Origin of the sequence: Candidatus Oleimmundimicrobium sp. (assembly GCF_030651595.1) — a bacterium.
Classification (GTDB): domain Bacteria; phylum Actinomycetota; class Aquicultoria; order UBA3085; family Oleimmundimicrobiaceae; genus JAUSCH01.
In genome coordinates, this window is sequence record NZ_JAUSCH010000138.1 from 1 (window position 1) to 41,742 (window position 41,742).

At 39.5% G+C, this 41,742-nt stretch carries 44 protein-coding genes, 1 pseudogene and 3 riboswitches; of the genes and pseudogenes, 6 read left to right on the forward strand and 39 right to left on the reverse strand.

The window, feature by feature from the left end:
• Positions 1–53 precede the first annotated feature (53 nt).
• The 35 genes from ccsA to Q7U95_RS08495 form a co-directional block, all read right to left on the reverse strand.
• Positions 54–731 carry a cytochrome c biogenesis protein CcsA gene (gene ccsA / locus Q7U95_RS08325; protein ID WP_308753552.1) on the reverse strand — a complete coding sequence of 226 codons (678 nt, stop codon included), beginning with the start codon at positions 729–731 and terminating at the stop codon, positions 54–56.
• A gap of 5 nt (positions 732–736) precedes the next feature.
• A complete protein-coding gene (locus Q7U95_RS08330; RefSeq protein ID WP_308753553.1) occupies positions 737–1,432 on the reverse strand; it encodes a heme exporter protein CcmB in 696 nt (231 codons plus the stop codon).
• Positions 1,429–2,154 (reverse strand): ABC transporter ATP-binding protein, encoded by a 726-nt coding sequence (locus Q7U95_RS08335; RefSeq protein ID WP_308753555.1) that lies wholly within the window; start codon positions 2,152–2,154, stop codon positions 1,429–1,431. Before Q7U95_RS08335 ends, Q7U95_RS08330 begins: the two co-directional genes overlap by 4 nt.
• A gap of 1 nt (position 2,155) precedes the next feature.
• Positions 2,156–4,093 (reverse strand): cytochrome c-type biogenesis CcmF C-terminal domain-containing protein, encoded by a 1,938-nt coding sequence (locus tag Q7U95_RS08340; protein WP_308753556.1) that lies wholly within the window; start codon positions 4,091–4,093, stop codon positions 2,156–2,158.
• Positions 4,094–4,102: 9 nt separating this feature from the next.
• Positions 4,103–4,483, reverse strand: coding sequence for a cytochrome c maturation protein CcmE (locus tag Q7U95_RS08345; protein ID WP_308753557.1), 381 nt, complete (start codon positions 4,481–4,483; stop codon positions 4,103–4,105).
• Between the two features lie 269 nt (positions 4,484–4,752).
• Complete coding sequence (locus Q7U95_RS08350; RefSeq protein WP_308753558.1) at positions 4,753–5,367, reverse strand: hypothetical protein; 615 nt, start codon at positions 5,365–5,367, stop codon at positions 4,753–4,755.
• Entirely contained in the window at positions 5,345–5,833 is a 489-nt protein-coding gene (gene mog, locus Q7U95_RS08355; RefSeq protein ID WP_308753560.1) for a molybdopterin adenylyltransferase, read from the reverse strand. The genes Q7U95_RS08350 and mog overlap by 23 nt, the downstream gene beginning before the upstream one ends.
• Positions 5,834–6,255: 422 nt before the next feature.
• Entirely contained in the window at positions 6,256–6,747 is a 492-nt protein-coding gene (gene moaC, locus Q7U95_RS08360; RefSeq protein WP_308753562.1) for a cyclic pyranopterin monophosphate synthase MoaC, read from the reverse strand.
• 1 nt (position 6,748) lies between these two features.
• Positions 6,749–7,735, reverse strand: coding sequence for a GTP 3',8-cyclase MoaA (gene moaA / locus Q7U95_RS08365; protein WP_308753564.1), 987 nt, complete (start codon positions 7,733–7,735; stop codon positions 6,749–6,751).
• Between the two features lie 11 nt (positions 7,736–7,746).
• Positions 7,747–8,970, reverse strand: coding sequence for a gephyrin-like molybdotransferase Glp (gene glp / locus Q7U95_RS08370; protein ID WP_308753565.1), 1,224 nt, complete (start codon positions 8,968–8,970; stop codon positions 7,747–7,749).
• Between the two features lie 237 nt (positions 8,971–9,207).
• Positions 9,208–10,266 (reverse strand): ABC transporter ATP-binding protein, encoded by a 1,059-nt coding sequence (locus tag Q7U95_RS08375; RefSeq protein ID WP_308753567.1) that lies wholly within the window; start codon positions 10,264–10,266, stop codon positions 9,208–9,210.
• A complete protein-coding gene (locus tag Q7U95_RS08380) occupies positions 10,263–11,066 on the reverse strand; it encodes an ABC transporter permease (protein ID WP_308753569.1) in 804 nt (267 codons plus the stop codon). Before Q7U95_RS08380 ends, Q7U95_RS08375 begins: the two co-directional genes overlap by 4 nt.
• Positions 11,067–11,246: 180 nt before the next feature.
• Positions 11,247–11,462 carry a molybdopterin-binding protein gene (locus tag Q7U95_RS08385; RefSeq protein WP_308753571.1) on the reverse strand — a complete coding sequence of 72 codons (216 nt, stop codon included), beginning with the start codon at positions 11,460–11,462 and terminating at the stop codon, positions 11,247–11,249.
• A gap of 101 nt (positions 11,463–11,563) precedes the next feature.
• Positions 11,564–12,586 carry a tungstate ABC transporter substrate-binding protein WtpA gene (gene wtpA / locus Q7U95_RS08390; RefSeq protein WP_308753573.1) on the reverse strand — a complete coding sequence of 341 codons (1,023 nt, stop codon included), beginning with the start codon at positions 12,584–12,586 and terminating at the stop codon, positions 11,564–11,566.
• 120 nt (positions 12,587–12,706) lie between these two features.
• A riboswitch (molybdenum cofactor riboswitch) is annotated at positions 12,707–12,837 on the reverse strand.
• A 21-nt stretch (positions 12,838–12,858) separates the two neighbouring features.
• Positions 12,859–13,047 carry a hypothetical protein gene (locus Q7U95_RS08395; protein ID WP_308753575.1) on the reverse strand — a complete coding sequence of 63 codons (189 nt, stop codon included), beginning with the start codon at positions 13,045–13,047 and terminating at the stop codon, positions 12,859–12,861.
• Between the two features lie 202 nt (positions 13,048–13,249).
• Positions 13,250–13,400, reverse strand: a riboswitch (molybdenum cofactor riboswitch).
• Between the two features lie 58 nt (positions 13,401–13,458).
• On the reverse strand, positions 13,459–14,325 hold the full coding sequence (locus Q7U95_RS08400) for a GGDEF domain-containing protein (RefSeq protein ID WP_308753577.1): 867 nt from the start codon (positions 14,323–14,325) through the stop codon (positions 13,459–13,461).
• A 12-nt stretch (positions 14,326–14,337) separates the two neighbouring features.
• On the reverse strand, positions 14,338–16,380 hold the full coding sequence (locus tag Q7U95_RS08405; RefSeq protein ID WP_308753579.1) for a complex I subunit 5 family protein: 2,043 nt from the start codon (positions 16,378–16,380) through the stop codon (positions 14,338–14,340).
• Position 16,381: 1 nt separating this feature from the next.
• Complete coding sequence (locus Q7U95_RS08410; RefSeq protein ID WP_308753581.1) at positions 16,382–17,863, reverse strand: proton-conducting transporter membrane subunit; 1,482 nt, start codon at positions 17,861–17,863, stop codon at positions 16,382–16,384.
• A gap of 3 nt (positions 17,864–17,866) precedes the next feature.
• Positions 17,867–19,345, reverse strand: a complete 1,479-nt coding sequence (locus Q7U95_RS08415; protein ID WP_308753583.1) for a proton-conducting transporter membrane subunit — start codon at positions 19,343–19,345, stop codon at positions 17,867–17,869.
• Positions 19,342–19,674 carry a cation:proton antiporter subunit C gene (locus Q7U95_RS08420; RefSeq protein WP_308753585.1) on the reverse strand — a complete coding sequence of 111 codons (333 nt, stop codon included), beginning with the start codon at positions 19,672–19,674 and terminating at the stop codon, positions 19,342–19,344. The genes Q7U95_RS08415 and Q7U95_RS08420 overlap by 4 nt, the downstream gene beginning before the upstream one ends.
• A complete protein-coding gene (gene mbhE, locus Q7U95_RS08425; RefSeq protein WP_308753587.1) occupies positions 19,671–20,381 on the reverse strand; it encodes a hydrogen gas-evolving membrane-bound hydrogenase subunit E in 711 nt (236 codons plus the stop codon). The genes Q7U95_RS08420 and mbhE overlap by 4 nt, the downstream gene beginning before the upstream one ends.
• A complete protein-coding gene (locus Q7U95_RS08430; protein WP_308753589.1) occupies positions 20,378–20,620 on the reverse strand; it encodes a DUF4040 domain-containing protein in 243 nt (80 codons plus the stop codon). Before Q7U95_RS08430 ends, mbhE begins: the two co-directional genes overlap by 4 nt.
• The gene (gene mnhG / locus Q7U95_RS08435; RefSeq protein ID WP_308753591.1) at positions 20,617–20,982 is read right to left on the reverse strand and encodes a monovalent cation/H(+) antiporter subunit G; all 366 of its coding nucleotides are present in this window, start codon (positions 20,980–20,982) and stop codon (positions 20,617–20,619) included. The genes Q7U95_RS08430 and mnhG overlap by 4 nt, the downstream gene beginning before the upstream one ends.
• Entirely contained in the window at positions 20,983–21,243 is a 261-nt protein-coding gene (locus Q7U95_RS08440) for a monovalent cation/H+ antiporter complex subunit F (RefSeq protein WP_308753593.1), read from the reverse strand. It lies immediately after the preceding gene.
• The gene (locus Q7U95_RS08445) at positions 21,244–21,738 is read right to left on the reverse strand and encodes a Na+/H+ antiporter subunit E (RefSeq protein WP_308753595.1); all 495 of its coding nucleotides are present in this window, start codon (positions 21,736–21,738) and stop codon (positions 21,244–21,246) included.
• 154 nt (positions 21,739–21,892) lie between these two features.
• Positions 21,893–22,129 carry a twin-arginine translocase TatA/TatE family subunit gene (gene tatA / locus Q7U95_RS08450; protein ID WP_320415577.1) on the reverse strand — a complete coding sequence of 79 codons (237 nt, stop codon included), beginning with the start codon at positions 22,127–22,129 and terminating at the stop codon, positions 21,893–21,895.
• Positions 22,130–22,223: 94 nt separating this feature from the next.
• The gene (gene mobB / locus Q7U95_RS08455; RefSeq protein WP_308753599.1) at positions 22,224–22,727 is read right to left on the reverse strand and encodes a molybdopterin-guanine dinucleotide biosynthesis protein B; all 504 of its coding nucleotides are present in this window, start codon (positions 22,725–22,727) and stop codon (positions 22,224–22,226) included.
• A 114-nt stretch (positions 22,728–22,841) separates the two neighbouring features.
• Complete coding sequence (fdhD, locus tag Q7U95_RS08460; RefSeq protein WP_308753602.1) at positions 22,842–23,615, reverse strand: formate dehydrogenase accessory sulfurtransferase FdhD; 774 nt, start codon at positions 23,613–23,615, stop codon at positions 22,842–22,844.
• Positions 23,616–24,215, reverse strand: a complete 600-nt coding sequence (locus Q7U95_RS08465) for a molybdenum cofactor guanylyltransferase (RefSeq protein WP_308753604.1) — start codon at positions 24,213–24,215, stop codon at positions 23,616–23,618.
• Positions 24,216–24,222: 7 nt separating this feature from the next.
• On the reverse strand, positions 24,223–25,125 hold the full coding sequence (locus tag Q7U95_RS08470) for a formate dehydrogenase accessory protein FdhE (protein WP_308753606.1): 903 nt from the start codon (positions 25,123–25,125) through the stop codon (positions 24,223–24,225).
• A gap of 130 nt (positions 25,126–25,255) precedes the next feature.
• Positions 25,256–26,095, reverse strand: coding sequence for an NrfD/PsrC family molybdoenzyme membrane anchor subunit (gene nrfD / locus Q7U95_RS08475; RefSeq protein WP_308753608.1), 840 nt, complete (start codon positions 26,093–26,095; stop codon positions 25,256–25,258).
• On the reverse strand, positions 26,096–26,929 hold the full coding sequence (locus tag Q7U95_RS08480) for a 4Fe-4S dicluster domain-containing protein (protein ID WP_308753610.1): 834 nt from the start codon (positions 26,927–26,929) through the stop codon (positions 26,096–26,098). It abuts the gene before it with no gap.
• A gap of 1 nt (position 26,930) precedes the next feature.
• Entirely contained in the window at positions 26,931–30,050 is a 3,120-nt protein-coding gene (gene fdnG / locus Q7U95_RS08485) for a formate dehydrogenase-N subunit alpha (protein WP_308753612.1), read from the reverse strand.
• 291 nt (positions 30,051–30,341) lie between these two features.
• Positions 30,342–30,453, reverse strand: a riboswitch (molybdenum cofactor riboswitch).
• Positions 30,454–30,597: 144 nt separating this feature from the next.
• Complete coding sequence (locus Q7U95_RS08490) at positions 30,598–31,236, reverse strand: redox-sensing transcriptional repressor Rex (protein WP_308753614.1); 639 nt, start codon at positions 31,234–31,236, stop codon at positions 30,598–30,600.
• Positions 31,237–31,514: 278 nt separating this feature from the next.
• Positions 31,515–31,652 carry a hypothetical protein gene (locus Q7U95_RS08495; protein ID WP_308753616.1) on the reverse strand — a complete coding sequence of 46 codons (138 nt, stop codon included), beginning with the start codon at positions 31,650–31,652 and terminating at the stop codon, positions 31,515–31,517.
• A 276-nt stretch (positions 31,653–31,928) separates the two neighbouring features.
• Here Q7U95_RS08495 and Q7U95_RS08500 point away from each other — a divergent pair, with 276 nt between their 5' ends.
• The 3 genes and pseudogenes from Q7U95_RS08500 to Q7U95_RS08510 all read left to right on the forward strand — a co-directional run bounded on the left by Q7U95_RS08500 (position 31,929) and on the right by Q7U95_RS08510 (position 33,697).
• Positions 31,929–32,096, forward strand: a complete 168-nt coding sequence (locus tag Q7U95_RS08500) for a hypothetical protein (RefSeq protein WP_308753618.1) — start codon at positions 31,929–31,931, stop codon at positions 32,094–32,096.
• A gap of 12 nt (positions 32,097–32,108) precedes the next feature.
• Positions 32,109–33,266: pseudogene (locus tag Q7U95_RS08505) on the forward strand (hypothetical protein); the annotation flags it as partial.
• Positions 33,267–33,481: 215 nt separating this feature from the next.
• The gene (locus Q7U95_RS08510; RefSeq protein ID WP_308753620.1) at positions 33,482–33,697 is read left to right on the forward strand and encodes a thioredoxin family protein; all 216 of its coding nucleotides are present in this window, start codon (positions 33,482–33,484) and stop codon (positions 33,695–33,697) included.
• Here the strand turns inward: Q7U95_RS08510 and Q7U95_RS08515 are convergent, their stop codons facing one another.
• From Q7U95_RS08515 to Q7U95_RS08525, 3 genes are all read right to left on the reverse strand, one after another.
• Entirely contained in the window at positions 33,698–34,681 is a 984-nt protein-coding gene (locus Q7U95_RS08515; RefSeq protein ID WP_308753622.1) for a site-2 protease family protein, read from the reverse strand.
• Positions 34,682–34,930: 249 nt separating this feature from the next.
• Positions 34,931–35,872 carry a hypothetical protein gene (locus Q7U95_RS08520; protein WP_308753624.1) on the reverse strand — a complete coding sequence of 314 codons (942 nt, stop codon included), beginning with the start codon at positions 35,870–35,872 and terminating at the stop codon, positions 34,931–34,933.
• Between the two features lie 205 nt (positions 35,873–36,077).
• The gene (locus tag Q7U95_RS08525) at positions 36,078–36,524 is read right to left on the reverse strand and encodes a DUF523 domain-containing protein (protein ID WP_308753626.1); all 447 of its coding nucleotides are present in this window, start codon (positions 36,522–36,524) and stop codon (positions 36,078–36,080) included.
• 140 nt (positions 36,525–36,664) lie between these two features.
• Between Q7U95_RS08525 and Q7U95_RS08530 the strand changes: the two genes are divergently transcribed.
• The gene (locus tag Q7U95_RS08530; protein WP_308753628.1) at positions 36,665–38,014 is read left to right on the forward strand and encodes a GGDEF domain-containing phosphodiesterase; all 1,350 of its coding nucleotides are present in this window, start codon (positions 36,665–36,667) and stop codon (positions 38,012–38,014) included.
• Here the strand turns inward: Q7U95_RS08530 and Q7U95_RS08535 are convergent.
• Positions 37,998–38,651 carry an MgtC/SapB family protein gene (locus Q7U95_RS08535; protein ID WP_308753630.1) on the reverse strand — a complete coding sequence of 218 codons (654 nt, stop codon included), beginning with the start codon at positions 38,649–38,651 and terminating at the stop codon, positions 37,998–38,000. The genes Q7U95_RS08530 and Q7U95_RS08535 overlap by 17 nt on opposite strands.
• Positions 38,652–38,922: 271 nt before the next feature.
• Between Q7U95_RS08535 and Q7U95_RS08540 the strand changes: the two genes are divergently transcribed.
• Together Q7U95_RS08540 and Q7U95_RS08545 are read left to right on the forward strand one after the other, a co-directional pair.
• Positions 38,923–39,975: a DNA double-strand break repair nuclease NurA gene (locus Q7U95_RS08540; RefSeq protein WP_308753632.1), complete on the forward strand. Its 1,053-nt coding sequence runs from the start codon at positions 38,923–38,925 to the stop codon at positions 39,973–39,975.
• A gap of 277 nt (positions 39,976–40,252) precedes the next feature.
• Positions 40,253–41,742 (forward strand): ATP-binding protein (locus Q7U95_RS08545; protein ID WP_308753634.1); only part of this gene is annotated, 1,490 nt, incomplete at its 3' end.

Genomic DNA, 41,742 nt, shown 5'->3' on the forward strand with positions numbered 1-41,742 from the left:
TAAAAATAAAATCAACCAGGCGGCAAAATAAGCAGCGTAAAAAAAGGACATAACTAACCTCCAATCTCATCTTTTAAATCTTGAATTTCTTCTTGTAAGTTAATCATTCTTATCCTCTGTCCTAAAAGGTATAGATAAAAAAGCGTCATAGACGCCAAAAAAACTAAGGTTGTTATCCACATTGGAGTATCAAGCGCGATATTTTTAGGCGCCAGCATTAACGGATGAGCGCTCCTCCACCACCTAATTGACATAAATGAGATGGGAACGCTTATAAAAGCAACTATACCAAATACCGCGGTAAGGCGAGATTTACGTTCAATATCATCAACCGAGTAGTAAAGCATAAGGTAACCGGCGTAAAGCAACCACATAATTAATGAAGTGGTAAGCCTCGGCTCCCAAACCCACCAAACTCCCCAAGTAGGTTTAACAAAAATGGTGCCCGTTACCAAAAGCGCCGTATCAATAACCAGCCCTATCTCCGCCGAAGCATAGGCAATCTTGTCCCACTTTCTATCTCTGGTCTTTAGATAAATAATACTGCAGATAAAGACCACCAAGAAAGCAAAATAAGGAACAATTGCAACCGGAAAATGGATATAAAATATCTTTTGAACGACTCCAAGGTTCTTGTCGAGAGGAGCATAAAAAAAGGCCATATAAAGAGATATAAAAATTCCAATAAATGAGGCCATCCCCAGAAATCCCCTGACAATCTTATTTTTCAACCACATCACTCCTCTATAACATATTCAAAGGTTAGAAAACCAACCAATGCAAAAATAATATCATAAATAGCAAGCATTCTCAGCCATACGATAATATCTATCCAAAACTGCTGAGCATCAATTGAAGAAAACATTAAGACCAACTCGGTTGACTTCACTGCCGCCACCAATATCGGTACAATTACAGGTAAGAAGAGCACCGGCAACATAAGGTCTCTGGCTTTTGTATTGATTGAGATAGCGGATAGAAGCGTTCCAACTGCCGATACCCCCACGTCACTTAAGATTAAAATAATGATTAAAAGCCACAAATGAGAAAGAAAGCTTTCTTGTATAAAAAATATCGTAAAAATAGGAAGCGCTATTATCTCAACCAAAAAAAGAAAAATGAAACTGGATATAACCTTGCCAAAATAAATTGCCGAACGGTCTATAGGGCAGAGCATCAGCCCATCAAAACAATTTTCATCCTTCTCGTGAACAAAAATTCGATTTAAGCCCAAAATAGCCGCGAACAAGAAGGCAACCCAAAGAAGACCCGAAGAAACAGCTCTCATTGCAGAGCCGCTTCCGAAAGCAAAGTTGAACATAACCATGGTAAGCAAAGCAAAGATTAACATCGAATTAAGCATCTCTTTGGTTCTAAGCTCGGCAATTATATCTTTTTGGACCAGCGTCAATATGTGCCTCAAGTAGCTCATATCTTGTCTCCCGCATGCTCATGATATATTCTTTTAAAACTATCTAAATCAGGTAAATTCCCTCTTTGAGAATAAACTATTTTGCCTCCGCTTAATATTGCTAAGCTATTTGCATGAACAAGGCCTTTTTCAATATCATGAGTGGCCATAATTAAAGTATGACTACCCTCTTTTTTTAAACCCTCCAACATATCATCAAGAATGCCACGAGCATGGACATCCAGTCCGCTGAAAGGCTCATCTAAAAAAATTATTTCGGGATTGTGCAATAGAGCTCTGGCTATCGAAAGTCTCTGTTGCATTCCTCGGGAAAAAGTTCTTACAACATCAAATTTACGGTGGTCAAGCTCGACTTTTTGCAAAAGTTCAGAAATCCTATCATCCAGTGCCGGAACGTTGTACATTTTGCCGTAAAAACGCAAATTTTCGTAGGCATTAAGGTCCTTATAAAGAATAAGGTTGTGGGAGATAAGACCAATTTTTTCTCTAATCTCGATAGAATTTTCTTTTATCTCAAAGCCATTAATTGTAATTGACCCGGACGAAAATCCGGAAAGCGTAGCCAGTATTCTCAAAAGAGTAGTTTTTCCCGCGCCGTTAGAACCAAATATAGCTAAGAAATCACCTTTACAAACGTCTAAATTGAGCTCTTTTAATACTTTGCGCCTTCCAAAGTCTTTGCTCAGGGAATTTATGCAAATAAAAGGAGAACTTTTCAACAACCTATTTTACCTCTTTCAACCATACTTTAGATTTATCGGGCCAAAAAGCAATAACCGTCCCCGCAAAAAGAACAATGGCTCCCATCCAAATCCAAGACATAAGAGGGATGAGTTTAAATTGAATACGCGCAGATTCATCCTGATCGTAACTCGATAAAATAACGAATATATCTCTTGTAACCCCGCTCTTTATATTAACCTTTGAGGTCATAGTATCTTGTTTAAGATGGTAAATTAACTTAGGGCTAAGCCGCCCTTTATGTTCTCCGTCCGCCTTTAGCGCCAAATTTACTCCAATTATTTCCTTGGAAAAATCGCTATTATCGACAAATAACCCTTCGTTTGTAACAGTTGCATCCTTAACTGTTAAACTCTCCCCTTTTTTCAAAGTTGCTTCACTTTCTGTTAAGTAAAAAGTGGAGCCAATGAGTCCAACAAAAATTATCACAATTCCAATATGAGAGAGCAGCCCGCCATACCTTACCCTATTTGCCTTCATCTTATGCCATAAATTTCCACCGTGTTTCATTCCCGCCAATAATTCCCTATATGTAACCTGAAGCGTAGTGGTGCCCGCAAATATGCAGAAGAAGAAACCGATACTCCCCCACAAGTTTTTGTCCCAGAAAAAGAAGGTAGCTAAAGCACCTACTAAACTTAAAATTGACGGAAGTGTAATTTTTTTAATAAATCTTGAGGTATCAGTCGTTTTCCAACCCAAAAGAGGGCATATACCGATAAAAAATAGATATATATATCCTAGTGGAGAAGCAAGTTTATTGTAAAAAGAGGGACCCAGAGATATTTGGTTACCAATCAGCAACTCCGTTATTACAGGATAAAAAGTTCCAATGGTAACTATCGCCGTAAAGAAAAGCAAAACTATATTATTTAAATAAAAACCGTAATCTTTAGATATTAAAGAGTGAATTTCTTCTCCCTTAAAAGATTTTCGACGATATATGACTAAGAAGATAAATCCCAAGGTAAACAATATCATAAACCAAAAGAAGTAAACAGCAATTGATGACCTTCCAAAAGCGTGAACCGACTCTATTATGCCGCTTCTGGTTATAAAGGTACCAAGAATACACATCAAAAAAGTTACCATTGCCAAGATTAACGTCCATATCTTAAACAATTTCCTCTTTTTGTAAACAGCCAATGAGTGAAGAAGAGCTGTACCGGTAAGCCAAGGAAGAAGAGAGGCGTTCTCAACCGGATCCCAGGCCCAATATCCACCGAAAGCAAGCTCGTCATAGGCCCAAAGAGAACCTAAAAAGATACCGATTCCTAAAAATAACCAAGCAAATAAAGTCCATCTTCTACATCTCGATACCCAAGGACCATCGGGTTGATTAGTTATTAATGCTGCAGCGCTCAACGCGAAAGGAACGGTAAAGGCCGCATATCCTATAAATAAAGCCGGCGGATGAAAAACCATTTGGGGATGTAAAAGTAAAGGATTTAACCCTATCCCATCGGCAAGAAACATTGGCGCCGTTTCAAAAGGATTAGCCGGTAAAGCTAAAAGCAAAAGAAAGAAAGACTGAGCAATAACCAGTATCGCCAAAGCATACTGGGTTAATCTGCCTTTTCTGTTTGCCAAGAGAAAAATGAGCGTAAACAAAGAAAGTAACAACTGCCAAAGAAGAAGAGAACCCTCCTGCCCTCCCCAAAAAGCAGTTATTGTATAGAGAAGCGGCAAATCCCTGCTGGAATAACTGAAAACATAGAGAATAGAAAAATCTCTTACAAGAAAAGCCCTCAAAAGAATTAACGAAGCAGTGCTCGACAAAATGAACAAAATCCATATGCTAATGTGGCCTGCTTTAATAACCTTGCCGTTCTTAGTTTTAAGGCCGTATATAAAAAGAATAGCAGCTGTAACTGCCACTGCCAATGAAAGCCAAATTGTAACCTCTCCAAACTTAGCCACACTATCCCTCTATTCTTCTGATGTATATTTTGATGGGCATTTAGCTAATAAACTGTCAGCCTTAATACCTGAATTCGGCTCATAGACACCCTCAACAATCACTTCTGCCCCTTTTTTTAACGCACTTGGTAAAACACCTGAGTAAACAACTGCAACCGAATTTTCTTCATCAGCAATCATAAACTTATAAACGCCCTCGTTCTCCTCGACAATATCACCCACAACTTTTCCCGACACCTTAACGGATTTACCATGTAAAGATTCATCCGAAACAACCTCACCGGGAGTCCGGTAATACAAAAAAGAACTGCCGGCAGTATATAAAAGAATCCCGAAGAAAATTATTATTATGACACTGGTAATAACAATACGTTTACGTTTTGCTTTCATATTGACCTCCTGTCTCTAAATTAAGCTGATTCATTATACAAAAAAAAATTATTTTAAACAAACCAGTCGCTTGGTCACTACCCCTGCCTGACGGCAGGCAGGGCTCCTTTGGAAAATGCAAAATGTAAATTAAAAAGATAAGCGCGGCCTTTAAAAACAGCCTTTTGGTTCAACCCTTAAGCCAGCCCTTGGCCAATAGCTATTACCGCCATATCATTTTTAGGCGCCGTGCCTGCCGGCCCGGATAAACCGGTGGCTTATAACACTAATTAATCAGCTTCTTTTATCAACCAAGTTAAAATTAAAGCAGCTATAAATAAAAGGCCGTTGATTGAGAAAAAACTTAGCCGAATAAGTAAATTTGATGAAGAGCGCGCCGGGCCACTTGGATGAAAAATAGCCGAACCAGCAGTTGAATAAAGCCAGACTACAAAAGATGCAAGAATTATATTTAAAGCAGATGTAATTTTCTTATCATCAACCCAAAGGGAGAAAAGATAAAAAAGAGGCGCCACCACTAAAATAAAGATGGTAATTTTAAAACGGGGTTCCGCTAAAAAAACCCACTTTCCCCAAATCATCTTGGTAACAAAGATTGATAGCACTCCATTGAAAACCCAGATCAAGAGAGCAATTTTCTGTGAAGAAACAGCCCATTTGCCAAGAGAATCCTTTTTAAAAATAAGATGAAGGGCTCCAAAAATACCGGCTAATATAAATATCATTATGCCGACTATAGCAAGACCGGCATGAATATATAAAACTTTAATCCAATTCCCTAATGTGCTTTCGGCCGGGGAAAAAATAGAAATAATTAAAATAAAAAAACAAATCAGCCCGATAAGATAAGTGCCATTTCTCTTACTTAACAGCGCACTCTCCACCTTCACCTCTTAGAATTTTAATCCCGTGAGGAATAGCAGGAAGCACAACTTCCAAACACTCTTTTGCCGCCTTGGGGCTGCCGGGAAGATTTATTATAAGTGTTCTACCCCGCATACCACTCACCGCTCGAGAAAGCATGGCGTTTGGTGTAATTTTTAAACTTTCCGCACGCATCGCTTCCGCAAAACCGGGAACCTCTTTATCTATCACCGATATTGTAGCCTCAGGCGTCACATCTCTGGGAGATAACCCCGTACCACCGGTCGTAAGAACCAAATCCACTTTCTCGTAATCAGCTAAAATTCTTAAATCTTTGGCGATGAGTCTTTTTTCGTCGGGTATTATTTGATAGGAAACAATTTCAGCTCCATTCTTTTCCATTATTTCCTGGAGAATTTTGCCACTTTCATCAACCCGTTCTCCTTTTGAGCCCTTGTCACTTATGGTTAAGATTGCGACTTTCATAACACACCTCCATATATCATTGGTAGCCACTGATATCTGCTATCTAGCTGATAGCCCGTTCCCCGCCAGTGACGGGTCACTTGATAGCCGATAGCCCGTTCCTCCATCAACAATGGAGTCACTCAATGGCAAAAACAAAAACCTCCTGCTTAATTGCTAAATAGCCCGGCCTACGGCCTCGATGGCCGATGGCTCGCTCACTACTGTTCGCTCAATAGCCCATAGCTCAAACCATCAGTCCGAAATTAGTTAGCTTGTTGGTTGGTTTGTTTTCCATGCTCCATACTCTATACTCCATCTACCATAAGCCATTTAGTCGGTAGTCTCTTAGTTGAGAGTCCCACCAAAGGCGGGCAAGCGGGTGTTTGTTGGTTTTTTTCCTTTACCCTCTCAACTTTCTATCTGCTATCTGCTATCTGCCATCAGCCATCTGTCCTCACAAAAGTTCCGCTTCTGCCCCCGCTCTTCTTCACAAGTTTTATCTCTTTGATTTCCATCGTCTTATCAACAGACTTACACATATCATAAATTGTCAAAGCGGCAATTGCTACCGCGGTAAGCGCCTCCATCTCTATGCCTGTTCTGTCCATAGTCTTGGTAGTCGCTAAAATTTCAATTGATGAATTTTTTTCATCAATTTTAAAATCAATGTCCACCCCCGTTATTTGAATGGGATGACACATGGGAATAATGTCACAAGTTTTTTTCGCTCCCATAATTCCCGCAACCTGGGCAACAGCAAGAACATCCCCTTTTTTCACACCACTGGTTTTAATTAGGTCAAGAGTTTCTTTTTCCATTTTAATTAAGCCCTTGGCAACTGCTTCACGAACCGTTATTTTCTTTTCGCTGACATCAACCATCTTTGCTCTCCCATGTTTGCCAAGGTGAGTTAGGTTACGTTTATTTTCCATTTTATCCTCCAATTTGAGACATTGTCCTCACAAAATCCTTTTTAAGAGCAGATGAATGATCTTTTGGTTTCTCCTTTAATGCCCTGCTTAAAACCTCTTTAACCGCTTCTTCCGGATGATTGTTTCTCATAGGTCCAATTATATCTATCTCGTCGTTTGAAAAAAGACATGTCTTGAGTTTCCCGTCAGCCGTAAGTCTCAATCGGTTGCATTCGGGGCAAAAGTGGTTGCTCATCGGAGAAATAAAACCAACTGTTCCAAGAGCACCTTTAAACTTCATGTACCTTGCCGGACCAGACCCCCGCGGAGAATCAACCTTATTAAGTGAACCAAATGTTTTTAACTTTTCGGCTATCTCGGAGCAAGTAAGACCTGCCTTAAAACCTACCTCCTTGCTAAAAGGCATATACTCTATGAACCTTACATGCAGCGGGTAATCAAAGGTAAGTTTGGCAAAGTCCTTTAAATCACTCAAACCGTCGTTTATTCCTTTTAAAATGACAGCATTGATTTTTAACGGCTTAAACCCAACATCTAATGCTTTTTGAATCCCTTTCTTCACAATATTTAAATCTCCAACTCGCGTTATTTGTTTAAATTTCTCGGAATTTAGAGAATCAATACTTACATTGATGCGTTCAAGCCCCGCTTTATATAACTCTTCAGCAAAATCAGCCAAAAGAACTCCGTTTGTGGTAAGCGACATATCATGAAGCTCGGGTATGCCGGATAAACTTCTTATTAAATCCACTACGTCCCTTCTTACGAGGGGTTCTCCTCCAGTGAGCCTAACCTTTGAAATGCCCTGCTTTATCGCGTGAGATACAAATAACTCAATCTCCTCATATGTGAGAATATCCCTATGTTTCTTAAAATCCGAAAGACCTTCTTTAGGCATACAATATATGCAACGTAAATTACATTTATCGGTAATTGAAACTCTAAGATAGTCTATCCGCCTATTATGATTATCAAATAATTCCGGCAACTGTCTTCTCCTTAATGATCTTCGGGTAAGTTAATCAAATGAACCTTAACTTTATCCCCGGTTTTAACTAAAGTTGTTTCTGCGGGAATCACCGCTATTCCGTTGGCCAAAGACATTGATTTCAAGATACCTGAACCCTGAGGCCCGGTTAAAGAAACGTAAAACTCCCCGTTTTTTCTCCTAACATTAACCCTAACAAAAAACGCTCTGCCTGGTTTTTTCTTTAAGTCATGTTCAAATATAGCATCCACTTCGGGACGAAAGATATGATTCTTTCCCATCATCTTTAAAATTGCCGGCCGAACATACTCCTCAAAACAGACCACCGTCGAAACTGGATTCCCCGGAAGACCAAAGATAAGCTTGTCGCCTAAACGCCAAAAGGCCAAAGGCATGCCCGGCTTTTGAGCTACTTTCCAAAATTTAAGCTCAGCTCCCAGCCCAGTTAAAACATCTTTAACCACATCATAATCACCCATAGAAACTCCACCGGTAGTTAACAGGATATCCGAAATGTTTAACCCCTTCTCAATTAACTTTCTTGTAGCATCCATGTTATCGCGAGCTACCTCTAAAGGGACGGGTTTAGCCCCACACGATATTACTTGAGCCGTAAGAGAATAGGTGTTGCTGTTTCTAATCTTCCCCGGTGCCAGCGGCTCATTAATCTCAACTAATTCATCACCGGTACTAATTATTGCAATGGTGGGCGGTTTAAAGATTTTAAGCTCACTTTTCCCCAAGGAAGCAAGCAAACCTATCTCCTGAGGCCTTATATCGAGCCCACAAGGGAAAACCTTTTCACCTTCAGTTACATCTTCTCCCGTCAAGCGAACGTTATCCCCTTTTTTTGCTTCACAATAAATCAACACTTCTTCATTATTTAAAGAGGTATCTTCTTTTTTAACTACTGAATCGGCACCTTGGGGAACAGGAGCACCCGTCATAATCTTTAACGCGGACCCGGAAGTAACTTGAAAATCAGACACATCTCCCGCTTTTAAATCCCCTAGAACCTTTAACTTACAAGGAGACTCTTTAGATGCCCCAACGGTATCGGAAGCAATGATCGCAAAACCATCCATAGCTGAATTATCAAAGGGAGGTATGTTCATATCAGAAACTACATCCTCTGCAAGGACATACCCTAAAGAATCCATGAGATTGACTTTTTCAACAGGTTGAAGTCTCACTTCATCTAAAATTATTTTTAATGCTTCTTCTGGTTTAATCATCAAATCTCACCCGTTAGTCGGTAGTCTGTTAGTCGAGAGTTGGGAGTTTGTTGGTTTTTTCCTTTACCCTCTCAACTTTCTATCAGCCCCGCCAGAGGCGGGCGGGCATCTGCTATCACAACTTTACCCTATACCCTATGCTTTTCACTATAATTTCTCTATTCATTTTTGTCTTGCTGAAAGCTGGAGGCTGACGGCTGGGGGCTGAACTCTGTTACCCTTCACTTTTTTCCCTAATTACTTTCTAATCACATGAACCGCTGTCGATTTAAAACTTGCCGTCACTTCTCCGCCTTCCTTTAACCCTATTTCCTCAGCAGATTGCTTGGTAATAAGAGCAATTAACGGAAAACCACAATTAAGATTAACTTTAATCACCGCGCCGAGCGATGTCAACTTCACAATCTTGGCATTAAAATTATTTCTTGCGCTTGAGCTTTTCTTTTCTTTACTGATACTTACGGTAACATTTTCCGGCCTTATCCCTAAAAGAACTTTTTCTCCAATGGAAACATTGGAAATAACCTCAACTTTGGCTCCATTTACGTCAACAACAGCTAACTCGTTGAGACGAGAGACAACCTTTCCCTCCAAAACCGTTTCAACCCCCACAAAATCAGCAACAAATTCATTAACGGGAGAGTTGAATATCTCATCCGGTTTGCCAACCTGGACAATTTTTCCGTCACGCATAATTGCAATTCTATCAGCAATTACAAGCGCCTCTGTTTGATCGTGGGTAACAAAAAGTGATGTTTGATTCATTCTCTTTAAAATAATCCTGAGCTCTTCCCTTAAATTTTCTCTGACTTTTTTATCAAGAGAACTGAGGGGTTCGTCAAAAAGAAGAAGTCTGGGCTCCATAATTAAGGCTCTCGCAAGGCTTACCCGTTGCTGCTCTCCTCCACTTAAAGTTTGCGGTCTTCTATGCAGAATATTTTCAATGTTTAAAGTGGCAACAATCTTTTTAAATTTATTCTCAACGTCGTCAATTTGTCGGTAGCGCACCCCAAAAAGAATGTTCTCTCTTACGGTAAGATGGGGAAATAAAACATAGTCTTGATAAATAAACCCTATGTTCCGCTTCTCGGGGGGTAAATCGTTTGCAAAATTTCCATCCAAAATTATGCTACCTTTTTTAGGCGGAAAAAACCCGGCAATCGCTTCAAGAAGAACAGTTTTGCCTGCTCCACTGGGGCCAAGAATAACAAAAACTTCGTCTTCTTTTATGGAGAGATTTATATCTCTTAGTTTAAATTCACCTAAATCAATGTCCAAATTCTCTATTTCTATCATTTCTTGTTGCCCATTCCCATTCCGCCATAAGCAAGCAATCGAAATACCACAAAACCAATCAAACAAAAGACCAAAAGAAGAACGGACACCGCCGAGGAATGCTTTAAATCAAGCTGTGAATAAACATCATAAACTTTTACCGGGGCAGTCATGGGATAATAAGCCAGGATTATAACCGCTCCAAATTCACTTATTGCCCGTGCCCAAGTAAGAACCCAACCAGTTAACACTCCTCTTATTGCAAGCGGGAGAGATACTCTACGAAAAACTTCGGAAGGGGTGGCTCCTAAAGTTCTTGCCACCTGTTCCATCCTTACATCCACCGACTCAAACCCTTCTCTTGCGGAATTAACCATAAAGGGCAAACTCACAAAAAGCATAGCCACTACTATTCCCAACTTTGTGCCCACAAACCTTAAGCTAAAAAATCTTTCAAAAAGAGCGCCCACCATTCCATACCGTCCGAAAACAAACAACAACAAAATACCGGCCACCGTATGCGGAATTGCCAGCGGTAAATCAACTATTGATTCGACGAGCGATTTCCCAAAAAATCTTGCTCTGGCAAGAATATAGGCTAAAGGAACTCCAAAAAGAGCGGCGATGGTTGCCGTAACCGCCGCCAGGGAAATGCTGTTAAATATCGCTTCCTGAACACTTTTGTCACCCGCCTCTTCAATTAAGATGGCTGGAGATTGAGCTAATATTGAGCGGGCAAGAGGAAGCAATATAAATAAAATTAACAATCCACCCATTAGAGAAAAAACATAATACATCAGGTTGGTCTTTTTAAACCTCATGATTTCCCCTTAAATAAACTAAACAAATTTAAATTTTACGAAAACAATAATAGCTTAGCGATAGTTTAAATATCAATCAAGTTAAAAGATCGTTTCTGGTTAAGGGGCCTATGCCCCTTAACCCTTATGTATAATAATAGCCGGGAGATAGGCACAGGCCCCTTCAGCCAAGTATTAGACCTAAAACTGTTCGGTAGCCACCATCACAGACGACGCCTTGATGACAGCACAGACCTGTTTCCCCTTCTCCAAGCCAAGTTTCTCAGCAGATTCCTTGGTGATGATAGAGACAACCTGAGTTCCTCCTGGCAGTTCAATAACAACTTCGGAATTGACAGCACCATTAGTAACCTCGACCACTTTGCCCGATAAGACGTTTCTTGCACTGACCTTCATCTTCTTCACCTCCTTTCTTCTTTAAGTCTAATATAGGAAATACAGGGGGGATTAACCCCCCCTGTATAGCAAACTTCTTGCGCTACAACAAAATCCTAAAATTAACTTTCAATCTTTACAATATCTTCTAATTCCGAAGGCAATGTATCCGCATCCTTCGTAAGTGGTGGATTGTAAGCAGGTTGACCTGAATCATTCATAATTTTCTGACCCTTCTCGCTCAGAAGCATCTTTATGAAGGCCATGGCAACCTCAGGATTTTCTGAATTTTTGGGAATCGTTACACCGTAGATGATAAATTTGCCTTTTTGAGCTTTACCATCCGCCAACGTTATTGACGCCTGAGCATAAAAATCCGCCAACTCCTCCTTCTCGAGGTTTATCTCTTCAGGCAACTCCAAGATCTTCAAACCGTGCTGTTTCGCGACGGAAAGATATTCAAACGCGTAATCCAAATCGCCGGATTGAAGAAGAGATACAAGCTCAACCGACTTGGGTCTTATATTTTCCTTAGGACAGTGGTCAATTAATGCTTGGTTTAAGCCATCAATGCCGTAATGCTTCTCGGCCAATTGAAAGACTTGACGAGCCCTGTAACCGCAAGGGTCGGAGTCGGGATCCGAATGACCGTACATTACACCATCTCTCTGAAATATTTCATACCAGTTGTCTTTAGTTATTTCATCCGCGTATTTGCTTTTATCGGTATAGGCGATGACCATTCTGTTGCTCGCAAATTTTACATTCCAGTTAGCATAATCCGGCTTAAGAAGTTCATCTATGACCGTATAATCGGCTGAAGCCATAACATCACAGTTCTTCTTTAGTTCACATATCTTTTTAGCACAGTCGCGACTTCCGGCACCCTCAAGAAGAACCTTCACATTGGGATGCTCTTTTTCAAACTCGGTCTTAAGCGTTTCAAATGGCTCCTTAAGACTCCCGGCATGAAATACAATTAAATCGCCCTTTAGTGTATCTTTTTCCTCAACCTTTTCCATAACTTTCTCTTCCGGCTTTTCTTCTGTTTTCTGACAGCCAACCACCCCAAAAGTTAGCGCGGCAATAAGCAGTAATGAAAACAAAATAACTATTGCATTCTTAAATCGACTTTTTCCAAACATAACTTGCACTCCTTTTTATATAGTTTACTTAGTAAAATCAAACAACTACTCTTTATTTCCCTTAATGAAATCACCTCCTTTTAAAAAAATAAAAAACCGGCATCTAAGTGACTACCGGTCTTTTTGTAAAACCAGTCTCCTTTCCGTCACGGGAGGCAGTACCGTTTCCGGTAAAACCCTATCGGTCACATTCCTTGCCTCGCAAAAGTTTTGCGAGGTTTAGGTCAAGCGACTCGGAGAAAAAACATATTTAATTAAATTATTAAAAACTATTAAAAACAACCGAGTTGGCAACCATAGAGCTTTATCTCAAGCTCGTTTACAACGTCGCCAACCACTTTTGGGGATACGCCCAACTCCTTTGCTATTTTATGAGCCATCGGGCAGGAAATTTTCCCCTCTTTAGCTTTCTCTTTAACTATTTTCTTAATTTTATTTAAATCACAAGATTCAGATGACATCTATAAAACCCTCCTTTTATAGTCAGGAGTCTGTTAGTCGGTAGTTTGTTGGTTTGCTTGTTGGCTTGTTGTTTGTTTTTTGACTCTAAGCTCTCCGATTTACGCTCCGTGCTCTTAGTTTTACCATACTCCACACCCTACACTCTTTTAACTTTCCATTTTTTGCTTTCAACTAAAAACGCCATTCCCAAATATGGAAATAGCATCATCTTAAGACACTCCTTTCCAAATACGAGAGGCATAAAAATTTCTTTTTACACCCTATGAGCCCTAAACTTAAAGAACCCTGCGGTTACTTCCCCTGCTTTGCTTTTGCAAAGTTTAGTAAAAGTAACTCGGAGCACACATATTAAATTTACCTTTTATATTCTATCTAATTTACCCTTTCCCTTTAAATTTTAAAAAAATTTTTTAGCTGGCTACACAAGTTTTATTTCTGCCACTTTCTTTTGCCTCGTAAAGTGCCTCATCAGCTTTTACAACCAATCCGGAAGCATCTTTCGCATCGTGGGGATACGTTGCAACCCCGCCACTTATGGTCTTCTTCACAACCGGCTGTTCTCTGTTCCCCGGAAATTCAAGAGATTCAACTGCTTTCCGTATTCTTTCAGCAACAACAACCGCCTGTTCTTTCGAGGCACGTGGCAATAAAACTACAAATTCCTCCCCACCGTATCTAGAAACAATATCGATATCCCTGGTATTTTCTCTAATTGTCTTGGCTATCTTTTTCAGTACTACGTTCCCCTGTTCATGACCATAAGTATCGTTATAATGTTTAAAATGATCTATGTCCATCATAATAAATGACAGTTCTTTTTCATACCTATCCGCCCTCTTCTTTTCCTCCTCCATTCTATCGAGAAAATAACTATAGTTGAATAGTCCCGTAAGACGATCATGGACAGAGAGCAACTCTAAAGCCATCTGTTGCTTCTTCTGCTTCTTGGAAAGAACTCCTAAAATTGAACCTACAAGTAAAAAAATTGACACGCCTACAACTATTTCTACAATAGTACTTTTCACGCTCAAAGCTTGGTAAAACTCAGGAGAATTCACGCTCGAGTAAAGCCACCATGAAATAGCCCCAATGCTCATCAATCCAATGGATATCACTCCATAAATATCATAAACCATAGCGGCAATAACCAGGGGCACCACGTAGAGCGTCCAATAAGTTAAAACACCATGAGGAAAAGAAAAATAAATTACAAGATTTGCAAAAGCAAATGTCAATACAATAACTAACACACTACGTAAGTATTTACCTCGCTTCACAGTTCCCCCCTTTTAATTAATTAGTTTAATAGAAATGAAACACAATACCAATAAAAATAAAACTAAAAGCATGCTAAAATTTAAATCCTCAACATATAATCTGAATTCTTTTTTAGTTTCACTTGCGGATAGATCACGATACACTTCAGCCAAAAAGCTATCACATAAGTATTTAATAATCCGATTGGCTTTTATTACGCCAAAATCTTTAATCTTTAAGCAATTTCTCCTTACATACCTTTTAAAAACAAAAACCAACAATCTCAGAACATGTGTTTCCTCATCAAAAAACACACCAGCCGCATCATGGTCCTTCTCAATTCTTTCTTTTACTTTTTCCAAAGTTTCTGTTTTTATTAATTGACTCTCTCTGTGCAATAAGAAATAAAAACCAAAAGTAAACTGTTCGGACCAGTAATTAATTCCAAACCACCGCGGAAAACGAATGTGGAAAAGACCGTATTTCATGCCTGCAACAAACATAAATATGCCTGCAGTTAACGAAAGGACCAGGCCTTGAAAATCGTGTAACGTTAAAATACTAAACGTTTTCACGCTATTTAAGGCAGCCGTTGTATACCCAAGATTTTTTAAAGCCGGCAATATAAAGAGGACCCAAAAACGGCTGGGCAGAACGCCTAAAAGAAAAATCATAAAGACCAATGGCACAATTCCAATAATCATGAAAGATGGCGCGTCTTTAACTGTTTCATATTTCTTCGGCGTCTTACCTAAAAAAACAAGAGTAAACAACTTGGTAAAAGAGGCGATGGTTCCCCCGCAAGTTAGTATGAAAAAAATATTGGCCAAACCAGTCCATCTGCAATACTCCAAATGAGTTAGAGCTTGATGAATAAGCGTCTTGCTGGCATATCCGTTAAAAGGAGGAATACCGCTAATTCCCAATGAGGCAACAAGCGTGCAAAAAGCAATGAGAGGCATCTTCTTAATTAAACCACCAAGCTTATACATATTAAGCTCGCCGGTTCGATAATAAACAGCCCCCACAGTCAAAAAGAGACATGATTTAAAGAGAGCGTGGTTAACTATGTGATACAAACTGCCACCAATAGCTATAGCCCCTTCGGCTCCCAAATATATTGCGCAGCCAATTCCTAAAATAATATAACCCATTTGGCTGATACTATGATAAGCTAACATTTTTTTAGCATTTTCTTGTAGCAAAGCCATTAGCACCGCAACAAACATGCTTACAATGCCCACCCAAATCACAATAAACCCAATAGCAATAGAACTTTGTTCCGGCCCGAAGATTGAAAACAAGGACCTGATGATTCCATAAGCTCCGGCTTTTATCATCACACCGGAAAGAAGAGCACTCGCAGGAGTTGGAGCAACAGAGTGAGCGTCAGGAAGCCAGATATGAAGAGGCATCACCCCCGCTTTAATGCCAAAACCAATCCCCATAAACGCAAAGATAATAAATTTGGTATAATCGGAAACTCCTTTTATTCCTGTAGCAAAATTAACGTTTCCTGTAATGTTGCAATAGAGAAGAACCCCTATTAAAAGAGCCACATCACCCAATAACACCATGACAAGATATTTTGTGCCCGCCTTAAATGCTTTCTTTTCCTCAGCGTGCACTATTAAAGGATAGGCCGATATCCCCAAGATTTCAAAGAAGACAAACAAAGTTAAAAAGTTTCCCGCTAAAAAAACTCCTAAATTAGCTGAAAAAGTCAGCAATAAAAAAGCATAAAATTTCTTCTGTTTGCCAACATCATTCATATAAAAAATAGAATAAACAGCAACAGCCGTCCAAATAAAAGCAGTCAAAAAAGCCAGCAAAGCGCTTAACGGGTTAATAGACAGTTCCATTTTAGAGAAAGGAAGAAAGGGATACTTAACTACAATCTCGTTACTCTTGGCCATAAAATAAGAAACAGCAATCAAAACCAATGTAACCAAGTTAATTAAAGCCGTTAAATAACCTCGTGACGTCTTGAATTTAGGGCTCATCCAACAAACTAAGCCCGATCCTAAAACCGGTAATAATATTATCGCTGCCGGCAAAATAAGATAAAAATTCACTTTACCCTCCAAAATAACACGTAATTATTGGTTTAATCAGCAAGAACAATGGTTTGGGAAATATGCCAAAAAACAAATTTCCAAAAATCCCCACTCCTATTGGCAGATAAACCGGCCAATTCAACTGCAAATCGCAAACTAAATCAACATCGGCTTGCTTAAAAAAGAGCATATAAACTACATATAATAAATAGAAAGCACACAAAACAGAACCAGCAATAAGAACAGCCATCACACTTAACTGGCCGGTCTCCATCGGCCCACGCCAGAGATACCACTTACCTACAAAGCCTAAGGTCAAAGGCATTCCAATTAAACCAAATGAGCAAATCGCGAAACAAGTTGATATAAAAGGAAGTTTGCGACCTACACCAGAAAGTTCGCTAACTTTTGTCTTTCCTGTTTTAATGTCAATAATTCCCGCGCATAAGAAAAGGGAGAGCTTCAAAAAAGCATGACTTATCAAAAAAACAAGACCTCCAATGAATGCAGTAGGATTTAGAAGGGACACTCCTAAAATGGAGTAAGAAAGATGTTCAACGGTAGAAAATGCCAATCTCTTTTTAAGATTATTTTGATTAAGCGCTTGAAGTGAGCCATAAATAATGGTTGCACAAGATATAAAAACCAGCAAAGTTCCGCCCCTAATGCTCCGAGTTAACTTTAAACCAAATACATTTAAAATCACCCGCATAATCCCAAAAAGTCCTACATTTACCACCGCAACAGCATGCAAAAGAGCAGTCACAGGAGTTGGCGCCACCGATACAGAGGGCAACCAATCTCCAAGAGGGAAAACCGCCGCCTTGATTCCAAAACCTACAATATAACAACAAAATATTAAAAAAAGCATTTTTAATCCAATTCCAGAAGACATCGTTCCGATTTTTGAAAAAGCATCTAACTGCTCAAACGCAGGCGTAGACAACACCGCGAACAGCAATAACATTTCCCCCACTAAAAGATAGACCAAATATTTCTTGGCTGCTTTTAACACCACCGGAGTTTCAGTGTGGGCCACCAAAGGATAAGTAAAGATGGTCAACAACTCATATAAAGCAAATAAGGTGAGCATATTCCCGGCCATTGCTACCCCTATAGCCGCCGCCACACTCAAAGTAAGAAAACCAAAAAACCTATTTTCGTTGCCGGGGAACTTTATCTCCATATACCTTATGAAATAAGGAACACTCACCAACCATAAAAGAGAAGTTGTGCCGGCAAAAAATAGACCCAGCCAATCTGCCCTTAAACAAAAGGTAAAGCCGTAACCTAAACAAAGGGGACAACATATACTACCCTTCCCCCCTTGCCCCAATGCAAAATATAACGCAACCACAAGTAAGAAACTCAAAATGGCAGCAATTAAACTTAAAGATTCCCTTAATTTTCTATTATTACCAGTAAAAAAAATTATTAACCCGGCTAAAGCGGGTAACACAACAACAGCAACTGGTAAAAACATGCTAATCGATTGATTCATTTATCACCTCAAAAAACCTAAAAGTTCTTTTACACCAGGTTCTATTAAAACAAAAACAGTTTTAGGAAATATACCAAAGAAAATAGTCAAAAAGACCAACGCTCCAATGGGAAAAAGCATCTTTAGAGGAACCTCTTTCACTTCCATCTCAAAATCCGGCTTTTCAAAAAAGATATAATTTATAATTCGAAAACAGTACAACAAGGAAAGAAAACTTCCCAACAAAATCGCGCTAACTGACCCCCACAACCCTTGCTTAATGGCTGCAAGACATAGATAATATTTGCTTACAAAACCACACGTTAAAGGAATGCTGGCAATTGATGCCAAACTTACCGTAAAAAATCCCATCGTAATGGGCATTTTTTTCCCAATTCCTTTTATTTCGTCAAGTTTTCTAAACCCGGTTTTATAAATTACTGCTCCAACACAGAGAAAAAGAGCAGACTTGGCAAGAGCATGATTTAATATTTGCAACATACTTCCCGTTAAACCCAGATAAGAAAATAAAAACACTCCGAGAGCTGCAAATCCAATTTGGCTTATGCTTGATTGAGCCAAAAGGAGCTTTAAGTCTTTTTCAAATAAAGCGAAGGCAGCACCGAGAATTATCCCAATAGACGCCAAACTTCTGAAGACAATCACAAATCCGGCGGAATTGATGACGGGCACAATATAATAAATCACCTTAATTATCCCAAAGACCCCCGTCCCTATCACCACACCGGACAAAACTGCACTTACAGGAGCGATTGCCTTCCCATGGGCTTGCGGCAACCATACATGTAGCGGAAATATAGCTGCCTCTATAACAAACGCAATTATCAACAACAACGCGCCCGTATAAATAACCGTTAAATCGGGGAGTTGTTTTACTTGAAATGCTATTTGAGTAAAGTTGATGGTTCCTGTCACAGAATATATAAAACCTAAACCTAACAAAATAAAGAGTGAAGAAATTGTCCCCATTATTAAATATCTAAAACCAGCTCTTAATGCCTCTTTATCCCCTGATATTGCAACTAACGAATAACTGCTCAATGAAAGAATCTCAAAAAATATAAACATATTAAAAATATCACCGGATATAACAAAGCCAATCAATGAGCCTGTAAGAAAAAGAAACAGTATGTAATAAAATTGGATTTTTTCCTGATTAAGCACCTTTTTAATATAAAGTTCAGAATAAACAATCGAAGCTAAGCCAACAAAAGTTATCAAGAGAACCATGAATATTGAAAGATTATCTATAAATATCTCTATTCCCCACGGAGAAGCCCAATCGCTTACATAATACACAAAAGGACCCCCGGTTATTACTTTTACTGCTAAAAAAAGAGAAGAAATAAAAGTAAACATCATCGCCAAAACCGATAAAACAAAGGCGTTATCTCTTTTAAAAACCAGTGAAACATAGATTAAAGTACCAACCGCTATAGGCACTATCGCCATTAATATTGGCAGATGGGAAAGAAAACTCATCTCTTCCCCTCGCTTTCAGATTCGAACAATCTAACAGCCAAAATCAAAGCAAGAGAAGTAGTCCCTATCCCCACCACTAAAGCCATGAGAACAATAGCCTGAGGAAAAGGATTAATATAGCTTTTAACTCCCTCAGCAACAATCGGTACTGCCCCGCCCTCTTTGCTGCCAATGCCAACTAAAAAAAGAAAGACGGCTGTTTCCATGATGTTTATCCCGATAATTTTCTTAATTAAATTTGATCTCACCGCAACCGCATAAAATCCAATGAAAAAAAGAATTATGGAAGCTGTATAAATTAAATTTAAAAAGTTCGCTTTAAACATCATTTCCCCTCCGTCTTCTTCAAAATAAAAAATAAGGAGGAGATTACCGCGCCACTGGTGAGAGCAATACTAACTTCCAATATCAAAATAAGAAACCTCCGAAAATTTGGTATGTCTAAAAAATTTAAATTCAAAAAACTTTTCCCTGCTAATATGGATATAAGGCCTAAAGTTGCAAAACAAAGAGGGGCCAGGCACTCAAGAAATACTCTTTTCCTAACCGGAAATTTTTTCACTGCTTCATCAAACCCAAAGATGAGAGTATAAATAATTACAACGGAGGCCAAAACAATACCTCCCTGAAAACCTCCGCCGATGGAATTAAAACCATTAATTGCCACATAAAAAGAAAAAATTATGAAGAAGGGAATATAAATTATCATGGCCGTACTCACCAAAGGACTTGGGCTAACCTTTAATGAATAACTTCCTTCCCTCGCTTTTTCTCTTCCCAGAATAGCCAACGCTGCAACCAGAGTTACAAAAATTACCGTCACTTCTCCAAATGTGTCATATATCCGATAGTTTAATATGATAGCGGAAACCAAATTATTACAACCGGTCTCCTGAGGTTCTTTAGTTATATATTGAGAAGCAGCCATTTTGTTCGTAGGATTATCAGGGTCTCCCATGATTGGCATTTTGGAAACCGTTGACAATAAAAAGAGGGTAGCCAACACCAAAAAAACGAGAACAATAAATTTTCTCATTCCACATCATCCTTAGAAATCCGAAAAACCGAAACTACAAAAAGAACTGAAATTATCCCCGATTCAATTACTACTTCCGCTAAAGCAAGCATAGGTGCCCCAAGTCGTTGCCACAGTAAGGCCATAATCAATCCGTAAGCAGAAAAAAGAACGACAGACGCAAGCATGTTTCTACTCATGACCACAAATACGGCCAAAACAATCAAACATAAAACTAATAAAACGTTGAGCACTGTCATACTTTGAAAATCTCCCTAAATAATTTCTCTTTCTCCATCATAATTTTTTCCTCACGATTTTCATGCCAAGGCACCAAATCCGTCCGTCGGGCTGCTCTTGCAATAGCATGCCCTATAACCAAACTCGAACTTAAAAGAAGCGCCGCAATAACTAAAAGTTTTAGCGCGTTAAAAGAAAACCCCTCATAAATTACAAGTCCCGTGAGCGTCAAGCCCGCTCCTAAAATGTCACATTTGGTAGCAGCATGAAGACGAGAATAGACATCGGGAAGCCTTACGATTCCAATAATACCCACCCACAAAAAAAAGACTCCGGTGCTTAAAAATAAAACTACCAAAGAGTTAACGGTTACTTCAAACATTTAAAATTTCCCCTTACTTTCAATATATCTTGCCATAACAACTATCGAGATAAAACTCAATAAAGCATAAGCCAAAGCTACATCAAGAAAACAATATTCATAGATATAGCTAATTAATATTAAAGCAACCAAGGTATTTGTACCGATAAGACTTACAGTTAAAACTCTGTCCAAAATATTGGGGCCCCTGAAAGCTCTATACAATGCGGTAAAAACCCCCAATAATAAAAGAATACTCATGCCAAGAAAAAAAGGAGTCATCTATTGAGCCTCCTCAAATATCCACTTAACTAAATTTTCCAATTTTCTTTCCATAAGCTCTTTAGCAAACTCATCCGCAATGCAATGGACATATATAACATCACCTTCAAAATCCACCGCTAATGTTCCCGGCCTCAAAGTAATAAAAGTTGCTAAAACAACTCTTGGCAATAACCCCGGGAGATCTGATTTGAATTTAACCACTGCGGGGCTGATAGGCATTTGTGGGTCCATAACCCTCTCTCCCACATCAGTATTCGCAAGAAAAATACCTTTCACAATTTGCACAGTACATATACAAAAACGCCATAATTTTCGAAAATTAAGATTTTCCATAGATGACCAATGCTTTTTAAGCAGTAAATAAGAAATATAAGAAACAATTAAGGCAACCAAAACCCCCAGAAGTAGATTCAAAAAAGCAATGTTGCCTGTTAAAATAATCCAAAAAATTAGGAGAGTTAATATTATTGTTTTATTATCAGCCCAATTCATACAAAAGTACCCCTTCTTAGAAAAAGCTACCATCAATAATATATTTAAGTATTAATTACTATTATCGGTTTAACTAAACGCTTGCTTTAGTAAATAATAAAAAAAGACCGGAAAAATCCGGTCTTTTTTTATAAAATATATTTAGAAAATCAAATTACTCTTCTTCTTTTTTGGCTTCTTTGGTTTCTTTTGCTTCCTCTTTGCTTTTCTCGTTAGTCTTTGCAGGTTCCTCATCTTTGCCTTCTGCCCCTTTTTTTAACTCTCTGATACCAGAGCCAATTGCCTTACCAATTTCGGGCAACTTTTTGGGGCCAAAAAGTAAAAGAACTATAGCTAAAATTATTATAAGTTCAGTTGGACCCAAACCAAATAATCCCGTACCTAATACCATCATTTACATCACTTTCCTCCATAATTAATTTACTAAACAATTAAAACATATACACGAAAAACAAGTTTATGTCAAAGAAAGGGCTCAGGCAAAACTATTGTTTTTTGACCATGAACTCCCTCTCAATATAATCTGCCAATTTTTCAATTTCTTTGAAACCAAACTGTGCCACTTTAACATCAACTTCATCGTCGCTTACAATTGCCACAAGTTCATCGTTTAAATTTAAAGGAGTTTTATGAACCGCCTCCCTAAATACTTCTATCTTTGGCTTATTTTGCTTCTTAAATCCCTCAGTAATTACAATATCAACATCACTTAGATAGCGAGTAGCTATCTCGTCCAAAGAGAGCTCGGCCTCCAGTTTTTTTATTACTGCTATCTTGCCGGCCGACGAAACAACTACGCTGTCAACTCCTGCTTGAGCATGCTTCCAAGAATCTTTACCCGGAACATCTATATCAAACCCGTGAACATCATGCTTAATAGTGGCAATTTTATAACCACGCTTTTTAATTTCGGGCACAAGTTTCTCAATTAAAGTAGTTTTTCCACTATTTGATTTGCCCACAATCGATATAATTGGCGGTTTTTTCAATATTTATAACCTCCAGCTATTGCAAATTAAGAAATAAATGTTAAAAACAGCCTTTAAAAGCAGCCCTTAAGTTCAGCCCCTAACTATTTGCCATAAGCCATCTGCTATCAGCTATCAGCCATTCTTATCCATCCCTATCCTTTTGGGATGGGTATAAACATACATCTTTCCGGCCCTAACATAACCTATTACAGAAACCCCAAATTTTTTTCCAACTTCAATTGAGATATCTGTCGGAGTAGAACGAGAAGCTGCAACCGGTATCCCCATCTTCACCAATTTGTTAAGCATCTCTGAAGAGATTCGCCCGGTTGTAAAAACCATTTTATCCTCAGCGGGAACATTATTCAGTAACATATATCCCAAAACTTTATCGATAGTATTATGACGCCCAATATCCTCTTGGATGGAAAAAATATCATTTTCACTACAGAGAGCTGAACAATGAACCCCTCCGGTTGAACGATGAATCTCCGTGGACCGCAAAAATTTTCCCATTAAACTGATAATCTTATTAGCAGAAAAACTTTTAGAGCAACCAACAACTTTCAAATTCCCCTCTTTTAAGGGATTCGAAAAAGTTATTCCTTTACCAAAACCAGACGTAAATATCTTATTTTTTGGTTTCCGTAAAACTGAATCAACTTCCACCCTTACTGTTCCACTCTTTTCATCAGACGATATTGCCTTTATGCCCTTTACCCCATTAATAAAACCCTCGCTGTAAAGAAAACCTACAGCTAATTCATTAAGGTTTTTGGGGGTCCCCATTAGTGTAACCAGATTTTCATCATTTAATATGATAGTGATAGGTTTCTCTTTGGGAGCTGACATAATTACTTTTGATAGATTTCCATCATATTTAATTACATTAAACTTAGTTGACATTTATTTCTCCAACTCAACATAAATTTCTTTTGCTCGCTCAAAATCCTCAAAAGTGTTTATATTGTAAAAAGAAAGAAGTCTTGAATCAAATTCGATAACCTTATCTTCTTTTATCTTCTTAACTTTAACATCTTTAAAAAAAGAAATTATTTTAAAATCTTGATTCCTCAACCTCTCTTCAATATATCCTACACAATTTTTAGAATATATGGCTTGAAGCGGCTCCGGCCCAGATTTTGATTCGGGAATAACCACATCAAAATCCTTCGCCTCCGCAATCAAATGTTTAGCAAGGTTTAGGTTGAGAAACGGGGTATCGCAAGAAACAATAAAATTGTGAAAATGATTTGATGCCTTAAGACCGGCCAGCATTCCACCTAACGGCCCTTGATGTGGAATTTCGTCCTGAGCAACCTCCACCCCGCTCATCTTATGAAGTTCAGGAGTATTTGAAACTAAAATAACTTCTTCACACAACAAATAAAGCTTGCCAACTAAATCTTCCAAAATTGTCTTAGCCCCAAGCTTTAAAAGACATTTATCCGTGCCCAATCTTGAACTTTTACCACCTGTAAGAATAATTCCGGCTATCTTTTCCATCTGTTGTTTAATTCATTTCAATAGGTGATTGTGTTATGGGAGAATAACCTTTCTTCTTGGCAACCGCGTCAAGATGAATAGTCGCCACATCTTCCACCCTTAAGATAACATCTCTTCCCAATTCTTTTTCGTTTGACAATTTTCCATATCTTTTGCACTTATCACAAAGCTCAACCTGGTGACCTTTATCGTCTTCCGGATAAAAAATTGAGAGCAATTTGTTATTAACATTACCGCAAAAAGCACAGCGGATTCGCTGTGTCCACCATTCAGTTTTGCAAACAGAGCAACTTTGAAGTTTTAATCCATCTTTTTTTCGCAGTTTCATTATATAAGGACGATTGCCGCATATTGGACAAAACTCTTTACCCCAATGATGATGATTAATCTTTGATCTTAACCCCAGAGAATATGCTTCATAAAAAGGACTGAGTGTATTGGTAATCATAAACAAAAGAACATCTTTATTGATATTTTTTTCTTTACATAAATTCTCAAAAAAAGAGTTGTCCCCCTCCTCAAATTTTTCAATAAGCACTCCGATATTCTTAGTTTTTAATTCATCAGCCTCCAAAATTTTATCTAGCGCAATGGGTTTTTGAAGACTTTTTTCTTTAACTATCTCAACTAATTTAGTAAGTAGCTCTCTAAACAACTCTGAAGAAATTTCTCCTCTTTTTGTTGATAAAAGGGGAGTCCCTCCTTTTAAAATTTTTGCTATTTCGTCCTCTGAAAAATCAAATCCGGAAACATCGATTTTATTAACATATTCAAGCTGTAATTCAAAAATCGACCCAAATAAATTAAGAATTCTCTCCAAAGTCGGAAATTTCTTTTTGTAAAAGTTTATTTCCTCTTCGATATCCTTTTTCGAAGGTATTTTTTGTTCTAATTTAAGAATTGCAAACACTCCTTTCAATACATAAAATTGAGTTTTTATCTTCTTTAACTTTTGCGATTATATCTCAAATTTTAAAGCTTGGCAAAAAAAACAGCCCCCCGAAACGGGGGGCTGTTTAGTCTTACTTTAACTCAACTTCTTAGTGAAGGGGAATTCCTCCGTAAAGAGCTATATATTTCCAGAGAAATACGCCTAGAAGTGCGAGTACAGATGATACAGCGCCCATGTTCTTGGCAGCGAAGCCCACAACTATCGGAGCAACAATGCCTATTGCAACAACACCGAGCCAGAAAGCGAGGGCATAGCTACCACTTATTAAGATGGCGCCAGCGTCTCCTGAGCTAAATGCGAAGATTAAAATCGCAATTGCTGCAATAATTAAAGCCATCGTGAGAGCTTTTGAGAGCGCTCCTTCGGCCTCTTCATCCTTCTCCGATGAAAGAGAGAGAATGAGTCTAATTAAGGCAATGCCGCTTACAACAGATACGGCAACCCAAGTAGCCGGAAGGAAGATACTCGTCCCCCAAAGAGACACAGCTTTGTCGGCAAGAATTACTCCGGAATATCCCATAACACCTACGCCAAGGATTATTCCGATAACCGACAAGACTTTCCTTAGTCCCTCTTTACCTTTAAGGAAGGGAAGTATTCCCTTATCTTCAGCTAAGAAGATAGCGGGAATCAACACCCCTGCCACAACGGTAAAGGGAATAAGAATCCAAACCCCCATATTCATCGATGAGAGTGGCTTTATTATCATGAAGTGCCAGAAGTAAATAACTCGAGTTAACGGAAGGTCAAGTAGCAAAAATATCATCGTTACCGCAACCAAGGGAAGCACACAGAAGGAGCCAATTTTGGCAAGTCTTCTGTATTTACCCTTGCTGAAGAAGTCGGCCAGAGCGCCAACAAAGAAACAGGCTCCCGCCATACCTCCTAGAAACATTTCGACTACAAGCATCCAATTCCAGTGATGCATTTACTTACCCCCCTTTCCTTCGGCTTCCGCGGCTTTAAATACCATCCAAAACGGAACGATGGTAAGTATGCCCGCGGTGATGAGGCCGGTTAGCCACTTGGTAACCATATCAGCCGTAGATACTTTTGGATCTGCCGGCAGACCGTAAACTTCCGGATCATCAGTTAGAACGTAAATTACACCCGTTCCACCAACGCCAGCAGGATTATAGACCTGAGCTTTAACTTCGCCGCGTTCTTGAAGAAGCGCTACGCGGGTATTGGCAACATCAAGCATTTCTTCTTTGTCTCCGAATTGAAGAGCATCCGGAGGACAAGTTGTAACACATGCCGGCTCAAGGCCATTTTGAACTCTGTCGATACAGCCGCGACATTTAAACATGGTGCCCGCAATTCTCTTTCCGGGTACCTCATTCCCATGTTCCATCCATTCTTTTTCTGACTCGGAAATTTCCTCTCTAAACTTAGGAACTCCCCCCCAGAATGGACAGGCATAGTGACAATTCTTGCAACCTATGCAGACGTCATTGTCGATTAAGACAAAACCCGTTTCTTCATCTTTCTTGATAGCTCCTGCAGCACAAACGTTTGCACAACTGGGTTCTCCACAGTGCATACATCTTTGGCTGATAAAGTGCCATCTGAAACGATCCGGGTCGTCCTTCTCGATGAAGTCAATCAGGTTCCAGGTAGTTCCGTCGAGAGTCAAAGCATTGTAATAAGTTCCCATCGTCTTGTTCTCGGCTGCTGACAATACATTCCACTGCTTACAAGCAACATAACAAGCTCGACATGCGGTGCACTTTGATGCATCGTAAAGTATCGCTTTTGCCATCTTACTTCACCTTCCTTATATCCACGAGGAACGCTTTATACTCAGGAATCATTGTGTTGGCATCGCCCACATGTGGAGTAAGTTGGTTAGCGGAATAGTTCATTGTCGGACACGCACCACCGGTACAAAGTCCGGCGTAACCGTAACACCAGGGAAGACCGGCAAAATGAACCGTCTTACCATTGATGTCCATTGGTTTTACACGCCCGGTAACTATGGCTACCGCTTGCACAACTCCTCGAACATTAAACACCTCGACTGTTTCTCCGGGCTCAATACCCTTCTCATTAGCAAGTTCCTTGCTGATTTCCACGAACATCTCAGGCATTAAGTCTACCAACCACGGTTGGTTTCTGGTCATAATACCGGTCTGCCAATGCTCAGTAACTCTGTAAGTGGAAGCAACAATTGGATATTCGTCAGCCGTTCCAATCTTGGTATCCGGATTAATTTCATGCCAGAGCTTGACGCATGGGTTACTTTGCTGACCGGACATGATGTTGTCAACGGGGCTTTCAATCGGCTCGTAGTGCTCAGGTAATGGGCCTTCGGTACACGGAGCAAATAGTTTGAAAACTCCCTCGTTTAACATGATGGCCGGCAAATCTCCACCAAGAGCACTCGGTGCTTTGGTTCCACCGAAGTCGGGAACGTCGTTACCCGTCCACATGCCAGGTTCGCCCGTTTTTGGATCAACCTTATTCGGGTCCCACCAAATCTCGGGAATTTCCGGATTCCACGGTTTTCCGTTGAGGTCGCAGGAAGCACGATTGTACACGATTCTTCTGTTGACCGGCCAAGCAAACGCCCACTCGAGGTTATTTCCGATACCCTCAGCCTCCGGGATTCTTCTCTTCATGAGATTTTCACCATCGGGAGTAAACGTACCGGAGAAGAGCCAGTTACCGCAGGCTGTTGACCCGTCTTTTTGAAGAGCAACGAAGTTTTTGTCGACAAGTTTATTCCTATTTGGCCATTCGTAACCGTGACAGGCCTTGGCCACTTCCTCAACATCAGGATCCCCGTTAGGCCCGGAGTAATCCCAGTTGACGTTGGTAATAATTTCAGCGCCAGCACCGCCTTCGGCTGCATAGAGTTTCTTGAGCTCTTTGACAACTAAGTCAACGATTTCAAGGTCTGTCTTGCAGTCGCCAAGCGGTTCGCAACCTTTCCAACGCCACTGAATCCAACGACCGGAATTACTGATGGAACCTTCTTTTTCGCAAGAGTCAGCTGCCGGAAGTCTCCAAACCTCGGTCTGAATTTCTTCAGTATTACATCCCGGGCGTTTCCAAAAGCTGTTTGTCTCGGTTTCCCAGAGGTTTAAATCAACCAGCCATTCGAGGTTGTCCATAGCAGCAGTTTCAATGTTGGAATTGGGGCCACCGATAGCCGGATTTTGACCCAAAACTATCATGCCTTTAATTTCTCCGGCATACATCGCTTCAAATAAAGCTATGTGGGAATACCCTCCACCTTGGAAGCCTTTTCCAATCTTTGGCAAATAGTCGAAGCGAAAATCATTATCGGCAGTTGCCGCGTCTCCCCACCATTCCTTGAGAAGAGATACGAGATACTTCTCGCCATTTCTCCACCAGGAAGTTGACCCGGGAAGAACATTTTGGGTAGCTTTGCCGACTGTGTATCCGTCTGCATAATCTCTAAAAGTCTCTCCCGCCTTCGGAATCGCTAGATAAGCTGGGAGTATGTGGAACAAGAGAGCGTGGTCAGTTGAACCTTGAACATTCGGTTCTCCCCTTAGAGCGTTAACGCCGCCGCCAGGCCTTCCCATGTTACCTAAAAGTAACTGAAGCATAGAAAAGGAGCGAATATTTTCCACTCCGACTGTATGCTGAGTCCAACCCATAGCGTAGCAGATAGTCCCCGCTTTCTCAGGAGCACTCGTCTTTGAATACTCCTCGCAGATTTCCAAGAACTTATCCTTTGGAGTCCCGCAGATTTTCTCAACCATCTCGGGAGTATAGCGAGCAACATGTTTCTTGAGAAGTTGCCATACGCAATTTGGATCAGACATGCTCATATCCCTTTTTGGAGAATGGAGGACCCCACCCGGGGCTTTTTCGTCCGGGATATCCTCTAATTGATAGCCCCAAGATGCCGTATCGTATTTTCTTGCCGTAGCATCATATCCGCTAAAGAGGCCGTTTAAATCTCCCGGCAACTTAAACTCGGGATTAATCAATAAAGTAGCATTGGTGTAATACTTCACATAATCCTCATGATACTTCTTGTTTTGGATTACGTAGTTGATCATAGCCATGATAAAGGCAATATCCGTACCTGAACGAATGGGCGCGTAAATATCAGCCTTTGCGGCAGAGCGGGTAAACCTCGGATCTACACAAATTAATTTGGCTCCCCTCTCCTCCATGGCCTTGGTTATCCACTTGAAAGCCATTGGATGATTTTCTGCGGCATTGCCGCCCATAATAACGATACAATCACTGTTCTTCAAATCAACCCAGTGATTAGTCATACAACCTCTACCAAACGTCGGTCCCAAAGCTGCGACCGTGGCAGAGTGTCATATACGTGCTTGATGCTCAACATAAACAAGTCCGAGAGTCCTCATCATTTTTATCCAAAGATAACACTCTTCGTTGTTTACAGCTGCGCCACCCAAAGCTGCGATAGCTTCAACGCGGTTAACGAGATTTCCGTCCGCGTCTTTCTCCATGAAATACTTATCCCTGGTATCTTTTATTTTGCGAGCAATGTCGGGAATAGCATCTTCCCAGGTTCTTTCCTCCCAGTCACAGCCACCAGGTCCACGATAAAGCACTTTTTTGTTTCGTTTGCCAGCTACATCAGCTGCTATTTGAAATATCGAAGAACCCTTGGAACACAAGCTACCAAGATTTGTAGGATGGTCAGGATCACCATCTACGGCAATTGGATGACCGTGCTCATCTGAGTAAATAACAGCACCACAACCACAGGAACAGAAAGGACAAATGGTATAAGCTATATTAGCGCCAGCCGTCCTGAGCTCTTCCGCCTCAGCCGCAACCGCTGCCATATCATAACCAAACTCCATAAGAGCAGTTGTCGCTACTGACGCGCCTGTAAGTTTTAAAAAACTTCTTCGTGTGAGCTTCACGTTTATGGCTCACTCCTTTCTAAAATAGTTTATGACTTGCATGAAACCAACTAACTTTCGGAACCCCCTGTAATGGATTAAAACAAAATAATTACTAACCCAAAATAATTTGGATTAATTTTGCAAGTCTAATTGATATCATTAGGGTTTCCGATTCTTTCCTCTTCTCTTCTGGCCTCACCCCCTTCTCTTTGATTTTTTACTCAAGCTTATCTATTTAATTAACCATGCTAACCTTGAGTAAAAAAGATATGTATATTACAAATTAAAATAAAAAAAGGAAACCCATGACAAATATGCCAAGGATCTCCTTTGCAAATACGGCAGGTATAAAAATTGCTTCTTATACCTTATCGCTCACAATCTCCTCGAGGGAGAAAGTAAGTCGGAGATTCTTTCAAAAAAATTCTCCACTTAGCCAAATTAAATTGTAAAATAATCCAGTTATTAACTATTAACAATAATACGCTATATTATATTCCAAAAAAATGCAACAAAGAAAATCATAAAATTTATTTTTAAAAACAATTAATTATATTTATCAAAACTAAGTTTCTTTATTGCCTGCTCCTGACAGATAGTAGAGAGTATATAATAACTCTTTGACGGGATTAGTATTGTGAACTTTAACCGCATCGGGAACCGTAACTATAACCGGAGTATAATTGAGAACAATTTTTACTCCCGCTTCTACTAATAAGTTAGCGATATTTTGGGCCTCCGCAGCAGGAACCGCGATAACCCCAATAGTTATATTTTTTTCTTTAATTATTTTTTTTAAACTTTTAATGTCACTGACTTCAAGTTTACCGATTTTTTTCCCGGTTTTGGTTGCATCATTATCAAATACAGCAGATACAGAAAAACCGTGTATCGCAAACCCATCATAACCCACAATTGCCGAACCTAAATTGCCGGCTCCAACAACGGCAATTCTATGATGTTCGTCGGACCCTAATATATGCTTAATTTTTAAGATAAGAATATCTGTGTTGTAGCCTACCCCTTTCTTCCCAAAAGTGCCAAAACGAGCTAAATCACGTCGTATTTCGGCAGGATTTATTTCTGTAAACTCTCCGAGTCTTTTTGAGGAAACGGTAACGCAACCATCTTGTTTGAGCTCCATTAAACAGTTTAAATACACAGGCAATCTTTCTATTACTCCTTCAGGAATCTTTTTGCTCATCCATCCTCACTCCGATGTTTATCTGTACTTAAAATTTATTTTATTTTAACACTCGTCTGTTAAAATTACTGCTCTTTTAATGTTATGAGCGAAAGACAAATATTACTATAAAAAGATTTGACATTTGTGTTATTCTTTTATTAGATTAGGCGATTTTGGAAAAATTTCAGCATAAAAAAACATTTTTTTAAACGCTCGCGGACAAAGTCACAACAACATACTAAAAAATTTTCTTCAAACATTTTATCAACCATCTAAATAATTTTTTTAAAATGCAATCATAAAGAGATTAGGGGGGTGATTAAAATGCGTAAGCTTGTTTTTTTGATTGCAATACCCATCATCTTAACCATCGCTATCAGCACAATATCCTGCGGCCCACCCGCCAAAGAACCTTCCGAAAGACCAACCGTCATCGAGTTTTTCAGTGAGACCTGACCAATCTGCGGCGAGCAGAAGCCCATCGTTGATGAGCTAGAGAAAAAATATGAAAAAAGCATAAACTTAACGAGGATTGAGCTTAAATCCTCCGATTGGAGAACAGAGTCAGAAAAGTACAATATAACGTCGGTACCTGCCTTTGTCTTTCTTACTCCTGAAGGGAAACTCGTTGAAAAAATTGAAGGCCTGCAAGAAAAAGGAACACTCGAGAAAAAAATAAAAGATCTTTTGTAACCCATGAGGTGATAACGGTGAGAAAGATAATTTATCGCTCAATTACCTTGCTTATAATCTTAATCGTAATTTTTAGTATTGCCTCTTGTGCCAAAAAACAAGAAGAGAAATTTGAGCCGGGGGAAATTATGTCAAATACCCCTGTTAAAAGCAAAGGCTTTACGGAGCCCGAAGGATGTACTTGACACGCCCAAAATTACGAGCACTGGACGGGCTCGATGCTTAGCCGGGCATATGAGGATGAACTGTTTAGAAAACTCTATCTTCTCGGAAGCAAAGAAACAGAAGGATTGACGGATGAGTTTTGCATGCGGTGTCACTCCCCCATTGGAGTTTACCTCAAAGAAATCCCGCCCGCCGACGGCTCAAAATTAAGCGAGGTAGCAAAAAGAGGCGTATCTTGTGATTTCTGTCATACAGTCTCCGGTTATGAAAAGATTGGAAATGGCAATTACGAGCTTTCACCCGGCATAGTAAAGCTGGGCCCTTTCGAAGAGTCAAAATCCCCCGGCCATGAAACTGCATATTCGGAGTTACACACAAAGTCAGAGTTCTGCGGGATATGTCATAACCTGTATCACCCGACAAATAACATACCTTTAGAATTAACTTATACCGAGTGGAAAGAAGGACCATACGCCGAAAAAGGTGTCCAGTGTCAGGATTGTCATATGAGGCAGAGCCCAGGCATCCCGGCTACTGGAACAACTGAGAGACCCGACTATCCGGGTATAGCCGGCGCGGGAGGAGGAAAGAGGCCCCATCTTTACACGCACTACTTTATAGGAGGTAATACAATTTCTCAGATACAGACCGATGATGGATATACGCAGATGGCAATAGAACGTTTACAAGCAGCTGCGACTCTCGAAATAACCCCTCCCACAAATGTAATAGCGGGCACGGAAAATACTGTCAAAGTCAAAATTACAAATGCCGGAGCCGGTCATTATCTTCCAACCGGCCTTACCGAACTCAGGCAGATGTGGTTATACGTGAAAGTAACCGACGACTCCGGAAAGGTAATATATGAATCGGGAACTCTGAACAATGAGGGAAATATAGATAAGACATCCACCATATACCACTCGGTTTTTGCGGACAAGGATGGTAATCCAACCGAAAAGGTGTGGGAGATAGAGAGTCCTATTTCAGATAATCGCATCCCACCCAAAGAATCGGTCACCGAAGAGCACTCATTTGCCATTCCCGCCGGAGCCAACTTGCTCCTTAATGTCGAAGCCACTTTAAAATACCGTTCCGCTCCACAGCATTTGGTCGATGAGCTATTTGGAGAAGGCAAAATAACCCCTTTAATAGTCGACATGGTGACGGAAAAGAGCCAAATTAAATAGAAAATCCATCTTGCTAAAGATTCACTAAAGATAAGGGGATAAGGAGAGCCGTGAACAAAGCCTTTATAAAACTTGCGGTCATTTTAACATTATGCTTTATAACAATAATTGCTTTAAGCTCCTGTACTTCGGCACCAAAAGAACCCGTTGGCGAGCCCTCCGACAAACCCTTAGTGATAATGATTTCCTCTCCCACGTGACCAACGTGCAAAGAGATGGAGCCCATCGTCGATGAGCTAAGTAAGAAATACCAAGATGACATCGATTTTAAAATAATGGACATAAACAGTGAGGGAACTTCAAAATATGGGGTTTCATATGTTCCCACGTTTATTTTTCAGAAGACAGACGGCGAAATAAAAGATAAAATAGTTGGCTCAACTGGAAGAGAAGCTCTTGAAAACAAGATAATTGAGTTGAAGAAGGATTAATTACATGCCCAACTCGGTTTTAACCTTAATAAGACGAATTATATCGGTTCGGGTTACAATCCCAACCAATTTCTTTTTCTTGTCAATTACCAATAAATGCCCCACTTCTTCTTTAACCATTTGCATCAAAGCATGAACGGCATCATTGCCGGGACTTATCGTAAAAGGTTTCTTCGAGAACTGTAAAATCTCGCTAACCTTTGTGAAAGGCCACTTTTCGCGAGGAATTTCTTTCACGTCGTGAATGGTAATAACTCCAAAGAACTTATCGTCCTCAACAACCGGAAAACGCCCGAATCTATGTTTGAGAAAATAGTCGTTCACTATTTCGTCAAGAGTAAGTGAGGGAACAACAGTTAAAACATTTCCCGTCATTATTTCCGATACTCTTACCCCCGAAAGAGCTTTTTGAAGAACAATCTGTCGATAACCCCCTTGAGCAGCTTGATTTAAAAACCAGCCAATCAAAATAAACCAAATTCCTCCAATTATGCCTTGTATAACCGACAAGAAACCCACAAGAATCAATAAGTAAGCAAAACCTTGTCCGGCAAGAGAAGCTATCTTTGTCGCCGGCTTTATATCTTTTAAAAAAAACCAGAGAATTGCCCTAAAAATACGTCCCCCGTCAAGAGGGAAACCCGGCACAAGATTAAAAATCGCCAACATAAGATTTATTAAGGCAAGGTAAGATAGGGGAACGGTAACAGGAAGGCCGAAGTTAAAAAATCCGGCCAGCAGGAAAAGACCATAAAAAATCCCCGATAAAAAAAGGCTCGCGAGAGGCCCCGCAATGGCCATCTTTAATTCTATCGCCGGTGTTGGAGGCTCTTTAGTCATCTCCGCCACCCCGCCAAAGATAAACAAGGTAATTTTTCTTATTGGAATACTGTTTAACCTGGCAATATAAGAATGACAAAGTTCGTGAAATAAAAGTGAGGAAAAAAATAAAAGAGTAGTTACCACACTAACTAATATGCTCATTGGATAAGGGGAAATCTCCACATTAAAAATGAGACTGAATTGAAATAGTATAATTAAAAAAATGATAAACCAAGTGTAGTTTATCTCTATATCAAACCCTAGTATTTTACCAATCTTGATTGATGGAAGAGAAAACATCTTTTCCCCTTTATCCGAGTCTCAAAAAACTATAACACATTCTAATTAAATTGTAATTTAGCAAAAGTCTTCAATTAAGAAGAGCATAGATATAAAAAGATACATCCCTAACTATAAAATATTAACAATCATTAATTTTCTCTCTTTACCGGGATGCCAGCACCAAACTTCAACCCGAGCCACATTCTTTGCCTTACCATATTTAACAGTAAGATGTGCTGCCATTTCCACCGCTTTTTCACTTGCTTTTCCTCTTAGAATAGTCTTTGGGCCAGGATAGTCTCTAACTTGAAAAAAGAGGTCATCATCTTTTGCCAACTCAATTAACTTATTATTTTCGTCCTGATTTCGAGAAACAATAATTAGGGCTTCTTTAGTTGGAAAATGGCGGCCGTACTTCAATAACTCCAGGTCATTTACATCAGGTTTCAAATTTAGTTCAAGCAAATCCCTTAAACGATTAGAAAAAGAGCCATCTGTTAAAAGACATCCGCCTGCCGGAGTGGGAAAGTTTTGCAAATTATACTTTTTTGCCAGTTCAAGCTGAACTTTTCGGGAACGGCCACTAATGGAGAGCAACTTTTCTCTATCAACCCAACCCTTCTCTTCCGGTATGGTCGGAGAAAGTAACCTGGCTGAAAGCGGGCGAAGGACGTAACCATCGTAACCGGATTCTTTATCGACAACCCTTAAAGCGGCCTTATTTTGCGACATTGGGCGCTCTCCGAGAACTTCCCCTGAAATAATAAAAGAGGCTCCCTTTTTACGCATAAAATCCCCTGCTTTTTTAGCCATAAGAACATGGCAATCGATGCAAGGATTCATATTTTTTCCATGTCCGTGTTTTGGATTTTTCACAATTTTAAGATGTTCATCAGTAATATCCTGAACAGTTAAAGGGAGACTTATTTTTTTGGCCATTACTTCCGCGTCTTTAGAGCCAAAAAAAGGAGTTGTAAAAGTAATCCCTACCACTTTTATCCCCTGCTCTTGTATTAACCTAACGGCCAAAATGCTGTCCAGGCCACCCGAAAAAAGTGCAACTACCTTCAAATTAGTCTCCAGTCTCCAGCTTACAGTCACCAGCAATTAAAAATCACAAAACCGAAAAATAAAAAAGCGTTTTAATAAAAATTTATAATTTAAAATTTGCAATTTTCATTTCCCCACTCTCTTAACCACACTCACAACCCCATACTTTTTTGGTTTCGCTGAAAGCTGATGGCTGGAGGCTGGGAGCTGAACTTCACCCTTTACCCTAATTTTCGGTTTCTACTTCAATTCCTTCCCTTAAAAAAAGAGCGGCTGTTACTCCATTGCCTTCTTTAAGTCCACCATTAAAATTACCATCATATATTTTGCCACATCCGCAGGACGGACTCCTCGATTTTAAAATAGCTTTCTTTGCATTTACAAGTTTTGCTAATTTCAAGGACTCCTGTGCCCCTTTTATAAATTGAGGGGTTACTTCAAAATAATCTCTCGCGATCACTCTCGCTTTGCCGTCTAAAACATCTTCGCCGGAACCGCCCACTATTTCAATAAACTTGCGGGGCGTGGGCAATCCTCCTAACTGCTCAGGACAAATTGGGATTGCTTTACCGGTTTTCACTAATCGCGCTACCCTCTCGCTCGTTTTACATTTTCCCTCATAATTACATTCCAATCCGGCAAGACACGCGCTTACAACATACTCGATTCCCATTTACTCACTCACCTATTAAAACTCGGCCAACTCTCAATTAATTTTATCTAAGTCAAATAATACAACATTAAAGTTCATTCGTTAAATTGACGATATACGATATAATATAAATAATATTCCACTTTTAATAGGAGGCAAGTTTGAAAAGAACAGATTCTGCAACCTTAAAATCTTGGATTGAACTAAACCAACTAGTAAAAGAGAAAAAAAATCTGGAGATATTGCTCCACGATAAAGTTACCGGCCTTCCAACTATCCCCCTTCTTTTTAATGACATCGAAAAAATATTGAAAAAACATAATCAAATTGGCCTCCTCTGCATAGACATTGTTAAATACAGCAAAATTGAAGAAATTTATGGATATAAAGCGTTCGATGAAGTTATAAAAATGGTAGCAGAAACATTAAAGTCCCTCCTTGGAGAAACTCTTAGGGAAGCGGATATAGTCTCCCAACTTATGATAAGCGGGAACACCTTTACCGTTCTGCTTTCTCCGCCCCGCAAAAAAACTGAACTTACAAAAGAAGATCTCACAAAAATTAAAAAAAGAGTAAGCTTAAAAATAACCGAAACCATTCGCAACTCCCTTGATTACGCGTTGTTTAAAAAATTTGGCTGCTATGTCGGGTGCGCAATTTTAAATTATAATAAAAACATTCGACTCGAGCGCCAACTTTACACTACTTTGGAAGAAGCGCTTAAAGATTCAGCAACGACACAACAAAAAGATATTAAAAGAAGAATGACAAAGTTAAAAAAGATAATCGAAAATGAGGAAATTTATAGTCTATTTCAACCAATAGTAAAGCTTCCTGAATACAAAATCATCGGTTACGAAGCTTTAAGTAGAGGGCCCGGCGGAGAATTTGAAAGACCTGATAAATTATTTACGATAGCTTGTGCAAGCGAACTGGTTATCGAGCTTGAGAGACTCTGTAGAAAAAAGGCTTTAAGCGCGGCCAGCAATATAAACCCAAAACACCTGCTTTTTTTAAATGTTGAACCCGACTCTGTAAATGATCCTGAACTAAGACAAATAGCAGCCTCCCACCTCTTAATGGATTCATCTTTAAATTCCAACCACATTGTTTTAGAAGTTACAGAACGCGCGGCCATAGAAAACTTTTCAGTTTTTAAAAACGCTCTCGAATACTTCCGAGCCTTGGGTTTTAAAATAGCAATTGATGATGGAGGAGCAGGTTACGCAACCCTTGAATCAATGGTTGAACTAAAACCCGACTTTATAAAAATCGACATGTCTCTGATTAGAAACATCGATACAGATAGTGTAAAACAACAGTTGGTAAAAGCACTGATTAACTTCGGAAAAGAAACCAATATAAAAATGATAGCTGAAGGCATAGAAACCAAAGCGGAATTAAAAACCTTGTTAGAACTGGATATTCATTTAGGCCAAGGTTATGTTTTTGCATATCCCAGTGAACCATTTCCAAAAATTAGAAAACAAAAGCTTACTCAATCCACTTAAGTCCGTTAATCCCTTTTATCTTTAAAACTTTTTTTATTACATCTTCTTTATGCACGGTATGGGGCAAATCCAAAGCCATTCTGGTAGTGCACATCTTTAACTCTTCGTCACATTTTAAATCAACACGCTTTATGCCTACATGTAAAGAACCCAGAGAAGATGCAACTTCACCAAGCTTCCCGGGACGGTCTTCCAAAATAAACTCCAAATTACAATAACCTCCCAAAAGACTCATCTCGAGGGTTTTAAAAAAAGTGAGGATTAATAAGGTTAAAGTGGTTCCAACCAAGGCCGGAACATAAAGACCAATCCCAACAACAAAACCTATTGCCGCCATAATCCAAATGCTAGCCGCAGTAGTTAAACCCTTTACTATCCCACCTTGACTTATAATCGCGCCGGCACCCAAAAACCCTATACCCGTAATTGCCCCGGCAGCTATCCGAGACGGGTCGGCATTGCCCATATTAAAAAACGGATAATACGATACAAGCATCAGGAGCGCCGAACCCATACAGACTAAGGCATGAGTTCTAAAACCCGCCGGTTTTTCAGACCTTTCTCGTTGATATCCAATAATTCCTCCCAAAAAAGCCGCTAAAACTAGTCTAACTAAGATTGTTTCCCAGCCAATCATAGATATCACTCTCCCCAATCACGCTTTAAACATTTTTTATAAATAATACACTAAATGACATAATACTTCTTCTGCTCAATTTCCTTCAACTCAAACAAAAATCAAATTAAATTGTCTCTAATTTCTTTTAATTGCCATCCAAATCAATTATTCTTATAACTAAAACTAACCACAACGTACAAAATATAAGAAGCTTATTTGCTCTTTAGGAATTGTACAAAAATTAAAGATAAATCTGCCAAACAACAAACTGATTATATGGTGGGGGCCAATGATTTCCATAGACAAACATTTAGAAAACAAACTTAAAGAAAGCGCAAAATTCATAAAAAAAATTCTAACTGAAGCCCCTTCGTACATTAAGTTTGAGTTAAAAGATGAGGGCAATGAGCCCCTTTCGATAGACAAAAACATAGATGAAAAATCTTTCGAGTCTATTTCAAAAAATTTAAGTTTTAAAAAGAAGATAGCGGCAATTGACGGCGGCTCGGTAAAAATTGCCAATGGGCACTCTTTTAACGTGGGGGCATATAGGTACGGATACGTTCTCTTTAGTTCAAATAATTTAATTAAAGAAGAGATATGTTCCCCAATTATTGAAACACTTTCCGCCACAAACGCGGGCAAAAAATTTTCAAAACTTTATCTGGAAATAGCCCAAGAAATTCCAGAAGAACTTCCCAAATGGAACAAAACACTCGATTGCCTAAGAGAGTTGAAAGAATGGACTATTGCGGAAAAACTTCTCAATGAACTCGATGACGGAGACCTTCTTTTAATTGATGGCTCTCTGCGCTCAAGCAAATCGCTCCCAGGCGCTTTAATTGAAAGAATTTGCAAAAAAGCAGCTGAGAAAAAAATTAACTTGGTTGGCATAACAAAAAGAAGCACATTTAGTTGGGGCAAACACTCCCCTCTTTTACCAATGATTTATCAGATAGGAGAAAGAGCTTACCCCAAAAAAAGCTGGTTTTGCCCCTTAAGTAATTTTAAAGAAAATACCATTGCAACCCGCTGGTTTGGTAATATTTATGCGGCAAAATTCTCCCCAACTTCAAAATTCGTCTTTAGAGTCGATATAAACCGGTTTGATTCAACAAATCCTAAAAAAATTATGGACAAGCTGGCTGCCATAAGCGATGACCCGGTTTACATGGGATATCCTTACCCATTAGCAGCCATTCATAACCGCGTAAGGATAGAACCGCATGAGAAAGAGGACTTATACTATCATTTACAAGGTCTTACCTTAAAAGAAGGCGTCAAAATGGAGGAGTGGGAAGCTCTATTTTCAGACTTTCATGATTTACTCGATATAAATTAACATAGAGACATAGTGATATAGTAGAAAGCAAATGACTGATGAAAAAAAGGGTAAGGGGGTAGAGAAGTTCAGCCCCCAGCCGTCAGCCTCCAGCTTTCAACAAGACAAAAATGAACAGAGAAATTATAGTGGAGAGTGTTAGAGCATGAGGTATGGAAAAACAAATTATTAAAAAAGTCATTGCGAACGAAATGAAGCAGTCTCATAAGTAGCAGGATAACAAAGCCGAATTACGAACAATAAACAACAAACTAGAACTGGCAATTAAGGAGAGGGCATGTATAAAGGCAGAATAACCGGAAAAAGCGTTCTGGAGATAGAATTTAGGGCATATTATTCAGAAAATTTATCCTTGGGCGATATCTTAATTGCCGAAGATATAGAAGATAAAACCAAGTATCTTTTAAGAATAGTTGATATAAAATACGGAGTCGAAGCAAGTGACCCCGATTGGCCAAATCGAACAGCCGGAAACATGATGCTTATGGATTCCATGAAACGGCCGTTCGAGCTTCACGACAAAGAACGCAGACTATATAAGATAGGCCAGTGTGTCCCTCTCGGTTGCATAAAAAAAGGGTCTTTTCGAAAAGCAAAAAGTCTCCCTTCACACTTTTCGATGGTTTCCGCACCAAGCACAAGAGATTTTGAGTTCTTAAAGAAGTTTATGGGCGATATCGAAATTGGAAATTTGAGAAGCGGCGAAAGTGTGCTCGATTTCAACATCGGAATAAACGGAAGTTTATTCCCATATCACGTAGGAGTGTTTGCCACAACTGGCATGGGCAAAAGCAATCTCATGAAAGTTTTGGCGGGTTCAACCCTAATCTCTAAAAAATATGGGATGCTGATATTTGATCCTCACGGAGAATATTACGATGGAGGCGGGGACCGTGAACGAAAAGGCCTTATGGATGCCCCTTTTGCTCAGGAACGATTGCGCGTTTATAGCACCCGGTCTCTTTCGGGCCCTTATAATCAATTAAAGATAAGCGCTCAAGAGATACAAATCGATGACCTCCAACAAATATACAACTTTTCAGGCCCCCAAATAGAGGCCTTATATTCAATAACCTACCATTATAAGAAGAATTGGCTTCTTGCTTTGGCAAGCGAAGAACCGGAGACTATTCTCGACAACATAGGCGGTAATGCTTTTCATATTGGCACCATCTCGGTTTTAAAGAGACGAGCCGAACATATAGCAAGACTTCCTTTTGTTCACGGAGACCAGACTGTTTCCATTACCAAAAATATCATTTCCGACTTAAGAAATGGTTATCTGGTCCTTGTAGACACTTCCAACATGCGACAGGATGAAGAACTTCTAACGAGCGCCATCATAGCGAGAGCAGTTTTTGAAACAAATAAAGAAGCGTACCAAAAACCAAGTCAATTTAAAAAGGTTCCTCCTACCCTAATAGTACTTGAGGAAGCACAGCGAGTTTTAGGTAAGGGAAGTGAAAGAAATTTGGGAGTATTTGCTCAGATAGCCAGAGAAGGAAGAAAATTTAAGACGGGATTATGCGCTATCACCCAGCAACCAAAACTCATAGACGAAGAGCTTCTTTCTCAATTTAACACTTTATTTATTTTAGGTCTCGCAGACGAAAGAGACAGATCAATCCTGAGAAATTCAGCTAAACATGATATCTCTGCCCTTGGCAACGAAATACAAACATTGATGGCTGGCGAGGCCTTAATAACGGCTCCTGAAAATCCCTTTGCTTTACCCGCAAAGATATTTTTGTATGAAGATTGGATTAA

What these genes read in the sequence shown, in the direction of transcription:
- Q7U95_RS08430 (WP_308753589.1), bottom strand. Translation starts at nt 20,620, where the DNA reads ATGACAGTGCTCAACGTTTTATTAGTTTTATGTTTGATTGTTTTGGCC.
- Q7U95_RS08395 (WP_308753575.1), bottom strand. Translation starts at nt 13,047, where the DNA reads ATGTCATCTGAATCTTGTGATTTAAATAAAATTAAGAAAATAGTTAAA.
- Q7U95_RS08410 (WP_308753581.1), bottom strand. Translation starts at nt 17,863, where the DNA reads ATGAATCAATCGATTAGCATGTTTTTACCAGTTGCTGTTGTTGTGTTA.
- Q7U95_RS08445 (WP_308753595.1), bottom strand. Translation starts at nt 21,738, where the DNA reads ATGAATTGGGCTGATAATAAAACAATAATATTAACTCTCCTAATTTTT.
- Q7U95_RS08495 (WP_308753616.1), bottom strand. Translation starts at nt 31,652, where the DNA reads ATGACGGTTGGTCTTTCGGAAGGTTCTTTGGCGGGTGGGCCGCAGGAT.
- Q7U95_RS08535 (WP_308753630.1), bottom strand. Translation starts at nt 38,651, where the DNA reads ATGATTGGCTGGGAAACAATCTTAGTTAGACTAGTTTTAGCGGCTTTT.
- Q7U95_RS08525 (WP_308753626.1), bottom strand. Translation starts at nt 36,524, where the DNA reads ATGGGAATCGAGTATGTTGTAAGCGCGTGTCTTGCCGGATTGGAATGT.
- mog (WP_308753560.1), bottom strand. Translation starts at nt 5,833, where the DNA reads ATGAAAGTCGCAATCTTAACCATAAGTGACAAGGGCTCAAAAGGAGAA.
- Q7U95_RS08465 (WP_308753604.1), bottom strand. Translation starts at nt 24,215, where the DNA reads ATGGAAAAGATAGCCGGAATTATTCTTACAGGTGGTAAAAGTTCAAGA.
- nrfD (WP_308753608.1), bottom strand. Translation starts at nt 26,095, where the DNA reads ATGCATCACTGGAATTGGATGCTTGTAGTCGAAATGTTTCTAGGAGGT.
- mnhG (WP_308753591.1), bottom strand. Translation starts at nt 20,982, where the DNA reads ATGTTTGAAGTAACCGTTAACTCTTTGGTAGTTTTATTTTTAAGCACC.
- Q7U95_RS08415 (WP_308753583.1), bottom strand. Translation starts at nt 19,345, where the DNA reads ATGAGTTTTCTTTCCCATCTGCCAATATTAATGGCGATAGTGCCTATA.
- moaC (WP_308753562.1), bottom strand. Translation starts at nt 6,747, where the DNA reads ATGGAAAATAAACGTAACCTAACTCACCTTGGCAAACATGGGAGAGCA.
- Q7U95_RS08440 (WP_308753593.1), bottom strand. Translation starts at nt 21,243, where the DNA reads ATGACTCCTTTTTTTCTTGGCATGAGTATTCTTTTATTATTGGGGGTT.
- mbhE (WP_308753587.1), bottom strand. Translation starts at nt 20,381, where the DNA reads ATGAGAAAATTTATTGTTCTCGTTTTTTTGGTGTTGGCTACCCTCTTT.
- Q7U95_RS08375 (WP_308753567.1), bottom strand. Translation starts at nt 10,266, where the DNA reads ATGATAGAAATAGAGAATTTGGACATTGATTTAGGTGAATTTAAACTA.
- Q7U95_RS08480 (WP_308753610.1), bottom strand. Translation starts at nt 26,929, where the DNA reads ATGGCAAAAGCGATACTTTACGATGCATCAAAGTGCACCGCATGTCGA.
- fdhD (WP_308753602.1), bottom strand. Translation starts at nt 23,615, where the DNA reads ATGTCAACTAAGTTTAATGTAATTAAATATGATGGAAATCTATCAAAA.
- Q7U95_RS08345 (WP_308753557.1), bottom strand. Translation starts at nt 4,483, where the DNA reads ATGAAAGCAAAACGTAAACGTATTGTTATTACCAGTGTCATAATAATA.
- Q7U95_RS08540 (WP_308753632.1), top strand. Translation starts at nt 38,923, where the DNA reads ATGATTTCCATAGACAAACATTTAGAAAACAAACTTAAAGAAAGCGCA.
- Q7U95_RS08385 (WP_308753571.1), bottom strand. Translation starts at nt 11,462, where the DNA reads ATGAAGGTCAGTGCAAGAAACGTCTTATCGGGCAAAGTGGTCGAGGTT.
- tatA (WP_320415577.1), bottom strand. Translation starts at nt 22,129, where the DNA reads ATGGTATTAGGTACGGGATTATTTGGTTTGGGTCCAACTGAACTTATA.
- Q7U95_RS08380 (WP_308753569.1), bottom strand. Translation starts at nt 11,066, where the DNA reads ATGAGGTTTAAAAAGACCAACCTGATGTATTATGTTTTTTCTCTAATG.
- Q7U95_RS08420 (WP_308753585.1), bottom strand. Translation starts at nt 19,674, where the DNA reads ATGATGTTTAAAGCGAACTTTTTAAATTTAATTTATACAGCTTCCATA.
- wtpA (WP_308753573.1), bottom strand. Translation starts at nt 12,586, where the DNA reads ATGTTTGGAAAAAGTCGATTTAAGAATGCAATAGTTATTTTGTTTTCA.
- Q7U95_RS08490 (WP_308753614.1), bottom strand. Translation starts at nt 31,236, where the DNA reads ATGAGCAAAAAGATTCCTGAAGGAGTAATAGAAAGATTGCCTGTGTAT.
- Q7U95_RS08510 (WP_308753620.1), top strand. Translation starts at nt 33,482, where the DNA reads ATGGAGCCCATCGTCGATGAGCTAAGTAAGAAATACCAAGATGACATC.
- Q7U95_RS08330 (WP_308753553.1), bottom strand. Translation starts at nt 1,432, where the DNA reads ATGAGCTACTTGAGGCACATATTGACGCTGGTCCAAAAAGATATAATT.
- glp (WP_308753565.1), bottom strand. Translation starts at nt 8,970, where the DNA reads ATGATTAAACCAGAAGAAGCATTAAAAATAATTTTAGATGAAGTGAGA.
- Q7U95_RS08515 (WP_308753622.1), bottom strand. Translation starts at nt 34,681, where the DNA reads ATGAGCATATTAGTTAGTGTGGTAACTACTCTTTTATTTTTTTCCTCA.